At 37.9% G+C, this 56,493-nt stretch carries 63 protein-coding genes and 3 pseudogenes (2 of these 66 running past the window's edge); 24 read left to right on the top strand and 42 right to left on the bottom strand.

What is annotated here, in order from left to right:
* Positions 1-1,635, bottom strand: the 5' portion of a protein-coding gene (uvrA, locus tag DQN23_RS07540) for an excinuclease ABC subunit UvrA (RefSeq protein ID WP_058814219.1). It extends 1,191 nt beyond the left edge of the window; the window shows 1,635 of its 2,826 coding nt (coding positions 1-1,635); the start codon lies at positions 1,633-1,635; the stop codon falls past the left edge of the window.
* Between the two features lie 296 nt (positions 1,636-1,931).
* On the opposite strand from uvrA, the gene DQN23_RS07545 reads away from it, so the two are divergent.
* Complete coding sequence (locus DQN23_RS07545) at positions 1,932-2,876, top strand: magnesium transporter CorA family protein (RefSeq protein ID WP_020917419.1); 945 nt, start codon at positions 1,932-1,934, stop codon at positions 2,874-2,876.
* 273 nt (positions 2,877-3,149) lie between these two features.
* Complete coding sequence (locus tag DQN23_RS07550) at positions 3,150-3,806, top strand: DUF1129 domain-containing protein (RefSeq protein ID WP_020917420.1); 657 nt, start codon at positions 3,150-3,152, stop codon at positions 3,804-3,806.
* Positions 3,807-3,846: 40 nt separating this feature from the next.
* On the opposite strand, the gene DQN23_RS07555 is transcribed toward DQN23_RS07550, so the two are convergent.
* The 4 genes from DQN23_RS07555 to DQN23_RS09400 form a co-directional block, all read right to left on the bottom strand.
* Positions 3,847-4,068 (bottom strand): hypothetical protein, encoded by a 222-nt coding sequence (locus tag DQN23_RS07555; protein WP_111712987.1) that lies wholly within the window; start codon positions 4,066-4,068, stop codon positions 3,847-3,849.
* Positions 4,069-4,274: 206 nt separating this feature from the next.
* Positions 4,275-4,499, bottom strand: a complete 225-nt coding sequence (locus DQN23_RS07560) for a helix-turn-helix domain-containing protein (protein WP_043895293.1) — start codon at positions 4,497-4,499, stop codon at positions 4,275-4,277.
* Between the two features lies 1 nt (position 4,500).
* On the bottom strand, positions 4,501-4,827 hold the full coding sequence (locus DQN23_RS09395) for a hypothetical protein (RefSeq protein WP_228380489.1): 327 nt from the start codon (positions 4,825-4,827) through the stop codon (positions 4,501-4,503).
* A 21-nt stretch (positions 4,828-4,848) separates the two neighbouring features.
* A complete protein-coding gene (locus DQN23_RS09400) occupies positions 4,849-5,025 on the bottom strand; it encodes a hypothetical protein (protein WP_231853221.1) in 177 nt (58 codons plus the stop codon).
* Between the two features lie 251 nt (positions 5,026-5,276).
* On the opposite strand from DQN23_RS09400, the gene DQN23_RS07570 reads away from it, so the two are divergent.
* Positions 5,277-6,533, top strand: a complete 1,257-nt coding sequence (locus tag DQN23_RS07570; RefSeq protein ID WP_111712988.1) for an ISL3 family transposase — start codon at positions 5,277-5,279, stop codon at positions 6,531-6,533.
* A 58-nt stretch (positions 6,534-6,591) separates the two neighbouring features.
* On the opposite strand, the gene rpsR is transcribed toward DQN23_RS07570, so the two are convergent.
* Genes rpsR through rpsF form a run of 3 tightly spaced genes read right to left on the bottom strand, consistent with a single transcriptional unit; the run spans position 6,592 to position 7,700 of the window.
* Positions 6,592-6,831: a 30S ribosomal protein S18 gene (rpsR, locus tag DQN23_RS07575; protein WP_000068664.1), complete on the bottom strand. Its 240-nt coding sequence runs from the start codon at positions 6,829-6,831 to the stop codon at positions 6,592-6,594.
* A gap of 60 nt (positions 6,832-6,891) precedes the next feature.
* Positions 6,892-7,398 carry a single-stranded DNA-binding protein gene (locus DQN23_RS07580; protein WP_020917424.1) on the bottom strand — a complete coding sequence of 169 codons (507 nt, stop codon included), beginning with the start codon at positions 7,396-7,398 and terminating at the stop codon, positions 6,892-6,894.
* Positions 7,399-7,409: 11 nt separating this feature from the next.
* Positions 7,410-7,700: a 30S ribosomal protein S6 gene (rpsF, locus tag DQN23_RS07585; RefSeq protein ID WP_006531977.1), complete on the bottom strand. Its 291-nt coding sequence runs from the start codon at positions 7,698-7,700 to the stop codon at positions 7,410-7,412.
* A 244-nt stretch (positions 7,701-7,944) separates the two neighbouring features.
* On the opposite strand from rpsF, the gene DQN23_RS07590 reads away from it, so the two are divergent.
* Positions 7,945-8,898 (top strand): IS30 family transposase, encoded by a 954-nt coding sequence (locus DQN23_RS07590; RefSeq protein ID WP_111712989.1) that lies wholly within the window; start codon positions 7,945-7,947, stop codon positions 8,896-8,898.
* An 83-nt stretch (positions 8,899-8,981) separates the two neighbouring features.
* Here DQN23_RS07590 and DQN23_RS07595 read toward each other — a convergent pair whose 3' ends face one another.
* The 5 genes and pseudogenes from DQN23_RS07595 to DQN23_RS09100 form a co-directional block, all read right to left on the bottom strand.
* Entirely contained in the window at positions 8,982-9,128 is a 147-nt protein-coding gene (locus DQN23_RS07595; protein WP_228380491.1) for an ATP-dependent protease, read from the bottom strand.
* Between the two features lie 190 nt (positions 9,129-9,318).
* A complete protein-coding gene (locus tag DQN23_RS07600; RefSeq protein WP_020917426.1) occupies positions 9,319-9,639 on the bottom strand; it encodes a sortase A in 321 nt (106 codons plus the stop codon).
* 5 nt (positions 9,640-9,644) lie between these two features.
* Entirely contained in the window at positions 9,645-10,532 is an 888-nt protein-coding gene (locus DQN23_RS07605; protein ID WP_058814222.1) for a hypothetical protein, read from the bottom strand.
* Positions 10,533-10,587: 55 nt separating this feature from the next.
* A pseudogene (gene lepB, locus DQN23_RS07610) lies at positions 10,588-11,169 on the bottom strand (signal peptidase I).
* The gene (locus DQN23_RS09100) at positions 11,156-11,425 is read right to left on the bottom strand and encodes a DNA repair protein (protein WP_162261965.1); all 270 of its coding nucleotides are present in this window, start codon (positions 11,423-11,425) and stop codon (positions 11,156-11,158) included. The pseudogene lepB (DQN23_RS07610) and the gene DQN23_RS09100 overlap by 14 nt, the downstream one beginning before the upstream one ends.
* Positions 11,426-12,616: 1,191 nt before the next feature.
* On the opposite strand from DQN23_RS09100, the gene mutY reads away from it, so the two are divergent.
* The 5 genes and pseudogenes from mutY (at position 12,617) to DQN23_RS09420 (ending at position 16,421) form a co-directional block, all read left to right on the top strand.
* Positions 12,617-13,765, top strand: coding sequence for an A/G-specific adenine glycosylase (gene mutY, locus DQN23_RS07620; RefSeq protein WP_058814223.1), 1,149 nt, complete (start codon positions 12,617-12,619; stop codon positions 13,763-13,765).
* Between the two features lie 257 nt (positions 13,766-14,022).
* A pseudogene (locus DQN23_RS09405) lies at positions 14,023-14,575 on the top strand (NADPH-dependent FMN reductase); the annotation flags it as partial.
* A 54-nt stretch (positions 14,576-14,629) separates the two neighbouring features.
* On the top strand, positions 14,630-15,046 hold the full coding sequence (locus tag DQN23_RS09410; protein ID WP_233422909.1) for an FMN-binding protein: 417 nt from the start codon (positions 14,630-14,632) through the stop codon (positions 15,044-15,046).
* Positions 15,043-15,504 carry a hypothetical protein gene (locus tag DQN23_RS09415; protein ID WP_233422874.1) on the top strand — a complete coding sequence of 154 codons (462 nt, stop codon included), beginning with the start codon at positions 15,043-15,045 and terminating at the stop codon, positions 15,502-15,504. The genes DQN23_RS09410 and DQN23_RS09415 overlap by 4 nt, the downstream gene beginning before the upstream one ends.
* Positions 15,505-15,530: 26 nt before the next feature.
* On the top strand, positions 15,531-16,421 hold the full coding sequence (locus DQN23_RS09420) for an FAD-dependent oxidoreductase (protein WP_233422875.1): 891 nt from the start codon (positions 15,531-15,533) through the stop codon (positions 16,419-16,421).
* A gap of 385 nt (positions 16,422-16,806) precedes the next feature.
* Here the strand turns inward: DQN23_RS09420 and DQN23_RS07630 are convergent, their stop codons facing one another.
* The 4 genes from DQN23_RS07630 to trxA form a co-directional block, all read right to left on the bottom strand.
* Positions 16,807-17,187: a hypothetical protein gene (locus DQN23_RS07630; RefSeq protein ID WP_020917432.1), complete on the bottom strand. Its 381-nt coding sequence runs from the start codon at positions 17,185-17,187 to the stop codon at positions 16,807-16,809.
* A gap of 72 nt (positions 17,188-17,259) precedes the next feature.
* A complete protein-coding gene (locus tag DQN23_RS07635; protein WP_020917433.1) occupies positions 17,260-17,895 on the bottom strand; it encodes a DUF421 domain-containing protein in 636 nt (211 codons plus the stop codon).
* 3 nt (positions 17,896-17,898) lie between these two features.
* Positions 17,899-18,348: a DUF3290 domain-containing protein gene (locus tag DQN23_RS07640; RefSeq protein ID WP_043895117.1), complete on the bottom strand. Its 450-nt coding sequence runs from the start codon at positions 18,346-18,348 to the stop codon at positions 17,899-17,901.
* A 108-nt stretch (positions 18,349-18,456) separates the two neighbouring features.
* The gene (gene trxA / locus DQN23_RS07645) at positions 18,457-18,771 is read right to left on the bottom strand and encodes a thioredoxin (RefSeq protein WP_020917435.1); all 315 of its coding nucleotides are present in this window, start codon (positions 18,769-18,771) and stop codon (positions 18,457-18,459) included.
* Between the two features lie 242 nt (positions 18,772-19,013).
* Here trxA and DQN23_RS07650 point away from each other — a divergent pair, with 242 nt between their 5' ends.
* Positions 19,014-19,511, top strand: coding sequence for a phosphatase PAP2 family protein (locus DQN23_RS07650; RefSeq protein ID WP_043895118.1), 498 nt, complete (start codon positions 19,014-19,016; stop codon positions 19,509-19,511).
* Positions 19,512-19,581: 70 nt separating this feature from the next.
* Here DQN23_RS07650 and nadC read toward each other — a convergent pair whose 3' ends face one another.
* Complete coding sequence (gene nadC, locus DQN23_RS07655) at positions 19,582-20,442, bottom strand: carboxylating nicotinate-nucleotide diphosphorylase (RefSeq protein ID WP_061408586.1); 861 nt, start codon at positions 20,440-20,442, stop codon at positions 19,582-19,584.
* Positions 20,443-20,470: 28 nt separating this feature from the next.
* Complete coding sequence (locus DQN23_RS07660) at positions 20,471-21,775, bottom strand: L-aspartate oxidase (RefSeq protein ID WP_111712990.1); 1,305 nt, start codon at positions 21,773-21,775, stop codon at positions 20,471-20,473.
* A gap of 334 nt (positions 21,776-22,109) precedes the next feature.
* Between DQN23_RS07660 and nadA the strand changes: the two genes are divergently transcribed.
* Entirely contained in the window at positions 22,110-23,030 is a 921-nt protein-coding gene (gene nadA, locus DQN23_RS07665; protein ID WP_020917439.1) for a quinolinate synthase NadA, read from the top strand.
* 89 nt (positions 23,031-23,119) lie between these two features.
* Here nadA and DQN23_RS07670 read toward each other — a convergent pair whose 3' ends face one another.
* From DQN23_RS07670 to zapA, 3 genes are all read right to left on the bottom strand, one after another.
* Entirely contained in the window at positions 23,120-25,456 is a 2,337-nt protein-coding gene (locus DQN23_RS07670; RefSeq protein WP_020917440.1) for an endonuclease MutS2, read from the bottom strand.
* A 108-nt stretch (positions 25,457-25,564) separates the two neighbouring features.
* Positions 25,565-26,113: a CvpA family protein gene (locus DQN23_RS07675; protein WP_058814226.1), complete on the bottom strand. Its 549-nt coding sequence runs from the start codon at positions 26,111-26,113 to the stop codon at positions 25,565-25,567.
* A gap of 3 nt (positions 26,114-26,116) precedes the next feature.
* Positions 26,117-26,425 (bottom strand): cell division protein ZapA, encoded by a 309-nt coding sequence (gene zapA, locus DQN23_RS07680; protein WP_020917442.1) that lies wholly within the window; start codon positions 26,423-26,425, stop codon positions 26,117-26,119.
* Between the two features lie 119 nt (positions 26,426-26,544).
* Here zapA and rnhC point away from each other — a divergent pair, with 119 nt between their 5' ends.
* From rnhC to DQN23_RS07700, 4 genes and pseudogenes are all read left to right on the top strand, one after another.
* The gene (gene rnhC / locus DQN23_RS07685; protein WP_111712991.1) at positions 26,545-27,444 is read left to right on the top strand and encodes a ribonuclease HIII; all 900 of its coding nucleotides are present in this window, start codon (positions 26,545-26,547) and stop codon (positions 27,442-27,444) included.
* Positions 27,445-27,460: 16 nt separating this feature from the next.
* Complete coding sequence (lepB, locus tag DQN23_RS07690; RefSeq protein WP_111712992.1) at positions 27,461-28,054, top strand: signal peptidase I; 594 nt, start codon at positions 27,461-27,463, stop codon at positions 28,052-28,054.
* Between the two features lie 111 nt (positions 28,055-28,165).
* Positions 28,166-30,403: pseudogene (recD2, locus tag DQN23_RS07695) on the top strand (SF1B family DNA helicase RecD2); the annotation flags it as partial.
* A 480-nt stretch (positions 30,404-30,883) separates the two neighbouring features.
* Positions 30,884-31,384, top strand: coding sequence for a hypothetical protein (locus DQN23_RS07700; protein ID WP_111712994.1), 501 nt, complete (start codon positions 30,884-30,886; stop codon positions 31,382-31,384).
* 56 nt (positions 31,385-31,440) lie between these two features.
* On the opposite strand, the gene dinB is transcribed toward DQN23_RS07700, so the two are convergent.
* Positions 31,441-32,532, bottom strand: a complete 1,092-nt coding sequence (gene dinB / locus DQN23_RS07705) for a DNA polymerase IV (protein ID WP_111713091.1) — start codon at positions 32,530-32,532, stop codon at positions 31,441-31,443.
* Positions 32,533-32,748: 216 nt separating this feature from the next.
* Between dinB and pflB the strand changes: the two genes are divergently transcribed.
* Both pflB and DQN23_RS07715 read left to right on the top strand, forming a co-directional pair.
* Positions 32,749-35,073: a formate C-acetyltransferase gene (pflB, locus tag DQN23_RS07710; RefSeq protein ID WP_111712995.1), complete on the top strand. Its 2,325-nt coding sequence runs from the start codon at positions 32,749-32,751 to the stop codon at positions 35,071-35,073.
* A gap of 60 nt (positions 35,074-35,133) precedes the next feature.
* Complete coding sequence (locus tag DQN23_RS07715) at positions 35,134-35,571, top strand: GNAT family N-acetyltransferase (protein ID WP_058814232.1); 438 nt, start codon at positions 35,134-35,136, stop codon at positions 35,569-35,571.
* 82 nt (positions 35,572-35,653) lie between these two features.
* Here the strand turns inward: DQN23_RS07715 and DQN23_RS07720 are convergent, their stop codons facing one another.
* The 4 genes from DQN23_RS07720 to gla form a co-directional block, all read right to left on the bottom strand.
* The gene (locus tag DQN23_RS07720; RefSeq protein WP_111712996.1) at positions 35,654-36,268 is read right to left on the bottom strand and encodes a DUF1269 domain-containing protein; all 615 of its coding nucleotides are present in this window, start codon (positions 36,266-36,268) and stop codon (positions 35,654-35,656) included.
* A gap of 98 nt (positions 36,269-36,366) precedes the next feature.
* Positions 36,367-37,287, bottom strand: a complete 921-nt coding sequence (locus DQN23_RS07725) for a serine hydrolase domain-containing protein (RefSeq protein ID WP_111712997.1) — start codon at positions 37,285-37,287, stop codon at positions 36,367-36,369.
* Positions 37,284-38,030, bottom strand: coding sequence for a CppA N-terminal domain-containing protein (locus tag DQN23_RS07730; protein WP_020917452.1), 747 nt, complete (start codon positions 38,028-38,030; stop codon positions 37,284-37,286). Before DQN23_RS07730 ends, DQN23_RS07725 begins: the two co-directional genes overlap by 4 nt.
* A gap of 173 nt (positions 38,031-38,203) precedes the next feature.
* A complete protein-coding gene (gla, locus tag DQN23_RS07735; protein ID WP_020917453.1) occupies positions 38,204-39,049 on the bottom strand; it encodes an aquaglyceroporin Gla in 846 nt (281 codons plus the stop codon).
* A gap of 121 nt (positions 39,050-39,170) precedes the next feature.
* Between gla and DQN23_RS07740 the strand changes: the two genes are divergently transcribed.
* A complete protein-coding gene (locus tag DQN23_RS07740; RefSeq protein WP_061408605.1) occupies positions 39,171-41,462 on the top strand; it encodes a Xaa-Pro dipeptidyl-peptidase in 2,292 nt (763 codons plus the stop codon).
* Positions 41,463-41,783: 321 nt separating this feature from the next.
* On the opposite strand, the gene DQN23_RS07745 is transcribed toward DQN23_RS07740, so the two are convergent.
* Genes DQN23_RS07745 through DQN23_RS07775 form a run of 7 tightly spaced genes read right to left on the bottom strand, consistent with a single transcriptional unit; the run spans position 41,784 to position 48,113 of the window.
* A complete protein-coding gene (locus DQN23_RS07745; RefSeq protein WP_111712998.1) occupies positions 41,784-43,436 on the bottom strand; it encodes a sensor histidine kinase in 1,653 nt (550 codons plus the stop codon).
* Positions 43,429-44,106 carry a winged helix-turn-helix domain-containing protein gene (locus DQN23_RS07750; RefSeq protein ID WP_003066479.1) on the bottom strand — a complete coding sequence of 226 codons (678 nt, stop codon included), beginning with the start codon at positions 44,104-44,106 and terminating at the stop codon, positions 43,429-43,431. The genes DQN23_RS07745 and DQN23_RS07750 overlap by 8 nt, the downstream gene beginning before the upstream one ends.
* Positions 44,103-44,756 carry a phosphate signaling complex protein PhoU gene (gene phoU / locus DQN23_RS07755; RefSeq protein WP_020917456.1) on the bottom strand — a complete coding sequence of 218 codons (654 nt, stop codon included), beginning with the start codon at positions 44,754-44,756 and terminating at the stop codon, positions 44,103-44,105. Before phoU ends, DQN23_RS07750 begins: the two co-directional genes overlap by 4 nt.
* A complete protein-coding gene (pstB, locus tag DQN23_RS07760) occupies positions 44,753-45,502 on the bottom strand; it encodes a phosphate ABC transporter ATP-binding protein PstB (RefSeq protein ID WP_003066483.1) in 750 nt (249 codons plus the stop codon). The genes phoU and pstB overlap by 4 nt, the downstream gene beginning before the upstream one ends.
* Entirely contained in the window at positions 45,495-46,373 is an 879-nt protein-coding gene (gene pstA, locus DQN23_RS07765) for a phosphate ABC transporter permease PstA (RefSeq protein ID WP_111712999.1), read from the bottom strand. The genes pstB and pstA overlap by 8 nt, the downstream gene beginning before the upstream one ends.
* Before the next feature lie 2 nt (positions 46,374-46,375).
* Complete coding sequence (gene pstC / locus DQN23_RS07770) at positions 46,376-47,221, bottom strand: phosphate ABC transporter permease subunit PstC (RefSeq protein WP_003066486.1); 846 nt, start codon at positions 47,219-47,221, stop codon at positions 46,376-46,378.
* 10 nt (positions 47,222-47,231) lie between these two features.
* Positions 47,232-48,113, bottom strand: a complete 882-nt coding sequence (locus tag DQN23_RS07775; protein WP_111713000.1) for a substrate-binding domain-containing protein — start codon at positions 48,111-48,113, stop codon at positions 47,232-47,234.
* Between the two features lie 251 nt (positions 48,114-48,364).
* Between DQN23_RS07775 and DQN23_RS07780 the strand changes: the two genes are divergently transcribed.
* Positions 48,365-48,664 carry a YbaB/EbfC family nucleoid-associated protein gene (locus DQN23_RS07780; RefSeq protein WP_061408621.1) on the top strand — a complete coding sequence of 100 codons (300 nt, stop codon included), beginning with the start codon at positions 48,365-48,367 and terminating at the stop codon, positions 48,662-48,664.
* A 43-nt stretch (positions 48,665-48,707) separates the two neighbouring features.
* Here DQN23_RS07780 and DQN23_RS07785 read toward each other — a convergent pair whose 3' ends face one another.
* The 3 genes from DQN23_RS07785 to DQN23_RS07795 form a co-directional block, all read right to left on the bottom strand.
* Entirely contained in the window at positions 48,708-49,442 is a 735-nt protein-coding gene (locus tag DQN23_RS07785) for a MerR family transcriptional regulator (RefSeq protein WP_061408624.1), read from the bottom strand.
* Positions 49,443-49,546: 104 nt separating this feature from the next.
* Positions 49,547-50,134: a 3'-5' exonuclease gene (locus DQN23_RS07790; RefSeq protein WP_020917463.1), complete on the bottom strand. Its 588-nt coding sequence runs from the start codon at positions 50,132-50,134 to the stop codon at positions 49,547-49,549.
* Between the two features lie 74 nt (positions 50,135-50,208).
* Positions 50,209-50,754, bottom strand: a complete 546-nt coding sequence (locus tag DQN23_RS07795) for a DUF536 domain-containing protein (RefSeq protein ID WP_043895121.1) — start codon at positions 50,752-50,754, stop codon at positions 50,209-50,211.
* A gap of 221 nt (positions 50,755-50,975) precedes the next feature.
* Here DQN23_RS07795 and DQN23_RS07800 point away from each other — a divergent pair, with 221 nt between their 5' ends.
* Both DQN23_RS07800 and rpsN read left to right on the top strand, forming a co-directional pair.
* Positions 50,976-52,148: a BaiN/RdsA family NAD(P)/FAD-dependent oxidoreductase gene (locus DQN23_RS07800; protein WP_061408627.1), complete on the top strand. Its 1,173-nt coding sequence runs from the start codon at positions 50,976-50,978 to the stop codon at positions 52,146-52,148.
* Positions 52,149-52,286: 138 nt separating this feature from the next.
* Entirely contained in the window at positions 52,287-52,556 is a 270-nt protein-coding gene (gene rpsN / locus DQN23_RS07805; protein WP_058814249.1) for a 30S ribosomal protein S14, read from the top strand.
* 56 nt (positions 52,557-52,612) lie between these two features.
* Here rpsN and DQN23_RS07810 read toward each other — a convergent pair whose 3' ends face one another.
* Together DQN23_RS07810 and DQN23_RS09425 are read right to left on the bottom strand one after the other, a co-directional pair.
* Positions 52,613-52,936: a GNAT family N-acetyltransferase gene (locus DQN23_RS07810; RefSeq protein WP_231853223.1), complete on the bottom strand. Its 324-nt coding sequence runs from the start codon at positions 52,934-52,936 to the stop codon at positions 52,613-52,615.
* Positions 52,937-53,095, bottom strand: coding sequence for a hypothetical protein (locus DQN23_RS09425; protein WP_228380493.1), 159 nt, complete (start codon positions 53,093-53,095; stop codon positions 52,937-52,939).
* Positions 53,096-53,203: 108 nt separating this feature from the next.
* Here DQN23_RS09425 and DQN23_RS07815 point away from each other — a divergent pair, with 108 nt between their 5' ends.
* Positions 53,204-53,605 (top strand): MarR family winged helix-turn-helix transcriptional regulator, encoded by a 402-nt coding sequence (locus DQN23_RS07815; RefSeq protein ID WP_020917467.1) that lies wholly within the window; start codon positions 53,204-53,206, stop codon positions 53,603-53,605.
* A 50-nt stretch (positions 53,606-53,655) separates the two neighbouring features.
* Here DQN23_RS07815 and tsaD read toward each other — a convergent pair whose 3' ends face one another.
* The 3 genes from tsaD to tsaB are packed head-to-tail and all read right to left on the bottom strand — an operon-like array spanning position 53,656 to position 55,791.
* Entirely contained in the window at positions 53,656-54,666 is a 1,011-nt protein-coding gene (gene tsaD, locus DQN23_RS07820) for a tRNA (adenosine(37)-N6)-threonylcarbamoyltransferase complex transferase subunit TsaD (protein ID WP_020917468.1), read from the bottom strand.
* Positions 54,667-54,680: 14 nt separating this feature from the next.
* Positions 54,681-55,097, bottom strand: coding sequence for a ribosomal protein S18-alanine N-acetyltransferase (gene rimI, locus DQN23_RS07825; protein ID WP_230318088.1), 417 nt, complete (start codon positions 55,095-55,097; stop codon positions 54,681-54,683).
* A gap of 1 nt (position 55,098) precedes the next feature.
* Positions 55,099-55,791, bottom strand: a complete 693-nt coding sequence (gene tsaB, locus DQN23_RS07830) for a tRNA (adenosine(37)-N6)-threonylcarbamoyltransferase complex dimerization subunit type 1 TsaB (RefSeq protein WP_111713001.1) — start codon at positions 55,789-55,791, stop codon at positions 55,099-55,101.
* 188 nt (positions 55,792-55,979) lie between these two features.
* Between tsaB and DQN23_RS07835 the strand changes: the two genes are divergently transcribed.
* Positions 55,980-56,210 (top strand): DNA-dependent RNA polymerase subunit epsilon, encoded by a 231-nt coding sequence (locus tag DQN23_RS07835; protein ID WP_020917471.1) that lies wholly within the window; start codon positions 55,980-55,982, stop codon positions 56,208-56,210.
* Position 56,211: 1 nt separating this feature from the next.
* A protein-coding gene (rnjA, locus tag DQN23_RS07840) for a ribonuclease J1 (protein ID WP_020917472.1) crosses the window boundary here: on the top strand, positions 56,212-56,493 show its beginning. The gene runs 1,401 nt beyond the window's last position; 282 of the gene's 1,683 nt are visible here — the first part of the coding sequence; its start codon is at positions 56,212-56,214; its stop codon lies beyond the right edge, outside the window.

A 56,493-nucleotide genomic window follows, 5' to 3' on the forward strand; every position in this document is an offset into this window, starting at 1 on the left:
GACAATCAAGGTATTACCAAGATCACGCATTTTCTTCAAACTATCAATCAAACGGTCATTATCACGTTGGTGAAGTCCGATTGACGGTTCATCAAGAATATAAAGGACACCTGATAGATTTGAACCAATTTGCGTTGCCAAACGGATACGTTGGCTTTCACCACCTGACAAAGTCCCCGCAGAACGTGACAAAGTCAAATAATTCAAGCCGACATTATTTAAGAAAGTCAAGCGGTCTTTGATTTCTTTGACAATCGGTGTAGCAATTGTTTTTTCATTTTCAGAGAGTTCTAGGTGATTTAGAAGTTCCAAATGGTCAGCTACTGACAAATCAGAAACTTGTCCAATGTTCATGCCATTTTCACCGCCCACGCGCACACAAAGCGCTTGATTATTCAAACGATAACCGTGACATGTTGGACATGGCAACTCATTCATGTAACCGCGCATGACATTACGAGTGAAGTCGCTGTTTGTCTCGTGGTAACGACGATTGATATTGTTGACAACACCTTCAAATGGTAGGTCAATGTTGCGTTCGCCACCAAAATCATTGACATAATGGAAGTGGAATTCACGCTCACCTGAACCGTAAAGCACAAGATTTTGCTCTTCTTCGCTCAAGTCTTCAAAAGGTGTATCCATATCAACACCAAAAGCTTCCATAGCTTGCCCAAGCATAGCAGGATAATAGTTTGATGAAATTGGATTCCATGGTGCTAGCGCACCTTCACGAAGAGTCTTACTACGATCAGGAATCACCAAATCCAAGTCAACTTCCAGTTTATTTCCTAAACCATCACAGGTTGGACATGAACCAAATGGCGCATTAAATGAAAACAAACGTGGCTCCAATTCGGGAACAGTAAAGCCACAGACTGGGCAAGAATAGTGTTCTGAGAAAAGCAATTCATTGCCATCCATAGTGTCGATAATGATATAACCATCAGCCAAACGAAGCGCAGCTTCCACAGAATCAAAGAGACGTGAACGAATGCCGTCTTTATTAATCAAGCGATCAACAACGATTTCGATATTGTGCATTTTACTCTTAGAAAGTTCAGGCACCCCTGAAATATCATAAATCTCACCGTCCACGCGCACACGTACATAACCGTCTTTTTGAATGCGGTCAAAAATCGTTTTGTGTTGTCCTTTTTTACGACGAACTACAGGCGCCAAAATCTGCATACGGGTACGTTCTGGCAATTCCAAAACTTGGTCAACAATCTGTTCAACAGATGATGCCGTAATAACACCGTGCCCATTAATACAGTAAGGCGTCCCCACACGCGCGTACAAAAGGCGCAGATAATCATTGATTTCTGTCGTTGTTCCTACAGTAGAGCGCGGGTTTTTACTAGTTGTTTTTTGGTCAATAGAAATCGCTGGGCTAAGTCCTTCAATCGAATCCACATCAGGTTTTTCCATATTTCCAAGAAACATGCGGGCATAAGCAGACAAGCTTTCAACGTAACGACGTTGCCCTTCTGCGTAAATCGTATCAAATGCCAAACTTGATTTTCCAGACCCCGACAAACCGGTCACAACAACTAATTTATCCCGCGGAATCTCAACATTGACATTTTTTAAATTGTGGGCACGAGCCCCACGAATAATCAATTTATCTTGCATGATCTATGAGATAAGCTAAGCTTGACACTAGGCCACGCTTAGCTTTCCATCCTTTCTTTACGAGTACTTTTTCTTCTTATTTCATTATAACAAATTTTCTACTTTTCTCTGTCCCCAAAAACTGCTAATTGTAGTATAATAGACTAGTATGTAGAATTTTGTCTAAAAAGAGATTATTTTACAACTTAAAAAAATCATTGAACAAGAACTAAAGACGGCACTTTCGCTGGTGGTCCTAACTAGTTATCATAGTTTAATAGTTCTTGCATCTCATCGCAAAAGGAGGGGTTGTTTTTATGGAACAAATGTTTCTATCAACAGCGTTAGAGTTTAAAGAAATCAATACATTCGAGCCAGGAGCTTGGATTAATTTGGTTAACCCCTCCCAGGAAGAGTCTGTGAGTTTAGCCGAACAATTTAATATCGATATCACAGACCTTCGTGCGCCACTCGACCTTGAAGAAACATCACGTATCTCTGTCGAAGACGATTACACTTTGATTATCGTCGACGTTCCAACCTACGAAGAACGTAATAATAAAAGCTATTATGTAACAATTCCGCTAGGTATCATCGTAACTGACAACGCCGTTATCACAACGTGTTTGCAAGAATTAACCCTATTTGATAACTTCTTCAATCGTCGTGTGAAAAACTTCTATACCTTCATGAAGACACGTTTTGTTTTCCAACTGCTTTATCGTAACGCAGAGCTATTCCTAACAGCCCTTCGTTCTATCGACCGTCAAAGTGACCGAATCGAAGCTGAATTGGAAAATGCTACACGTAACGAACAATTAATCGACATGATGGAGCTTGAAAAATCTATCGTCTACTTGAAAGCCTCATTGAAATTCAATGAACGTATCGTTAAAAAACTTTCAAGTAGTACCAGCTCTTTGAAAAAATACATCGAAGATGAAGATTTGCTTGAAGATACTTTGATTGAAACACAACAGGCGATTGAGATGGCTGGCATTTATGAAAATGTCTTGAATGCCATGACTGAAACAACCGCTTCAATCATCAACAACAACCAGAATACCATCATGAAAACCTTGGCTCTGATGACCATGGCACTTGATATTCCAACGGTTATCTTCTCTGCCTACGGGATGAACTTCCAAAACAACTGGTTACCATTAAACGGTCTACCACATGCCTTTTGGTACATCGTCTTCATCGCTGCTGCCATGAGCTTGTCTGTGGTGTTCTACTTCTTCAGGAAGAAATGGTTTTAACCTGCCAATTTCTGTTGCGACTACAGTCTCTAACAGAAATACGGAAGAATCTATCAGGATTCTTCCTAGGCAGCTCACTAATTCGTAATTTTGTTAGCGATTCCCTAACTCTCTTACTAGCTCGAAATTTGATTATTATCGAATCAAATTTCTCTCGTTGTGACTTTATTGAAAATGAATTTTAGGCATTTACTAGTTAGAAAAAGCAAAGGTTTTGTTTTCTCTAACTAATAACTGACTTTATCTTATAAAACCTTATATAGGAGAATATTTATGGATTTAACTAATCTTACTAAAAAGAACCAAGAATTTATTCACATCGCTACTAATCAATTGATTGAAGATGGTAAATCTGACGAAGAAATCCAAGCAATTTTGGAAGAAGTTTTACCAACAATCATTGAAAACCAGAAAAAAGGCTTAACTGCTCGTACCCTTCTTGGTGCACCAACAGTTTGGGCTGCTTCTTTCACTGAAAAAGCTTCCGATGCCAAAGCAAACCAAGAAAAGAAAAACGATAACCCTTGGTTAATGTGGTTAGATACATCACTTCTTTTCATCGGAATCGTTGCTCTTCTTAATGCACTTATGGGATTCTTCAATTCAGCAACAACTAGCTCTGGGCTTTTCTCACTTCTTGCCCTTGGTTTTGGTGGGGGTGCTGCTATGTACGCAACTTACCACTTCATCTATCGCTTCGCTGGTAAACCTAAGAGCGAACGACCAGGTTGGAAAAAAACTTTCCTTGTACTTGGTTTAGCAATGCTTGGTTGGGTTCTCCTATACACAGCAACTGCATTCTTACCAACCGTTCTTAACCCACAATTACCACCAATCGTCATGTTAATCATCGGTGCTGTGTCACTTGTCGGACGTTATTTCCTACAAAAGAAATACAATATCCTAAACGCAATGACACCACAACAATAAAAATAACCTCACTAAGCATAAGGTTTAGTGAGGTTATTTTTTATTTAGAACGCAAACTCAAAACAACGTCATCTGACCAAGTTGAGGTCATTTTAATCTGATCAAGATTTTCAATCGTAATTTTGTTAGCTGAGAAATATGTTTTCTTGTGGTAACGAATATTGAAATCATCCTGACTGTCTTCTTTAACATCTGTTAATGATTTGTCATTCAGTAAAAAATCAGTCTTCAGACCTTTTTTCAGATCTTCTTTTGTAAACATGATATACACTATCCCAGAAAAGTGATTCTCTAAAGGTAAAACCTCGTCTTTATTTACCACCAAAATATTTTTAACATTTAGTTATTCTTCACTTTGATAAGCTTGACTACTTTCAGTTTTTAATGGCACCAGCGGTATCATAAGTAGCTTCTGAGATAATGCCACAACCCGATAACAGTCCAAATAATAAAGTCACTCCCAAAACCTCAATTACTTTCATCATAATCTCTCCTATATTCTAAAATATCTCCCGGCTGACAATCCAACTCTCTACAAATACTCATCAAGGTATTAAACCTGACCCCTTTTGCCTTTCCAGTCTTCAGAATAGACAAATTTGCCTCAGTGATTCCTATTTTCTCAGCCAGCTCCTTAGAGGTAATATTTCTTGATTTTAACACCTTATCTAAATGTACTTTTATTTCTTCCATATCAAATAATCTCATCGTGGTCTTTTTGCAATTTATAACCACGTTTTAGCATAATAATAGCAATATCATTGATAATGATAAAAACAATATTCACAAGATAATCTTTTAAAGATAAATCAAATAAGCTACTTGCATCAGCTATTTTAGAAAAATTAAGTGATATGTTAACAAGTAATTGAATACCTGTGAATAAAATCTGGTAAAGAAGAACTTTAGAAAGCAAATTGATGTTTTCGGAGCAAAAATACTCTTCATCTTGAAAATTTATCAACAACTTATCCAAAGCTCGCATTATCCTAAACAGAAGGTAAAAAATAATCATAGCCATTATTAAAACAACAATCGAAATCTAGACAGAGACTTGGATACTTTGATAACCATAATCCAAAGTAAATAAGCCACCGTAATTTTGCCTAGCAAAAAATACTGCAAAGATACCAAATCCCATCAAAATCATACCTACAAGCGATAGATAGTGTATTATTTTAACAACTTCTCTTCCAACTTTTAAAGCAACCTCTTTCATAAGTCTCCCTCTAAATTATTGTTTTACAATAATCATATTTTTGGAATTATTATAAAATAATAATTCCAACTTGTAAACTCAAAAAAGATTTTTCCACACAAAAAACGACCTCTTTCGAAGTCGTTTTTTTGGCTCTATAATTTCTGTAGTGGGTAACTCCACTGTGGAATTATAGGGCTTTTTGAATATACACAAAAAGTCCCATATGACTTATAATGAAAAGCGACCAAACTCACATTAGAAAGCATCATATGGAACAACTCTATCATACTACACAATTGATTGGAATTAAAGACAAAAATATCACGTTGAACAAAGTTTTGAAACACAAGACACACATTGAGATGATAGCTACACTGGACTACGCTCCTGGAAACTGTAATCACTGTCAGGGAAAACAGATAAAATATGACTTCCAAAAGCCATCGAAAATACCATTTCTTGAGGTGGCTGGCTTCCCCAGTCTTATTAGGCTCAAGAAACGGCGTTTTCAATGCAAGAATTGTCGTAAGGTAACCGTCTCTGAAACCAGCTTGATACAGAAAAACTGTCAAATCTCTGAACCTCTCAGACAGAAGGTCGCGCAAGCCTTGGTCAATCGTCAAGCCTTAACACACATTGCTCAGGATTTAGCGATTTCAACCTCTACCGTACACCGAAAACTCAAGGAATTCACTTTCAAAGAGGACTTCTCTCGTCTGCCTGAAATCCTCTCCATCGATGAGTTTTCGTATCAAAAAGGAAAGCTTGCCTTCATTGCACAGGATTTTGAGACCAAGAAAATCATCACCATCCTTGAGAATCGGACACAAACAACCATTCGCAATCATTTCTTCAGGTATTCTAAAGAGGCTAGGAACAGCGTGAAAGTCGTTACCGTTGATATGTCTGGCAGTTACATCCCAATGATTCCAAAACTCTTTCCTAACGCTAAGATTGTTATTGATAGATTTCATATCGTGCAGCACATGAGCCGTGCTCTTAATCACACACGTATTCAACTTATGACACAGTTCGACAAGAAATCTTTAGAATATCGTGCCCTCAAATACTACTGGAAATCCGTGCTGAAAGACAGTCGTAAACTCTCTCTAAACAGCTTTCGTTCAAGGACTTTTGGAGAAACGCTCACACCAAAAGAATGTTTGACCGAGATATTCCACCTTGTCCCTGAGTTGAAAGGGTATTATGACCTCTACCAGTTCCTACTGTTCCACCTGCAAGAGAAAAACGCTGACTACTTCTTTGACTTGATTGAAGAAGCCTTACCACATCTCAATCAAACCTTTAAAACAGCTCTGAGAACTATCCTTCACCACAAGCAACACGTCATAAACGCTATTGAGCTTCCTTATTCTAACGCCAAACTGGAGGCAACCAACAAACTCATCAAAGACATCAAGCGTAATGCCTTTGGATTCAGGAACTTTGACAACTTTAAAAAACGTATCTTTATCGCTTTAAACATGCAAAAAGAGAAGACGCATTTCGTCTCCTCTCGTGCTTAGCTATAAGTCACCCACTACAGTTGACAAAGAGCCGTTTTTTTCTGATCACCGCAACGAATTAGTCTTCGTTTACGAATGGCATAAGAGCCATAACGCGAGCGCGTTTGATAGCTGTTGTTACTTTACGTTGGTTTTTAGCTGAAGTTCCAGTTACGCGACGTGGAAGAATTTTACCACGTTCTGAAACGAAACGGCTAAGAAGCTCAGTATCTTTGTAATCAACATATTCAATTTTATTAGCTGCGATGTAATCAACTTTTTTACGGCGTTTGAATCCGCCACGACGTTGTTGAGCCATGTTTTATTCTCCTTTATATTATTGTTGTTTCAAGTTTAACACTTGAGGTGTCCATATACATTAGAATGGAAGATCGTCATCTGAAATGTCCATTGGGTTTGAATTACCAAATGGGCTTTCGTCACGACCAAAGTTAGGTGTTTGTTGTGAAGGTTGTGATGAGAAACCACCATTAGAAGATCCACCAAATGATGAATTGTTGTTAAATTCACCGTTGTAAGAACCACCTGATTGACCTTCACGTGTAGCACGACTTTCCAAGATTTGGAAATTATCTGCAACGACCTCAGTTACGTAAACACGTTGGCCTTGTTGGTTTTCATAGTTACGAGTCTGAATACGACCAGTAACACCAACCAATGTGCCTTTTTTAGCCCAGTTAGCCAAGTTTTCAGCTTGCTGACGCCAAATAACACAGTTAATAAAATCTGCTTCGCGTTCACCATTTTGATTCTTGAAGTTACGGTTTACAGCAAGTGTAAATGTCGCAACTGCTTGATTAGATGGTGTGTAACGGAGTTCTGCATCGCGGGTCATGCGACCGACAAGTACTACATTATTAATCATAAAATACCTTCTTACGCGTCAAGTTTAACGATCATGTGACGAAGAATGTCACCGTTGATTTTTGAAAGACGGTCGAACTCGTTAAGAGCTACAGCATCTTCTGCTTCAACGTTAACAACGTGGTAAAGTCCTTCACGGAAATCTTTGATTTCATATGCAAGACGACGTTTTTCCCAGTCTTTTGATTCAACAACAGTTGCACCATTGTCAGTCAAGATAGAGTCAAAGCGTGCTACCAAAGCGTTTTTAGCTTCTTCTTCAATGTTTGGACGAATAATGTAAAGAATTTCGTATTTAGCCATTGATATTTTTCCTCCTTTTGGTCTAATGACCCGTGACCGAAATCACGAGTAAGTGAGGTATACTCACAATAAACTATTATACTATAGCTTCAGAAATTGCGCAAGATATATACGGAAAAGAAAGTGTTTTTATCCTAAATTTTTTGGAAAGTTCTAAAATGAAGTTAGCCACCTAAGGGTATCAAAAAACATCTCAGAGAGATATAATTGTAATCACCACAACAACAATTAGAAAGACTCTGAGATGCAAAACTATTATACACCAAAAAGTAAACATTTAACACTAACTGAACGTAGAATGATTGAACGTTGGCTTCAAGAAGGGCTCTCAAATCGTGAAATCGCTAGGAGATTAGCTAAAGCTCCTCAAACCATTAACAACGAGGTCAAACGTGGTCAGGTTAGACAACAAGTGCGTAAAGGAAAATTTGAAGTGATCTACTCAGCTGATTTTGCTCAAAAAGCCTATCAAAACAATCGCAAACGTTCTGTTAAACAAGCCTCCCTAACCAAGGGACTCAAAGAAAAGATAACTCACTACATCGAACAGAAATACTCTCCCGAGATGATGGTAAAGTCAAAAGGGATACCTGTTCCCATCTCCACCATTTACTACTGGATTTATCATGGACACTTAGGATTGACCAAGGCTGATATGCTTTATCCTCGACAAGAGAAAGCTAAGAAAAAGCATGCTAGTCCCCATTTTAAGCCAGCTGGAAAGTCTATTGAGGAACGACCAGAAAGCATTAATAAGCGTGAGAATATCGGTGATTTTGAAATTGATACGGTTATTCAAACACGGGCAAAAAACGAGTGTCTGTTGACTCTAACCGATAGAAAGAGTCGTTATCAAATCATTCGAGTCATTCCCGATAAGTCCGCGGTTTCAGTCAATCAAGCTCTGAAAGCAATCCTCAAGGATTATCAAATGAATTCTATCACAGCTGATAACGGGGCTGAGTTCAGTCGTTTAGCGGAAGTTTTTGACCCTACTCATATCTATTATGCTCACCCGTATTCTTCTTGGGAGCGTGGTACTAATGAGAATCATAATAGACTCATCCGGCGTTGGTTGCCTAAGGGAAGCAAAAATGCGACTCAACAACAAGTCGCATTTATTGAAAACTGGATTAACAACTATCCAAAGAAACTATTCAATTATAAATCTCCTAAAAAGTTTTTACAGACTGGCTAATTTGAACTTGAAATTTGGCTCCTAAATTTTTTACCATTTTATTTTCCCCAAAACAAAAAAGCAGGTGTGCTCTGCTTCTTTGCTTAAAAATCGCCTTTATTAGAAACGGCTAAGTTTGTCTCATAAATCTCCGTTGCAAAATCTAATTCTTTTCTAAAAGCATTTGCTTCTTCGCGACTTTCAAAAATCTTTTGTGCTTGAACATACTGTTGACCACTGCGCCAGTACATCTTCCTAACAACCCACATATCCTTACCTCGCTTTTCGCTACTATAACTCCAATTATAGCATAAATTTTATGAATTGTTGCAAAATTAAGTCTTGTATTTAACTTTTAATATAAACTTCAAATTGACTTAACAAAAAATTTGTGAAAGCGTAACAAAAAAAGATGAGCTTATCGATCATCTTCAATCTTTTTTAATTATCCTTAAAAATTATTTTTAATTGATTAATCGTTTCTTGGTAGTTTTTAGAGTTCATTTGCGGTCGTTTAAGTCCCTTTTGACTGAGGTATTTACCAACTAGGTCACCATGACGTTTGAGGTACCTGCTACTTGTTATAACAAAGATATAGATAACAATAGCAAGGCAGATTGGAATACCGATAAACGGTGCAATATATAACGCATTGAGCTGCATGGCATCGGAAGTGGTCTTATCTTCACCATCAGCATTTGGAATGCGATGCCCGCGTACCAGTAGACGTTGGGTATTTATCCCATAAGGTGTACATGTCACTAAAGTCAGATAATCTTGATTGGGAAGACTGAAATTGTTCCTCCATCGACAATTTGTGCGGTTACCATTTCATGTTCAACACCTGCATTATCAGTGTACTTGAAGGTTATATTATGAGTAGTTGTTGATCTCGGACCACCAACTTTATTAAGATTTGCTTTTGACTCAGAAAGATTGCTTGATGTTACCAAGGCATAAGCTGAAAATTGACTATTATCAAAAGAAACTGATGTAATCTTATGATCGATTTCTTTAACATCTTTTTGCGAAATATTTTCTTGTGAACCATCATCAGGAAAATGTAAAACATCAAAGTTATCTTTGGCATCCATAGCTTCTTTCGGTATGATTGTCACCTTAACGTCAGCTTTTGGTTCAACTTTTTCACCTTTTGATTCAAAAGTAATGTCATAGAAAAGGACACTATCAATCGTCTTTTCTGTTAAAGAGTTTTTGACTTTTTCATAATTTGATTGATAAGCTTCATCATCAGTTTTGATTTCTTTAACAGTCAAGCTTGTATCTTTAGGCAATTGCGCATCCGCATTAACATCAGCTGTAATCATATAATCTTGATTAGTTGCTGTTAATGTTGTTGCCAGTGTAATTAAGTCATTCTCAGTTGATTCTGTCTGAGAAGTATCTGCTTCTTGTGAACTTTCAGTTGCAGAGCCTAGATTGCTATCAGAATCTCCCAGAGCTGGAAGGCTTGGTGGCAATTGACTACTTTGTTCTACTTCAACACCAGGTTCTTCTCTAGCTCTTTCCATATCTAATGTGATAGCAGGCAAGATTAGAAGGTATGTCGTTACCAGAGCTACCATTACTGCAAGGAAAGTCGCAAGTTTTTTATGCTTTTTAATTAAATTACTTTTTCTAAAAAAATTTCCCATCGGCTCTCACTTTCCTCCCATCCTAAAACACAGTGAATAAGCTTCGATAATACTTTTAATTTAGAGTTCCAATATCTGATAAAGACCAGATTCTAACAATTAGTTTACCAACTAATTGTTCATCCGAAACCGCACCGACAGAAGCATTTCGCGAGTCAATAGAAACTTTACGGTTATCTCCTAAAACAAAGATACGATCTTCTGGAACTTAGTAAGGGAACTTGATGGTTATCTCACCATAAGCCTTGTTCTCGATGTAGGGTTCATTTATTTTCTTGTCATTGACGTAAACCGTACCATCTTTTGTGATGTTGACCCAGTCGCCAGATTCAGCAATGACACGTTTAACTAAGATATTATTATTATAAAACGCGACGATGTCTCCTATCTTAAAGTGATTACTCTTAACAGCTAATACGATATCCCCGCTTTCTAGCATCCCCTTCATGGATTTCCCATAGATCCTGAGGGTTGGAAGGTAAAGCATAGCTACCAAAATCGCAAAGGCGACTACTACAATTAACATAAAAACCGTGCTTCTTATCTTCTCGGTAAAAAGTTTACGGTATTTCGCTTTTTTATATAACTCTTCAATCTCACTGGTTGTGGGAAGAGTAATTTCGTTATCCTTTTTCATACTCCGCTTCTCCATTCATTTGTTTGACATTCTTAAAGTACAAGTCTGCTGCTCTTTGGCTTTCTTCAAAAGCCTTTGTCAAACTAAGGGAAGCTTCTGCGATAGAACCAGCGTTGGCTAGTTTTATCTCTTGATTTTCTAATTTTTCATTGGCTTTTGCCAATTCATCTCTTAATCGGTCGATTTCTTTACTCTGCGCTAGCATGATTTCATATAGTTCGATACGTTTTAATCTTCGAAAATTACTTCTACTCACATAAATCGCCTCGATTCTTCTTATTATTAAGCGTTCTTCTTTAATCTCATTTTAGTACTTTTGACCTTTATTTTTTAATTATTTTCTGTAGATTTTATTAAAAAATTTCGGCATTTTTGGTTTTATGAAAAAATTTCTTATGAATACAAAAAAGAAGCTGAGAATTTTTATCTCAGCTTCAAAAAATTTTTTCATATGTTATCTAACATACCATTCTCATAAGGAGTTAGGCTGTTAGATTATTATCTCCGTTTTTATAGCGATTTAAATTCATTTTCAGCATTGTACATATACCTCCACGAGTTTTTTTACCTCCATGAGTTTTTTAGTCACTACTTTTTTACATTGGTATCACTCCTTTAGCTATTTTATGCAACTAGCTAAAGTATCACCATTTTTATATCTTGCTACGTTCATAAGATACCTCCATTAATTGAAAATACTCACATAACAACGATAATAATCAAATTTTTTCTGTTTTTTTGATAGGGCGATTGACTCGTCGCCATATCTTTTTTGAGTCTCCATTTTTGTAACGGCCTACATTGATTGCTTTCACATCTATTACAACTTTCATTAAAAAATTAAAAGCTTTTTTTCAAACATGGAAGCAATATGATTAGAAGCCCTTTCGATTACTACTGTTACTAGCAACAAAATCAACCGGTATTATTTCTTGCGCTAGCTATTTCTAATCGTTCACTTCCAATTAATATCTTCATCTAAAATGTGACATCACTCCTTCATTGACCTAAATTCAACTAGTTGTTAGTCTCCATTTTTGTAACGACCTACATTCATCATCAACATAAGACGTTCCTCCGATGTTTCTTTTGTTACAATTTTTTTGAGATTTGAGGTATAAATCTTTATGGCTAATCAAAGTGACTAATCACCATTTTTATAGTGTCCTAAGTTTAATTTCAACATAAGCGCCACCTCCATAACGTAAAGTTAACTGTGCCTACTTAACTCCGACTAGAGACTTTATCACCATTTTTATACCGGGCAACATGTGGCTTCATCATAAGAATTGTTACCTCCTTATTCCGTTTCTTCTGTCATCCTTCTTTACACTTTTATTATAATGTATCCGCTTACCTTTTGCCAAGAGATATGTGCTTTTTATTAAAAATTTTTTTCCAAGAACTTTTATTACCCTTAAGATATGAACTTTGCTAAAATGGAAACATGATTAATTTAACTGATTATGGGATTAAGATGTGGGACGATGAAAAAATCGCTTCTTTTCGCCGTACCCTGCTCAATTGGTATGATAATGAAAAACGCGACCTGCCTTGGCGCAGAACTAAGAATCCTTACTTTATATGGATTTCTGAAATTATGCTGCAACAGACACAAGTGGTTACGGTAATCCCCTATTATGAACGCTTCTTAGAATGGTTCCCAACGATTGAAGATTTAGCCAATGCTCCTGAAGAGAAATTGCTAAAAGCTTGGGAAGGACTAGGTTACTACTCTCGCGTACGCAATATGCAAAAAGCTGCTCAGGAAATCATGGAAAAATTTGATGGTGTCTTTCCTGATAATCACAAGGATATTCTTTCTTTAAAAGGAATTGGCCCTTATACGGCTGGTGCTATCGCAAGTATTGCCTTCGGTTTGCCTGAACCTGCTGTTGATGGGAATGTCATGCGCGTGATGGCGCGCCTTTTTGAAGTCAATTATGATATTGGTGACCCCAAAAACCGCAAAATTTTTCAAGCGATTATGGAAATTTTGATTGACCCAGAGCGCCCTGGAGACTTCAACCAAGCACTGATGGATCTGGGGACTGATATCGAATCAGCCAAGAATCCTCGTCCAGATGAGTCTCCGATTCGCTTTTTCAGTGCAGCTTATTTACACGGGACTTACGATAAATATCCGATTAAACTTCCTAAGAAAAAGCCCAAGCCGCTACAACTTCAAGCTTTTGTCATTCGAAATAGCAAAGGTGATTTCTTATTAGAAAAAAATCTTGATGGGCGCTTGCTTGGCGGCTTCTGGTCATTTCCAATCGTGGAAATAGACTTTATCGGACAGCAGCTAGATTTGTTTGAAAAATATACCACTTCCCTTCAAACCGTCTCACAAAAAGCACTTTTCGAAAGAAATTATCAAGTCGCTCCTGACTGGACTAAGCGAGAATTTAACCTAGTCAAGCACACCTTTAGCCACCAAAAATGGACTATTGAACTTCTTGAAGGATTAGTGAATTCAAACAAAGTAACTACAAGTAAAGAACTCCGCTGGGTCTCACAAGACCAACTTCAAGATTATCCCATGGCTACACCACAGAAGAAGATGCTAGCAGAATATCTTAAGAAAATTGATTAAGACCAATTTAAGCAAAGCTTTCTATAATATAGCCATTCCTAATGATAATATCTCAAGATGAATCGTTTACGGATATTAAAAACGTATCCTCAAGTAAGAGCCCTGATGTTTCAGGGCTTTTTTTCTTGTCATACTATATTCTTAAAAAATGATACTTTCCTCTCTTATAACAAAAACGTTTTCAATTATTTTGAAAAAGGAGTATGATAAAGGTAATTATTTGTGTAAAAAGAGTTGACTATATGTAATTAGTTGCTATTGTTGGGACAAATTCAACTCGTTCAACAAACCGTAAGTTGTTGAAATTTATGGCTAAGCATTTTGCTGATGTGGCCGACATTGAGCTGCTTGAAATCAAGGATTTGCCTGCCTTCAATGAACCTGAGGATAAGATTGCTCCTGCTGTTGTTGCTGTCTTTGCTCAAAAAATTGCTAGCGTAGACGGGGGTTATCATCGCTACACCTAAGTATGACCATACCATTCCAGCACCACTATCTTCTGCTCTTGAATGGATTGCCTGCACAAGTCGCGCGCTAATCAATAAACCAACCATGATCGTGGGAGCTTCTCTTGGAGCACTAGGAACATCACGCGCACAACTTCACCTGCATCAAATTTTGGACGCCTCAGGCGTTAATGCCGTTGTCATGCCTGGTAGTGAATTTTTACTTGGGCGTGTCCAACATGCCTTTGATGAAAATGGCGACCTCAAAGACCAAGGAACCATTGATTTCTTAGAATCTTGCTTCTTCCGCTTTATTCACTTTGCCAATATTGCTAATCAGCTCAACCAACCTGAAGACGTACGATTTGAACCCGGTACTTATCATGTCACTACTGTCGGTCACAATGGTGATTTACCGATGTCTGTGACTTTGTCAGAGGATCGCATTGAAGCTATAGATATTGATTCTTCTGGTGAAACTGGTGGTATTGCTGACGTGGTCTTCACTCGTATTCCAGATGAAATCATCGAAGGGCAAACTTTGAATGTCGATGCCATTTCTGGAGCTTCAGTCACTTCAAAAGGTGTTCTAAATGGAGTCGCGCGTGCGGTTCGTCAAGCTGGTGCTAATCCCGATGCTCTTCGTTCACGTCCAAAAGCACCATCAGCTCTAGACAAAGAAGATAAGACTTATGACACTGACCTTGTCATTGTCGGCGGTGGTGGTGCTGGACTTACTGCAGCTGCACGTGCCCTTCAAGCTGGAAAAAAGTCATTCTTGTTGAAAAATTCCCAGCTGTCGGCGGAAACACTGTTCGTGCTGGTGGGCCAATGAATGATCCTAACCCTGCTTGGCAATATACATTTCCTGCTAATCCTGGTGAAGCGTATAATTTACAAGAACTTCACGACATTGATGAATCAACTATCGATCCTGAATTCTTGTCTGATTTCCGTTCTCTTAAGACCGAAATTGAAGAATACCTCAAAGACCCAACTTACCTCTTTGACTCAAAACTTCTCTATCGTATCCAAACTTATCTTGGTGGTAAACGCAAAGACCTCAAAGGTCACGAAATTCACGGAAACTACGAACTCATTAGCGTCTTAACAGAACGTGCTCTTGAATCTGTTCGTTGGCTTGAAAATATCGGTGTTGAATTCTTACGCGATGAAGTAACTATGCCAGTTGGTGCTATTTGGCGTCGTGGTCATAAACCAAAAGTTTCGATGGGAGTTACTTATATCGCTGTCTTGAAAGATTTCGTTTTGAAAATGGCGGTATTATTCTAACAGATACCCAAGTTAAAGAACGCGTTGTGACCGATGGTATCATCACAGGTGTCAAAGGTAGCGGACGCAATGGACAAACTATTACCGTCAATGGTAAAGATGTGATTTTAACAACAGGTGGATTCGCAGCCAATACTAAAATGCTTCAAAAATACAACACTTACTGGTCAGAAATTGATGATAATATTGCCACTCCAAATACGCCTGCTGCAACTAGGGACGGTATTTTACTTGGTCAATCTGTCGGCGCCGACCTTGTCGGTATGGGCTTTAGCCAAATGATGGCAGTATCTGACCCAGTGACTGGTGCACTTTTCACCGGTCTTCAAGTGCCTCCAGCAAACTTTATCATGATCAACACCAAAGGTAAACGTTTTGTCGATGAATACGGTAGCTGTGACCAATTATCACAAGCGGCTATTGACAACGGAGGTCTCTTCTATCTTATCGCCGATGAAAATATCAAAGAAACAGCCTACAATACCAGTCAAGAAAAAATTGATGCTCAAGTTGAAGCAGGTACCCTCTTTAAGGCTGATACCTTGGAAGAATTGGCTGAGCAAATCAACATTGACCCAGCTACTTTGGTAGAAACAATCACCAATTACAATTCTTACGTTAACACTGGGCATGACCCTGAATTTGATAAAGGTGCCTTTGACCTTAAAGTCGAAAAAGCACCATTTTACGCGACACCACGTAAACCAGCCACACACCACACCATGGGTGGTTGGAAAATCGATACACATGATCATATTATTAACGAAGATGGCAAAGTTATTAAAGAACTCTTTGCCGCTAGTGAAGTCGCAGGTGGTCTTCACGCAGGTAAACATCTCGGTGGTAACTCATTAACAAACATCTTCACATTTGGACGTATCGCAACTGATACAGCTATCAATGAATATCTTGATTAAATTGAAAAAATAAATACCACCAAAACATGTTTCTTTGACAATAAAAGTTAGTTCATGCTATAATGCAGTCAACAATAAGGAGAATGTTTAGAATTAATCTTCTAGGCATAAGAAAAGCACCCTATCCGCCAAGACTAAGGGTGCTTTTTTCGTTATTCACAATCTTTTAACAGCTTAGAAAAAAACATCAAATCCTTTTACATACAAAAAATTCCAGATTTAAAATCTGGAATTTCTAGGAGATTCGCAACAGCTACTTTATGTCAACAGCTGCTACAACTATGAAAAAGAAAGTTTATTTAGGATTGACTATAGTATAGCCAGACTAGCTTAAGTAAAGCTGAATTTTTTCTTATAGAAAACTTAACTCAGAAAAACTTTAACCTCAAACTGCGAAAAATCCTGCTAGGTCAGCTGTTAGGACATTAGCTACTGCAAACTGATACTTTCCACGAAAATGCGCTAAGTGTGTCATGGTTCTGATATTGTATTTCTTGGCAAATTTTTTGTAAGCAACATAATCAATATCTTTGGTATCAAGGCAATAAATCACTTGATCAATTTGACTGAGTCTGTCTAAAGCATTTTGAGTATCAACATTATCAAGTCGACCAATCAACAAATAAAAATCCTCTTTAGCTACCATTTTCCCCTTGACCTCATCAAGACTTACAAATTGAATATTATCTGCCGTTTCAGCTTTAGCATCCCCACAATGAAATAAAAAGGCTAGCAATAACAAGCCAAAAATCGTTACAAGTCGCATCTCTTTTCCTCCTACTTATTTATTCGAAAAAGAAAAGAAAAAACACTAGAAAATCTGGTGATTTTATCAATTTTATTTTTCTGAATAGGGAACCAGGTACAATTTTCTATTTAAGTATTCAGCTAAAAAGATTTCTCTAGGGTTATCAATATTTTGTTCCTTAAGTTTTTCTAGCAGCCACTCTTCATCCTGATTGATTAATTCTAAGACATCATAATTAATGCGACCATTACTAATCAGTAGGAATCTCGGATTTTCCGAATTTTTATCTAGAATCGTTAGCTTGCCATTTGGCTCCATAATGGCACTCTTGACATCTTGGGTCGAATTCAAACCTTCCATTCTCAAATGGAGCATCAGCTGGTCTGCTGTAACACCTAGTTGTGCACAATTTTCCACATTCACTTTGCCGTCTTTGATCAAAATCACTGGATTTCCCACAACAAGGGATTTAATGTATTTATTGTTAATCAAAAGTTTTACGATAATAACCACCAAAGACCAAATCAACAAAATAATCAAAAAGGTCGAAATGGAAATCGAACTGTTGTAAATCACACCACCGATAATGCCACCAAGGACAAAGTTTTGAATCTGATTTAACGGTGTGTTTGCTGAAAATTCATATTTTCCGAGAACGTTAATCTGTAAAATCGTCGCTAAAATTCCTAGAAAAAATTTAATACTTATCAACACGTACATATTCATCGGCTACTTTCCTCCATTAACGTAAACACGGTGGTCAATCACGTGTGTGCGCTCAAGTGTATAAGAATTATTATCATCATTCAGATGAACAGTGTAGTCTTCCTTATTATAACGAACGATGATACCATCTTTTAAAGTTGTTGAATTGACTAAGACATCCTCAGGTTTTAAATCCTTATCCGTAGCCACACTTTTGATGAATTTGACAAGAACTTGTGACTGCGAAAAATCATGGTTATTTTGCATGTAATCTTCAACTTGAATCCCCAGAAGAATGAACATCAACACCACGATACCAATACTAATATCCCGAAGACGCGTCTTCAGCCTATTTCGCATGTAGTGCAGACTTGTCAGCATCACAATAGCAAGCAAGACAATCAAAATCACAGATCTCAAAACCAGATTAAAAGACTGATGCTGCGTAATGTAATCTAAATTATAGAAATTCATCTCACGTCCTCCTAAAATCCTTTTCTTTAGCTTTTTTACCATTATACTATTTCTAACACCAAAAAACTCCCGAAAAATTTCAGGAGTTTATCATCTATAAATGCTTGATTAGCTCAATTCAGCAACGATTGCTTTGATTTGGTCTTTAGTGTGAACACCAGCAACTTGTTTCACAACTTCACCATCTTTTTTGAAAAGTAATGTTGGAATTGACATGATACCAAATTTTTGAGCTGTTTCTGGATTTTCGTCAACATCGATTTTAACGATTTTAAGTTCGTCTTCGTCCATTTCTTCTGATAATTGTTCCAAGATTGGAGCTTGCATCATACATGGACCACACCATGTTGCCCAAAAGTCAACAAGGACAAGACCTTCATTAGTTTCTGCTTCAAATGTAGCATCAGTAATATTGTGTGCCATAATATAATTACCTTGAACTCCCAGATGGGCTGACTTGTTTTTTCAATAAAAAACGGATACGAATCAACCAAGCATCTCAAAGTTCTTTTTCCTTTTCTATTAGCTTATGAGCCTATTTTACGGGAAATTTACCATTTTGACAACTAATTGCTACGGAATTTTCTTTTTTTGGAAAAATTATCATTTTCCCCCTATTCTAGCTCATGTGCTATAATAAAATTATCATTACTCAGAGGAATCCTATGAAAAATTACGCTGATTTTTATGCCAAAATAACTGACCCAATCCGAAAAAATCCACGCGCTGTTCACAGTTTGAGACTTATCAACAGACTATTAACAGCGGTCATGTATCTGGTCTATCCGCTACTGCTTATTTACCTTTTTCTCAAACAGCAAAGCCAACTTATCCCAGCTATCTTTATCCCCGGAGTGTCGTTTATCCTTGTATCCTTGATGCGAAAGATGATTAACGTACCACGTCCTTACGAGGCTTGGCAGATTAATCCCCTCATCCAAAAAGATACCCAAGGGCAATCCATGCCAAGTCGCCACGTCTTTTCAGCAACGATTATCAGCATGGCTGTTTTGCGACTAAATCCGATTTTAGGAATTCTTTTCCTTGTTTTATCGCTAGTCATCGCTATTTGCCGTGTCATTGGTGGAGTTCACTACCCGCATGATGTTGCAGCTGGTTATCTTATTGGCATCATCTGTGGATTATTACTTTTTCTTTTTTAGTTATCAACATCAAATCCCCAACTCAGTCGAGCTGGGGATTTTTTTATCATTTCTTCAAAAGATTTTCCACTTAGTTTTCAACAGGATGCAAATTTTTAAGCGATAAATCCAGAATCTTCGCTGAATGCGTAATCGCTCCGCTTGACACGTATTGAACTGCCAAATCTGCGTAAGAAGCAAGATTTTCTCGAGTGACATTTCCTGAAATTTCGATTTCAGCTCTGCCATCAATCAAAGCTATCGCTTCTTTCATAACATCGTGTTCCATATTATCAAGCATAATGATATCAGCTCCAGCTTCGACCGCCTCTTTAACCATACCAAGTGTTTCCACTTCGATTTCGATTTTACGGACAGAGGGAGCGTAAGCTTTAGCAGCAAGAACGGCTTCTTTAACACCACCAGCTGCACCGATGTGATTATCTTTCAAAAGAACACCGTCTGATAAGTTATAACGATGGTTTTTACCGCCACCGATTTTAACAGCGTATTTTTCAAAAACACGGTTATTAGGTGTGGTCTTACGTGAATCAAGAAGCGTGATCGGACTGTCTTTTAGAAGCTCAGCCATTTCACGGGTGTAAGTGGCAATCCCACTCATGCGTTGCAAATAATTCAGTGCTGTACGTTCTCCTGAAAGAAGCACGCGAATGTCACCATAGACTGTGCCAAGCTTTTGTCCTGCCTTAACAGCATCACCATCTTTCACCAAAACGTCAAATTGAGTACTTGGGTCAAGTAAATAAAAGACACGCTCGAAAACAGGTAAACCACAGATGATTCCGTCTTCTTTACAAATCAAGTCAACTTGTCCAGCCACATTTTCAGGCATCACACTGTTTGTTGACACATCTTCGTTATTGATGTCTTCAGAAAGAGCGTTCAAAATAAGTGGGTCGACATTTAATTTTAGGGTAATTGGATCTAACATCATTATCCTTTCTCATATCTTGCAACCATTAACCAATAACAGTTTCCAGTTGCTTTTCTTCTGTTAATTTTTCAACAACTAATTTTTTATAATCATCTGCCAAGATATCATTGTCTTGGCAATCCAGTAAATCAAGCTCAGCTAGAGTTGTTGGAAGTTCTACCACGCTCTCATACTTAGCAACCAAGTCCTTAGCTGCGCGTTTTGCAAAAACAAGACTTTCAAGAAGAGAATTACTTGCTAGACGGTTTTGACCGTGAACCCCATTACAAGCTGTTTCACCAACAGCATAAAGAAAGTCCATACTTGTCTTACTATGATAGTTAACCTTGATACCGCCCATGAAATAATGCTGTGCTGGCACAACTGGAATACATTCTGTAAATGGATCATAACCAGCCTCACGACAGTGTGCCAAGATATTTGGAAAATGTTCTTCCAATTCTTTTTTCGGAATGGTACGCAAATCTTCCCAGACGTGGTCTGTCCCATCTTTTTCCATTTGTTTTAAAATGGCTTGCGCTACCACATCACGCGGCTGCAATTCATCGACGAAACGATTCATATTTTTATCGTAAAGAAGAGCTCCTTCACCACGAACGGACTCAGAAATCAAGAATGAACGTTCTTTTGGATTTTCTTTGTAAAGGGTTGTTGGGTGAATTTGTACATAAGACATGTCCTTAAGCTCAATATTATGTTTTAGGGAAATAGCTAGCGCATCACCAGTCAAATGCTTAAAGTTGGTACTATTTTTGTACAAACCACCGACACCACCACTAGCAAGAACAGTCACATCAGCTGTGATTTTTTCTAAATCACCATTTTCAAGACGGGCCACACCACCATAACAACGGTTATCTTCTTCCATGATATCAAGAAGACAAGTGTGTTCCATCAAAGTAACGTTTGGCAATTTCTTAACAGCAGCTAAAAGTCGACTAGTAATTTCTTTACCTGTAGTATCTTGGTAAAAAAGAATACGTTTATCAGAGTGAGCACCTTCACGAGTGAAAGCAAGGTTACCATTTTCATCACGTTGAAAATCAACACCATAACCAATCAAATCTTTGATAACATCAGGTGATGACTTAATCATCAAATCAACAGAAATTTTGTTATTTTTGTAGTGACCAGCACGCAAAGTATCTTCAAAAAATGAATCATAATCCGATTCATCTTTTAGCATACAAATACCACCTTGGGCTAAGAATGAATCACTGTGTTCTAATGTATCTTTAGAGATAATAGTAATGTGAAGTTCTTGTGGCAAATTCAGGGCTGTATAAAGTCCTGAACAACCACTACCGACAATAAGTACATTTGTTTTCATACAAACCTTCTTTTTTAACGATTGTTAATTAAACAATCCATTTGGCGAGTCAGATAAAAAAAGAATTCCTAGAATACCATCATCAACTAACTTAAGCATAAGCTTCTCATTTTCTGTATGATATCAATGCGAGGCTTACTTAAATCAGTCTTTAGGAACTTTTTCAATCAACTCTTATCAATTAAAATCATACGACTTAGAACATATTTTACCACCAATCAAGACACCTGACAAGACACCTAACTAAAATTTATTTACAGGTGTCTTGACACCTTCTTGACTCGGTACTATAATATATAACTAAGACAATCTAGGAGGATCCCATAAACATATAATGAATACAAGAGAGATGCAAGACGAAATTTTACGTCTCAAAAAAGAAAAAGGGGTTTGTATTTTAGCACACGCCTACCAAAGTCACGACATTTGGGAAGTTGCCGATTTTGTAGGCGATTCTTTTGCTTTAAGTAAATATGCTGCCAAAGCACCACAAGATACCATCATGATGTGTGGGGTGCGCTTTATGGCAGAAACCGTTAAAGTTTTATCACCTGAAAAAACAGCTCTTCTAGCCAACCCAATGGCTGGTTGCCCAATGGCTGCGCAAATTGATAAAAAAATCGTTACATGGCTAAAAGATGCTCACCCAGACTACGCTACCGTTGCTTACATCAACACCACTTCAGAAGTGAAAACAATGGTCGATGTCTGCGTTACCTCTTCTTCAGCTGTCAAAATTATCAACAACATTGATAACGACAAGATTCTTTTTGTTCCAGACCGCAATCTTGGACAATGGGTCGCTAAGCAATGTCCTGATAAGCAATTTGAGTTTTTCAAAGGTGGCTGTCCAACGCATATGCGCATGCGTAAACGTGATGTCATTCGTGCGCGTAAAGAACATCCAAATGCTAAAGTACTGGTTCACCCAGAATGCCTAGCTGAAGTTACTGAGTTAGCTGATTTTGCTGGAAGCACAACAGAAATCATGGCTTACGCTAAAAATAGCAGTGATAAAGAATTTGTCATTGGTACTGAAAGCAGCATTGTTGAACACTTACAATTTGAATGCCCTGATAAACGCTTCTATCTTCTATCAACTGAATGTGTTTGTCACAACATGAAAATGACAACTCTAGCTGATATTTACAACTGTTTACTTGGACGAGCAGGTGAAGAGATTGAGCTTGACGAAGACACTATCAAAGGTGCTCGTCATGCGATTGACCAAATGATCCTGCTTGGACAAAAATAAATTTATTTGCATTTTCTACATTTAAAAAACCTGCAAAATTGCAGGTATTTGTCTATTCACAGAAAAAAACTGTCCAGTGGACAGTTTTTTTACCCTAGATTTGCAATAGTACAACCGCTACCACCTGCATTTTGTGGGGCGTAGCCGAATGATTTGACATGTTTGTTGCGGCTAAGGTATTTTGTGACCCCTTCACGGATAACACCTGTTCCGATACCGTGAATGATATCAACTTGAGCTATGTTATTGAGCAAGGCTTGATCGATAAATTCATCCAATTCTTGCATGGCTTCTTCGTAACGTTTACCACGAAGGTCAAGTCGGGCACGTGGTCCAGCAGATTTCTTGCTTTTCTTAACCACATGGACTTGTTTTTTCTTAGGTTTTTGCGCTTCTTCTTGAACTTTGACAAGGCTAAATTCGTCTTCTTTAAGCATCATCTTAATGAGACCAACTTGCACTTCCCATTTACCGTTTTTCGTTTGGTTAATCAAGGTTCCGCGTTGACCATAAGCTGTGACGATAATATCATCACCCACGCGCGGTGCACGCAATTTCTTGGCTTTCTTAAGAACTTTATTTTTCGATAAATCAACTTCAGGCGCTAATTTTTTCAACTGGCTTTTAGCTTCGATCACTTCGTGCGGTTTAAGGCCAGCTTTGTGATGAAGATTTTTGAGGATTTCTTCACTTTCAGCCATGGCTTTATCCACAATTTCTTGTGCCTTGTCAGAAGCTTTTTCAAGTTCTTTATCTTTGGCGTGTGAGAATTCGTTATAAAGTTTCTTGACTGCACGGTTGAATTTGAGGTTATCTTGTTCCACTTCTTTGATGTGGTCAAGACGTTTGCGGCTTTCGTGCGTTTGCTCTTCCAAACGTTCGATGATGCGGTTAACATCCGTATCAGAATCCATCAAACGCTCTGCTTCATTGACAATCACTTCTGCAAGACCTAATCGACGAGCGATTTCAAAAGCATTTGAGCGTCCTGGCACACCTTGCATGAAATGATAAGTCGGGCTCAAAGTCTCTGTGTCAAATTCCATGCTGGCATTTTCAACAAACTCTGTCTCGATACCGTAAGCTTTTAACTCAGGATAATGGGTTGTCGCCATGGTTTTGACTTGCATCAAACGCAAATGTTCCAAGATAGAAATGGCAAGACTTGCCCCTTCTTGTGGGTCAGTTCCTGCCCCCAATTCATCCACAAGGACCAAGCTATCTTTATCAGCAGCTGCCAAGATATCCACAATATTTGTCATATGGCTTGAGAATGTTGACAGGCTTTGCTCGATAGATTGTTCATCACCGATGTCAGCAAAAATCTCATTAAAAACAGCCACTTTACTACCTTTATCAGCAAGAATTGGTAGACCAGATTGCGCCATTAATTGTGCCAATCCCAAAGTTTTCAACATGACGGTTTTACCACCGGTATTTGGACCAGTGATAACGATAACTGTCAATTCATCTAAGAAATGCAAGTCATTTGCGACTGGATTTGTCAACAGCGGGTGACGAGCTTGCAAGAGTTGCACAGTCTTATCTGTGGATAACTGTGGGACAACTGCTTTGTTTTCTTGCATGAAGAGAAATTTTGCATGCACAAAATCCAAATGTCCCAAAACCCAAGCATTATTTCGAATAATATTAGTATGAGGGCGAAGCATATTTGACAATTCGCGTAAAATACGAGCCATTTCATGGCGTTCATCTGCGCGTAATTGTGTGATTTCTTCATTTAGTTGCACCACTGCACGTGGCTCAATATAAACGGTGCTTCCTGATGCTGAAATATCATGCACAACCCCTGAGATACGGTTGCGGTAGCTATTTTTCACAGGTAAAACTGCTCGACCATTACGACTAGCAATCAAAGTCTCTGTCAAATGGTCAGCTTGCTTTTTCAAGATATCCTGCAAGACTTGACGAACTCTGCTTTCATCATGATTGATTTGACGACGAATACGGTCTAATTCATGACTTGCAAAATTCTCAATAAATCCACCATCGTTAATGGCTTGTAAACTTCCTTGCAGACTTGGCAAAAGCTCAATTTTCTCAAAAAGAGTATTTAAAGCCGTCAAGTTAACATTTTCCAAATCGTTATAGAAATGCTTAACTTCTGCTGATACTTGCAAGATTTTTTTAATATCAATAATCTCTGAAACGTTAACATCAGCATCCAATTCTAAGCGACGCATACTTTCAGAAATATCACGCAAACTGCCAAGACCAAATCCGTGTTGCTCAATGAAAATCTGCTCCATATCAGACATTTCATCAAATGAACGTGAGATACGATCTGATTCAGTCATTGGAGAAAGTTGACGTAATTCCTCCTGCCCTTGCTCAGTTTGTAAATAGCCAGCAAAAAGTTGCTTGACCTTATCAAATTCTAACTGTTCTAAAATTCTGTTATTCATATCACTATTATACCAAAACTCATCTCATCAAGCGCCATTTGGCACTTGTGTTTTCCTTTAAATATAAACTGAATAAGTCTGAGATAAACTACCCCAGACTCTCTTACATTATCCTAAAATTGCTGTCACCCATAGTGACTTAATGATTCCCGCTAATGGCTGAAAATCATTAATAATTAGACGTGCTAACCAACTACTTGATAGCAAATTCTGCACCATTGACATAGGAACAGTTGCAAGTAATGTCAACAAGAGATTGCAAGATATCAGTGTTACTAAAATCGCCAAAACGCCACTGACACAATTAACCTTGACATTATCAAAATGATGAAGTGGCAATAAATGCACAACAATCCCCAGTAAACGAAAAAGCGCATAGACAACCACATAAATAGCTATGAAAGCCACCCCAGCATAATAAACTCTATCTAAATCAAAAATATTAACATCCGTGAAGAAATTCATGCTGGCACCTTGCCCTGCATTTGAATAAGGAATCCATAAAGTAATCTCTTCAGATAATGCTTGATAAAAGCGGCTAGCCACGACTAATGACACAATACTTGCTACAAAATAGTAAGCTTGTAAAATAATACCTCGTGAATAGCCAATGTAAAAATGCCAAGCTAAAATCAGCAAAATAAAAACTGATAACATATATTATTCCTCATCAGAATCAGATTTGCTGGCTTTCTCCTTGATATCGTCAATCGCCTCAGAGCGGAGAGCCGTCAATTCTTTTTCCATTTTTTCAACTTCAATCTCACGACTAAGCTGAGTTGAAAGCAAATTGAGAGCCATCAAAATAGCAATCGTTTCATTATCAGCTTGTGGTAATTTTTCTTTGATTGTATTATATTTTTCTTTGGCTACACGCTCAACTTCCTCCATGAAGAGGTTATCCTTATCTGTTGTCAATGTGAGCGACTTTTCTCCAAAGACGAATTTATAACGATTTTTGCTTTCCATATAGTCACCTCTTTGACATTATACCTTAAAATAAACATTTCGTAAAATGAAAGCGTGAAAATCCCAGTTTCAACAGGCTATTTTGCCACCTTGTCATCTTTTTATGTTACAATAAAATTATGAATACAATTGTTATGAAACTAGGGAAAATTGACTTGCAAAACCTCATTAAAACACTAGCTGGCAAACAAGTTACAAACAATAATCCCTACGTCACTTTTGCCGCAAAAGTAAATGGCGCCACAGTGCTTGTGTACACCTCTGATAAAGTCGTTTTTCAGGGAAATGCTGCACAAGAAATCGCAAGCCAATTTGGCTATCAAGCGTCAGAAGACACACAAGATACTAAGGCTGGTCAAGCCATGCCTTTAATCGGTTCAGATGAAGTCGGCAACGGTTCTTACTTTGGTGGCTTAGCGGTTGTTGCTAGTTTTGTAACTCCTGATGACCATGCACTTCTAAAGAAACTTGGTGTCGATGATTCTAAGAATTTAACAGACAGCAAAATTCGCCAAATCGCCCCAATCTTAGAAGAGAAAATCAAGCATAAGGCTCTGCTATTGTCCCCTCAAAAATACAACCAAGTCGTTGGAAAAGGCAAGACGCATAATGCAGTCTCTGTAAAAGTAGCACTTCACAATCAAGCTATTTATCTGCTACTGCAAGATGGTGTAAAACCTGAAAAAATCGTGATTGACGCTTTTACTAGCCGTCAAAATTACGAAAAATACCTCAAAAACGAGGTAAATCACTTTGACAATCCTTTAACCTTAGAAGAAAAGGCTGAAGGAAAATACTTAGCTGTCGCAGTTAGCTCCATTATCGCCCGTAACCTTTTCTTAGAAAATTTAGATAAACTAAGCCAAGAAGTACAGTACAAACTCCCAAGTGGTGCTGGTAACAAATCTGATAAAGTAGCTAGTCAAATCCTAGCAGCTTACGGCATGCCTGGCTTAGAACACACTGCAAAACTCCACTTTGCAAACACCCAAAAAGCACAAAATTTATTAAAAAAATAACATCGAGGAACCAATTATGAAACAATTCATCAAAGAATGGGGACCTTTTATCCTCTTTTTCATCGCCCTTGGTCTTGTTCGTCTTTTCCTTATCCAGCCTGTGAGTGTTGACGGTCACTCTATGGACCCTACACTAGCTGATGGTGAACGCCTAATCGTTCTAAGAACTGCCAAAATTGATCGCTTTGATATTGTTGTAGCGAAAGAAAAAGAAGGTAACAAAACTAAAGAAATCGTTAAACGTGTTATCGGACTCCCAGGTGATACCATTACCTATAAAGACGATGTTCTTTACGTCAACGGTAAAAAGACAGACGAACCTTACCTAGACAAGTACCAAAAAGCTTTCGAAGATGATGAGTTGCAAGACATTTACTCTTACAACACCTTATTCCAACAACTAGCTGAAAGCTCTGATGCCTTCACCACTGCTAAAGACGGCAGTACTGAGTTTACTGTCAAAGTTCCAAAAAATCAGTATTTCTTGCTTGGAGATGACCGCATCGTTTCAAAAGACAGCCGTGAAGTCGGTTCCTTCAAAAAATCAGCTATCGTTGGCGAAGTCAAATTCCGCTTCTGGCCACTCTCAAAAATTGGAGGCGTCAACTAAGTTCAATGAAGACTTAACTCATACGAGTTAGGTCTTTTTAATGCGATGTTTGTCTATCCCATTGGCGAATGATATAATAAAGCCACTATAACAATCAAGTAAGGATGACTTATGGAATACTTCTTTTCTGGCACTATTGACCGTATTATTTTTGAAAATGCCAGTAACTTCTTTAAAATCATATTACTCGAAATCGCAGATACCGATTCTGACTTTGATGATTTTGAGATCATTGTCACAGGAACCATCGCTGATGTCATCGAAGGCGAAAACTACACCTTCTGGGGAGAATTAACCCAGCATCCAAAATATGGTGAACAGCTCAAAGTAACCCGATACGAGCGAACAAAACCAACATCTTCTGGACTCATCAAGTACTTTTCAAGTGACCACTTTAAAGGCATCGGTAAAAAGACAGCTGAAAAAATCGTCCAACTCTATGGTGATGATACAATTGATAAAATTCTAGAAGACCCTAGTAAGCTTGATAGTATTTCTGGACTCTCTAAAGAAAATCGTGACAATTTTGTTGCCAAATTAAAACTCAACTACGGTACTGAACAAATTCTCTCAAAGCTCGCTGAATACGGCTTAACTAATCGCGTAGCCATTGACATTTTCAATCATTGTAAGGAAGAAAGTTTAGAGATTATCCAAGAAAATCCTTATCAACTGGTCGAAGATATTCAAGGTATCGGCTTTAAAATTGCGGACCAGCTCGCCGAACAATTGGGCATTGAGGCCGATGCACCGCAGCGTTTTCGTGCCGCACTCGTTCACAGCTTATTTGAAACCTCGGTTGAAAATGGGGATACTTACGTTGAGGCGCGTGATTTACTAGAAAATGCTATTACCATTTTGGAAGAAGCCCGCCAAATTGAGCTAGATGCTGCTGCCGTCGCTAAGGAATTATCAACACTTATCGCTGAAGACAAGGTGCAAAACATCGGTACAAAAATCTTTGATAATACACTGTTTTATGCCGAAGCTGGTATCAAGAAAAATCTAACACGTATCCTTGACACTCCACTAACTAAACAGTTTTCAGATCAAGACTTACAAGAAGAAATTGAAGACATCGAAAACACCTTTGGCATTTCTTATGATGCTGTCCAAAAAAATGCCATTAAAGAAGCGCTTCAAAGCAAAGTTTTCATTCTAACTGGTGGACCAGGAACTGGTAAAACAACCGTTATTAACGGTCTGATTGCTGCTTATGCTGATTTACATGGCATTGATTTAGAGAAAAAGGATATCCCAATTGTTCTTGCTGCGCCAACTGGCCGCGCGGCACGTCGTATGAACGAATTAACCGGCCTTCCAAGTGCAACCATTCACCGCCATCTTGGTTTAAATGGCGACAATGACTATCAAGCCATGGATGATTATTTGGACTGTGATTTGATTATCATCGATGAATTTTCAATGGTAGATACTTGGCTAGCTAATCAGCTCTTTAGCTCCATTTCATCAAATACCCAAGTCATTATCGTTGGGGATAGTGACCAACTTCCATCCGTTGGGCCTGGGCAAGTGCTAGCTGATTTACTCAAAATCAAAACACTGCCACAAATAGCACTCACAAAAATCTTTAGGCAATCTGAAGAATCGACCATTGTCACACTGGCTAATCAGATGAGGCAAGGTATCTTGCCAGCTGATTTTACCCAGAAAAAAGCTGACCGTTCTTACTTTGAAGCTGGTGCTCAGTATATTCCTGAGATGATTCCAAAAATCGTCAGCGCAGCTATTAAAAGTGGCATCAACCCTCAAGAAATTCAAATTCTAGCGCCTATGTACCGTGGCGCTGCTGGTATTAACCACCTCAATACAATCATTCAAGATTTGCTTAATCCGCTCGGTGACCAATTATCATTTGCCTTTGGTGATATGAATTTCCGTAAAGGGGACAAAGTTCTTCATTTAATTAATGATGCCGAGCTCAATGTCTTTAATGGAGATATTGGCTATATCACAGACTTGATTTCAGCCAAATACACAGAATCAAAACAAGATGAACTCTACATGTCTTTTGACGGGACTGAAGTGATTTACCCTCGTAACGAATGGCACAAAATTACGCTTGCCTATGCTATGTCCATTCACAAATCACAAGGGAGCGAATTCCAAGTAGTTATTCTGCCAATCACGCGCCAAAGTCGTCGTCTTCTACAACGCAATCTGATTTACACAGCCATTACCCGCTCTAAAAGCAAATTGGTTATGTTGGGAGAAATTGCTGCCTTTGATTACGCCATAAAAAATGAAGGCTCTAAACGCAAGACTTATCTCGTCCAACGCTTCACAGCAAATCCAGAAGGCCTTGACAACTCAGAAGCGATAGAAAATCCAGACGAGGCAAAAGAGAGCCAAAATGAGCCAAATAAAGCATGTTCTTCCACTGCTCACGTTGAAGAAGAAAAATCCGACAAGGATGTTCAACTTATCCTTGATTTTGACGAAGACAAACCAGATAACGTCAAAGAATACCGACTAACAGAAGAAAATCTTCCATTCATCGATCCAATGATCGGTATCACTCAAGAAGATATCGAACAATTTTTCAAAAAATAATAATAAAAAACTAGGATTTTTTAGCCATAAATTCCTAGTTTTTCTTATGTATTTATTTTGTATAAATATAAATTTTTAGATGATAGAATAGCTTTATACTTAAAATATTTAGAGACTTAAAACGATTTAATCCTTGAAACTAAAGGGTTTCTTGATGTAACATCTCTTGATAGAAAAGTGTTTACATATAAGGAAATTGTGTTATAATATCTGTACTATCATAATAGGATTACCATTGTTTTTAGGAGGTTTGAAATGGTTTCTTATGAAAAAATTCGTCAATCTTTGCGTTCTTGGACGCTTTTTATCGCTTGGGTAAATGTTCTTGCTGCTTTAAGTAAGGTTTGGAGTATTATTAGCTATTATGTCTTAGTTAATAACTTTGATACCTTTAAAGAACAACTTGATGCTGAAAAAATCAAGGTTCTTGAAGCTACTACTAATGTTGGTAACGTTATTATTGCTGTTATCGCTCTTGTAGTTAACATCATTGTAGCTGTTTTAGCATTCAAAAACTTATCAAAAATCAAAGACAATGCTCCAAGTTTATCACCTTACCGCATTGCCTTGATTTATACTGTTGTTTACAGTCTTGCAAGCTTTGCCTTGACTGTATATCTTAATATCCCACTTTCACCATTCAATATCGTTTTGCCACTTGTCTTTTTGGGACTTTATTCTTATGTGTACAACAAAGCAGCGCAGCTATTAGACAAAGAAGACGATGAGACTGATTCTGAAAGTGTTAATCAATAAACTTTTAAGAAATCAAATACCGTCTCAGACCTTGAGCTAAGACGGTACTTTAATTTTTAAAAGAGATTTAATGGACGAATATTATCTTCTAATCCTGTGATAGTAACCCCAAGAAGACGCACACCAGATTTTGATTCTTCTAAACTGTCAAATAGCGCATGAACAGCTTGGTCAATCACCTCAAAATCATTGGTGACATCATCTAGTGTTTTACGCTTGGTTAAAGTCGAAAAATCCGCGTATCGAACCTTCAAAACGACAGTGCGACCAACTTTATTATTTCGCATTAAACTGTCCACAACTCGACGTGTATTTTTTGAAATCTCCGACTTAATATCAGCATCCTCGTACAGTAATTTACTATAGGTCCGTTCACTCCCAATAGATTTTCGAATACGATTGGGTCTGACTGGTGAATTTGAAATACCTCGCGCTTTGCGGTACAAATCATAACCAAAGCGCCCGAAATGATCAATCAAGGTCATCTCTGGTATTTCTAATAAATCCGCCCCCGTAAAAACACTCATTTGATGTAGTTTTTCAACCGATTTTTTACCAACACCATGAAATTTTTCAATTGATAATTTTTTCAAAAAATCCTGCGCATCTTCTGGCAATACTAAGATTAAACCTTTCGGTTTATCATAATCCGAAGCTAGTTTAGCTAGAAATTTGTTATAAGAGACACCGGCTGAACAAGTCAGGTGAACTTCTTGCCAAATATCATATTGAATCATTTTAGCAATTTTAATCGCTGACTTGATGCCGAGTTTATTTTCAGTCACATCCAAGTAAGCCTCATCAATCGACATGGGCTCAACAAGATCAGTGTAACGTCTGAAAATCTCACGAATTTGCATTCCTATTTCTCGGTATTTCTGATAATTTCCAGAAATAAAAATAGCCTGTGGACAACGTTCATAAGCGTCTTTTGAAGACATAGCCGAATGAACGCCGAATTTTCTGGCTTCATAGTTACATGTCGATACGACGCCTCGTCCACCCGTCTTACGCGGATCAGAGCCGATAATCACAGGCTTTCCTTTGAGGTCTGGATTATCCCTTTCTTCTACTGATGCAAAAAAGGCATCCATATCAATGTGAATAATTTTTCGAGAAGTGTCATTAATTAATGGAAAAATAAGCATCATCCAGTCCTTTCTGACTCTATTATAACAATTTTCATTGCTCTCAAGCAAAACTTACAATTTTCTAGTACAGTTATCTTAGTTTTTAAAACTGTACTAGAAAAGATTCTTGTTTTTTCCAATTTTTTTGCTTGGGAAAACGCTTCCTTTGTGCTACACTTATACTTGTAAATGTAACAGATGACTTGTTACTAGAATTTAAGGAGAAATCTCATTATGGCGACTGTTAAAACAAATGCAGATGTTTTTGAAAAAGCCTGGGAAGGCTTTAAAGGTACTGACTGGAAAGAAAAAGCCAGCGTTTCTCGCTTCGTTCAAGCTAACTACACACCATATGATGGTGATGAAAGCTTCTTAGCGCCAGCTACTGAACGCTCTCTTAAAATCAAGAAAATCATTGAAGACACTAAAGCTAAATACGAAGCAACGCGTTTCCCAATGGACATTCGTCCAACATCAATCGCAGATATTCCTGCCGGCTATATTTCAAAAGACGATGAATTAATCTACGGTATTCAAAATGATGAGTTATTCAAATTGAATTTCATGCCAAAAGGTGGTATCCGTATGGCAGAAACAGCACTTAAAGAACATGGTTATGAACCAGATCCTGCTATTCACGAAATTTTCACAAAATACACTACTACAGTAAATGACGGAATTTTCCGCGCTTATACATCTAATATTCGCCGTGCCCGTCACGCTCACACAGTAACTGGTCTTCCAGATGCTTACTCACGCGGACGTATCATCGGTGTTTATGCTCGTCTTGCTCTTTATGGTGCAGACTACTTGATGCAAGAAAAAGTTAACGACTGGAACGCTATCACAGAAATCGACGAAGAATCTATTCGTCTTCGCGAAGAAGTTAACATGCAATACCAAGCTCTTGGTGAAGTTGTTAAACTTGGTGACCTTTACGGTGTTGATGTCCGTAAACCAGCCATGAACGTTAAAGAAGCTATCCAATGGGTAAACATCGCCTTCATGGCCGTATGTCGTGTTATCAACGGTGCTGCTACTTCTCTTGGACGTGTGCCAATCGTTCTTGATATCTTTGCTGAACGTGACCTTGCTCGTGGTACTTTCACAGAATCAGAAATCCAAGAATTTGTCGATGACTTTGTCTTGAAACTTCGTACTGTAAAATTTGCTCGTACTAAAGCTTACGACGAGCTTTACTCTGGTGACCCAACATTCATCACTACATCTATGGCTGGTATGGGTGCTGACGGTCGTCACCGTGTTACTAAAATGGACTACCGTTTCTTGCACACACTTGATAATATCGGTAACGCTCCAGAACCAAACTTGACAGTTCTTTGGACTGATAAATTGCCATATTCATTCCGTCGCTACTGTATGAAAATGTCACACAAACACTCTTCAATCCAATACGAGGGTGTGACAACAATGGCTAAAGATGGTTACGGTGAAATGTCATGTATCTCATGTTGTGTATCACCACTTGACCCAGAAAACGAAGAACAACGTCACAACATCCAATACTTTGGTGCTCGTGTAAACGTCCTTAAAGCTCTTCTTACTGGTTTGAACGGTGGTTACGATGATGTTCACAAAGACTACAAAGTATTTGACATCGAACCAGTTCGTGACGAAATCCTTGATTTCGAAACGGTCAAAGCTAACTTTGAAAAATCTCTTGATTGGTTGACTTCAACTTACGTAGATGCCCTTAACATCATTCACTACATGACTGATAAATACAACTACGAAGCTGTTCAAATGGCATTCTTGCCAACTAAACAACGTGCCAACATGGGATTCGGTATCTGTGGTTTCGCTAATACCGTTGATACTTTGTCAGCAATCAAATACGCTACTGTTAAACCAATCCGTGACGAAGATGGTTACATTTACGACTACGAAACAACTGGTGACTTCCCTCGTTGGGGTGAAGATGATCCTCGTTCTAACGAACTTGCTGAATGGTTGGTAGAAGCTTACACTACTCGTCTTCGTAGCCACGAACTTTACAAGAACGCTGAAGCTACTGTATCACTTCTTACAATCACTTCAAACGTCGCTTACTCTAAACAAACTGGTAACTCTCCAGTTCACAAAGGTGTTTACCTCAACGAAGATGGTACCGTAAACCTTTCTAAACTTGAATTCTTCTCACCAGGTGCCAACCCATCTAACAAAGCTCGTGGTGGTTGGTTGCAAAACTTGAACTCTCTTGCAAGCCTTGACTTCTCATATGCTGCAGACGGTATCTCACTTACAACTCAAGTTTCTCCACGCGCTCTTGGTAAGACATTTGATGAACAAGTTGATAACTTGGTAACTATCCTTGATGGTTACTTCGAAAACGGTGGACAACACGTTAACTTGAACGTCATGGACCTTAAAGATGTTTATGACAAGATTATGAATGGTGAAGATGTTATCGTTCGTATCTCAGGTTACTGTGTCAACACTAAATACCTTACTAAAGAACAAAAGACAGAATTGACACAACGCGTCTTCCACGAAGTTCTTTCAATGGATGATGTTGCTGAAACTGTTGCTGCTAAATAATAAATATCGAAAAAGACTTTGTCAGTTGACAGAGTCTTTTTTTGTCCTTAAAATAGAGCTATGAGAATCAAACAAACCAGAAATACACTTTCAAACACCTATTTAGATGCCATGAAAATCCGTCAAATCGTTTTTGTAAAAGGCCAAGGCGTTCCTTTATCTCTTGAAATCGATGAAAACGAAGCTTATTGCCTGCATTTTGTTCTTTATAATGACTTAGGAAATGCTGTCGCTACCTGCCGTATTTTGCCAAATCAAGACCACAGCAAAGCCACCTTGCAGCGCATGGCTGTTCTTCCTGACCAACAAGGAAAGCATTTGGGAAAACACCTTCTAGAAGAAGTCATCACTTTTTGTAAACAACAAGGATTTAAAGAAATGATTCTTCATGCGCAGTTAACAGCAAAAGGCTTTTACGATAAACTTGGCTTTATTCCTTTTGGTGAAGAATTTGAGGAAGCAGGCATCCAACATATCAGTATGATGAAAACTTTATAAAATAAAAAAGCACTCCTGACCAAAAGTCAAGAGTGTTTATTTTCACTGTTTAGAGATGAATAGTATATCTGACTGCTTAGGACTATTCTTTTCCTCTTAAGCGACGGAATTTAGCCTTAATGGCTTCTGCAATATCATTTCCCTGCTCTTTTAAATGATTGACACGACGTTCATTCATGTCTTCTTGAACCTTATCATAAAGTTCATCTTGAACTTGACCTGCAAGTTCAACTTCACGAGCAAGGGCAACAGCATCCCAACGCATAATATTAGTCTTATAAGGAGCAAAGACATGGTTCAATATATTTTCGTCCTCTTCATGCACCAAAGCAATAACAGCAACATCGCCATCAAGTAACTTAGTTGTCACTTCTTCAATCAAGCTATTGTCAGTAGCGTCTGTCATACTACCACTTGCAGCACCAGCAAGACTTCCGATACCATAGCCGAGAATAACACCAATTGGTCCACTCAAGATACCAATCAAACCACCAACAATGCCACCAATCGTTGCATATTCACGGCTGGTGTCATCGAAATCAACAGAATCTTTGATAGTGATTTTACCATTTTCATTCTTGACCAAGGCAATTTGTGCGATTTGGGTGTGGTTGTCTTGCTTGAAAGCTTTTAATTCTGAAAATGCTTGATAAGCTTCACTTTCAATATTGAAAACAACAGTAAGTACATCTGCCATAACCTTATCCTCCTTTTCTCTGGTTACTTTCATTATAGCACTTTCACGCTAAAAAAGCCGAGAAAAATTAAAACGTTTTCACAATAATAGCAATCTTTTTAAAAATTTTCCTGAATCCAGTTAGAAATTTTCTGACGTTCTTTAATCCAAAGCGGACGGTCATCGTAAGAATAGGTCCTATTAGTTAAGAAAATAGCCGCTTTTTGCTCTTTATGGTTACTAGCCACATAAGTCCCCGTATAACCCGTGTGGTCTAGCCAATCTCCTTCTTTATTCCAAGCAAGTGAACGTTCCTTATTAGCATGACTAAAGTTTTGCCAAATATCACTCGCAAAATCATCCGTCAGATAATGCTGACACAGCTTTTCAAGATCAGCTAGATTAGAAAATAGCCCAGCTGAGCCAGCGTGATTTTTAAGCACCTTAGCTTTAGGGTCATGGACAACTCCGTCAGAAATCCCTGCTACCGTTGGCACAGCACCTTTAACTGGTCCAAAACCTGTCTTAGTCATGTCAAAAGGTTCAAAGACAGTTTCTTTGAAAATCCCATCTAAAGATTTCCCAAAAATACCTTCTAACATGAAACCAAGTAATAAAAAGTTAATATCTGTGTACAAGAAATCTTTTTTATCTTCTACCGTAATGTGATTAATAGCCTCTTTTAACTCCTTGGCGTTAAGTGCATCACGATTCGGAATAAAAGGATTAATTCCACTGCTATGTGTTAAGAGCTGGCGAAGCGTCAGTTTTTCCTCATGAAAATCAGGATAGTACTGCTTAAGTGGCGCATCAATATCCAACTTTCCTTCGCGAACGAGCGAAATAAGAACCGTTCCGACACCAACAACCTTAGATACAGAGGCCAAATCATAAATTAAATCAGGAACAACAGGAGCCTTACCATCAATCGTTCCAATATAATGCTCTGTCCATTGATTGTCTTTAAAAAGAGCTAAACTAGCTCCATGATAAATATTGCGATCAATTTGATCATTGATAATGTCTAGCAAATCTGTCATTTGATAAACCAAATTTCAACTTGACTAGGATCTGAAAGAACCAAAACACTTTCTTTTTTATCTAAATAGATAGATTGTCCTTTAGCCTCTAAATAATCAGCCAAAGCTTTAAGATTGTAGTTCTTAGGAACCTTAAATTCTAGGATTTCTAAATCCCATGTTTTTTGAGGATCAACAGTTAAATTTGCTCCATTTCCTTGTTCAAACTGAAGATCTAACGGCAATTTACCTCCGAATACGGTTTGATAAAAGGCTTGTGTGCCAGCTTTGTCAGCAACATTTAGTGTCAAACTTTCAAAATGGAACTCAGAAACTTCTTTTAAATCATCATTTTCAGGAAATGTTTTGTTCTCAATTTCTCTTAATTCATGGATGTTATCTTCTGAATGCAAGAGGAAAAGGTCACCTTCTGGAGATACTGTTTCAAAAGCATAACCACGTTTACCTTTGAAAAGTCGTTCCACATCGATGCCGTTACCTAAAATACCTTCAATTTCAGCTGCTTTAGGAATTTTAACGACAATTCTATTAATCTTTTTGTCACCTTCAACAGCACAAGTATCTGGTGCTGGTGATTCTTCAATGACAAAATGAGCATTTCGTTGTTTTGTTGAAAATACAGCAATAGCATTTTCTTCATTCACTAACTTAAAGCCTAATTTTTGATAAAAATCGATGTTATGATCACGATTGTTGATACGTAAAACGGGATGCCTAAACGTGACTCCGTTAAATAAAGTCATAATTATCTCCTCACAGTGTTTTTTGTTAGATTATGTTGTACAAGTTCTTACAAAAATAAGGACCGAGCCTTTTCTATTTTAGAAAAAAATAGTCAGTTTGACAAGAAATTATGCTCTCCTGGCATAATAAAAAAGAACCCGAAGGTTCTTTTCTGGTTTATTATCTGGTTATCTTATAGGTATAAGAATTTGAACAAGGCAACTGCAGCTACACCAGCAAGGATTGGAGCTACAACTGGTACCCATGAATACCACCATTTAGAATCGCCTTTATATTCACCAAGAATTGATTTTGGAAGCAACGCATGGACGATACGTGGACCAAGATCACGTGCAGGGTTAAGACCAGGACCAGTAGGACCACCAAGTGATGCAACAAGTGTCATTACAAGGAAACCAAGTCCTAAGTGAGCAACAGCAAGTGAACCTGTAGTGAAAGGAGCAACTTGAGTTGCAGCTGTAGAAGCATCATAACCTACAGCAGTCAATTTTGCAACTAATTCTGCACCGAAGTAGTTTTTAGTAAGTGCCATAGCACCGAAGAAAAGTACGAATGAACCTAGGAACTCATTCAAGAAACCATTAATCCAAGCAGCTTTGTGACTTTCTTTTGTACCGTCGTCAACAGCTGAGATAGTTGAGAATGAACCAAGGATAGCATTTGGATTTTCAGTTTTAAGGTAGTATGGCTTGTGTGTCATAACGACAAGCAATTGACCAAACATTGCACCAAGTAATTGAGCAATGATGTACTGTGGAACGTGTGACCAGTCAAACAAACCTGAAACTGCAAGTGCAAGTGTGAAGGCTGGATTAATGTGGTTACCTGAAACGTTACCAAACATGAGTGCAGGAATCATAACACCAAAACCATACCCAAGTGCGATGATAACCCACCCAGAGTTATTCCCTTTTGTCCCCTTAAGTTCCACATTAGCAACTGCACCATTACCAAGAATGATGAGTAAAGCTGTCCCGATAAATTCTGTGATGTATTTCACAGTCCATGAAAAGTCCATGTCTTTTTGTTTCCTCCAAAAAAAAATATAGCTTAGACAACTAACATTTTATCAAGTATAATAGATAATGTAAAGGTTATCTGTAAAATTAAAACGTTTACTTTTAGAAGGAGAAATTTTCATGAAATATAACCAATTCTCTTACATACCAAGGCCTGCCGATACTTGTGAACAAGAATTACAAGCTCTTGGATTTGAGCTTAACAAACGTCAATCTGATAAAGAGACACTGGAGCACTTCTGTCGTAAGATTTTCTTTAATTATAAAGACACGGATTACCCACTTCACAATCTTATTGCAGATTTTGAGACAGATTTACTGACATTTTTTAAATCTGATCGTCCTCTAACGGCAGATATTTTTTATACCATCACCCTTCAATTACTCGGATTCACACCACACGTTGATTTTACAGATACAACTGACTTTTTAGAGAAAATCGATTTTCCAATCAATTACCAAAAAGGTCACATCATCGAGGCACTTTACCAGCTTCTTCTTAGTCGTCAAAAAAATGGTATGACTTTGCTTGATGACTTGATTAGTAAAGGACTTATCCCAGTTGATAATGATTATCATTTTTTCAATGGTAAATCTTTAGCAACCTTTAATACAAATGATTTAATTCGTGAAGTTGTTTATGTACAAGCTCCGCTTGATACTGACAATGATTGTCAATTAGATTTGGTTAAAGTTAATATCATTCGTCCTAAAACTAGCCACAAAGTACCAACAATGATGACTGCTAGCCCTTATCACGAAGGGACAAATATCGTTGCTAACGATAAAAAACTTTACAAAATGGAAGGCAACTTAGCTATCAAGCAAGCAGGTAAAATCAGTGTGGAGACACGTAACTTCGAGCCACTTGAAACTCCTGAGCTAGACCTTCCAGTCGGTGATGCTGAAGAAAGTTTTAGCTTTATCGATCCTTATACCTTGAATGACTATTTCTTAGCTCGTGGATTTGCAAATATTTACGTTTCAGGAGTAGGGACTGCTGGTTCAAATGGTTTTATGACAAGTGGTGACTACGCTCAGGTAGAAAGTTTTAAAGCTGTTATCGATTGGTTAAATGGCAGAGCAATCGCCTTTTCTAGCCACCGTCGTGATCAAAAAGTGCTAGCTGATTGGTCAAATGGTTTAGTTTGTACCACTGGTAAATCTTATCTCGGAACTATGTCAACTGCCCTTGCCACAACCGGCGTTGAAGGACTAAAAGTCATCATTGCCGAATCAGCTATTTCATCTTGGTATGACTACTACCGTGAAAATGGTCTTGTCTGCAGCCCTGGTGGTTACCCTGGTGAAGACCTCGATGTCCTTACCGAATTGACTTACTCACGTAATTTGCTTTCTGGTGATTATCTCCGTAACAACGCACACTATCAAGAACTTTTAGATAAACAATCTTTAGAACTTGATCGTACTTCTGGTGATTATAATCAGTTCTGGCATGACCGCAACTATCTTCCTCATGCTGATAAAGTGAAAGCTACTTGTGTTTACACACATGGTCTTCAAGACTGGAACGTTAAACCGCGTCACATTTTTAACATTTTTAACGCATTGCCAAGCTCTGTTGAAAAGCATGCCTTCCTTCACAATGGAGAACATGTCTACATGCACAACTGGCAATCTATTGATTTTCGTGAAAGTATGAATGCTTTGCTCTCTCAAAAACTCTTAGGTCAAGATAATCATTTCGTTTTGCCAACACTTATCTGGCAAGATAATAGCCAAGAACAAGCTTGGACAAGCTTAGCTGAATTTGGCAGTAACAATCAATCAACTTTAGCCCTTGGTACAGACCAAAAAATCATTGACAATCATTACGCCAAAGCTGAATTTGAACGTTATAGCAAGAATTTCAGAACTTTTAAGAGTGAGTTATTTACTGGAAAAGCAAATGCCATTTGCCTCGATTTACCAATTGAACACGATTACCATATCAATGGGCAAATCACTCTACACCTAACCGTCAAATCTAGTGAAAATAAAGGAATTCTGTCTGCCCAAGTCTTAGACTATGGCGAAAAGAAACGTTTTAAAGATGTTCCTTCTGTACTTGATTTATACGCTATTGATAATGGACGCAATTTCTCACGTGAAGCTCTCAAAGAATTGCCATTTACCAAAACCAGAGAACGTGTCATCACAAAAGGTGTTCTAAATCTTCAAAATCGTACAGATTTGTTAACAATTGAAGATATCCCTGCCAATGAATGGATGACCATTGATTTCACCCTTCAACCAAGCATCTACAAATTGAAAAAAGGCGACACTCTCCGCGTACTTCTCTACACAACAGACTTTGAGCACACTATCCGTGACAATAGCAATTACATTTTGACAGTTGATTTAGACAAATCAACTTTGGAAATTCCTATAGAGAATAACGTGAGGCTTTGACACATAAGCATCCTCCTATCATTCTTAGAAGAAAAAATCCTTTCTAATCTATCACATAGGTTTACAAATTTTAATAAGACCCCTGCTTACTTTAAAAAATCAAAGAATATCATCTCATACAAAAACCTCCTCTATATCTTATGAACAAGAGGAGGTTTTTGTGTTTTTATACTCAACGAAAATCAAAATTAGACTGGGTGACGTAGATTCAGATAAAACTCCGTTATTTTATAATTTGGAATAATAAGCTAAAAACTTCCGTTGAAGATTTTCACACCTCAAATCAAGTCACAAACGTCTGGGTTTAATTTTCAAAGAGGGTTACTTATAAAAGGTCACAGTCATTTTAGTTCCTAATCCTAGCTGACTTTCCACCTTAATATCAGCATGATGTTGATTGACTGCGTGCTTAACAATGGAGAGCCCCAAACCAGTGCCACCCAACTTCTTCGAGCGACTCTTATCAACTCGATAGAAACGCTCAAAAATGCGTTCCTGCTCATCTTTGGCGATACCAACTCCAGTATCCTGTACTGTCAGAACAATATCGTCCTCATTCGAAGTGATATCGACAGTCACATCCCCCTTATCACGGTTATAGATGATAGCATTATCACAAAGATTATAAATCAAAGAATGAATAAGGGCATGGTTACCAGTAATATAAGCTGGTTCCCCTAATAAATGCAAGTTGATATGACGCTCATTTGCCTTAGCAGATAAACTATCTAAAACTTCCTCTGATATCTGATAGAGATTGACGGGTTCCATAGCTAACTCTTCTGACTCATCAAGATGTGACAGTTTAATAATATCTTCTACCAATTGGATCATACGTTGAGACTCACTGTGGATTTTCTCAGCGAATTGTGGAACATCTTTTTGCGCAACAACATCACTAGCCAGCATTTCAGAATATCCAGAAATCAAATGTAACGGCGTTTTCAGTTCATGAGAAACGTTTGCCGTAAATTCGCGGCGCAGCTGCTCTGCCTGAAGTTGCTCTGTAACATCAAAGAAAAGAATTGCTAAACCAGTCACCTTATCCTCAGAGTGAATAGGACGTACCATAACTTTGTAATGCGCGTCATCTAATTGCAAAACCCCTTCTTGTTTGCGACCCTGAAGACCTTTTTCTAGCCAATTATTTAGTGACAGGTTACGGAGAATTTGCAACATATCTTTACCCAAACAAGTTTGATCAGTCTGCAAAATATCCTGTGCTGCTTGGTTGATACTGATGATACGACAGTTATTGTCTAACAAAATCATACCTTCTTTAATTTTAGAAATAATGGTATCAAATTCTGATTGACGTTGTTCTATCACAACTTCCCGCTCAGTGACTTCCTTTTGATGTCTGGCAATCCGTCTTAGAAGGGGTGAAATTTCTTCATAGGCATCATTTTCAAGCGGATGGTCAAGATCCAGTCGATTCAATGGTAACACAATACTCTTAGCAATAGAGTGTGAAAGCCACAGAGAGAGTAAGAAGGCCAATATAAGAATAAGAACCAAAGGCTGGAACATACGAAATAAAAGCACTAAAATACTGTGTCTAGTAACAGATAAGCGAATAACGGTTCCATTATCCAAGCGCTGAGCAGAATAAAGTGACTGAGTGGTTAAGGTTTTCGAGTATCTAACACTCTCACCGTAACCATCTTTCAAAGCTTCTTTGATTTCTTCTCTATTAGCATGATTGTCCATGATCTGTGCATCAGACTCATTATCATAGAGAACTTTTCCTTGATTGTCAACCCAAGTGATTCTGACATTTGACATCTTGAGCTCATTAAAATAATCTTGGCCTTCCAGAGAAACCCCTTGAGCAGCTAAGGCTGTCTCTGTCTGCAACTGTTCCTTTTGTACTTGAGTAAAGTAGCCATAAAGCAAGCCAACAACCATAAATAGAGTTACAAGAAGAACACCTAGCGTGGCAAAAAAAGTTGAACGAAAGATTTTCTTAATCATCTGTTACCTCCAAACGATAACCAACACCACGAACTGTCTTAATCAGATGACTAGCATCTCCAAGCTTCATACGAAGGGTTCCAATATGAACATCAACTGTCCGTGTTTCTCCGATAAAGTGTTCTCCCCAAACTTTATCCAAAAGTTCTTGCCGCGTAAAAACACGGCCAGGATTTAACATCAATAAAGATAGCAGATCAAATTCTTTCAAAGTTAATTCGATTTTTTGTCCATTATTTCTAACCGTGTAATTCTTTGCATCCAGAGAGAGGTTTTTTATTGTCAAATGAGTTTCCTGTTCCTGATTGGATGTACGTCTGAGAACTGCTTTGATGCGAGAAATCATTTCCATCATACCAAACGGCTTAACCAAATAATCATCGGCACCCAAATCTAATCCTTTGACTTTATCAAATTCTGTTCCTTTAGCAGTTGTCATGATTACTGGAATATCTTTTGTCATACCATTTGATCGTAGGGATTTTAAAATGGTCAATCCATCATCTACAGGCAACATGATATCTAACAGTATAAGCTTAGGTTGCTCTTCTTCCATGGCTTTCCAAAATAGAACGGAGTCAGGAAACCCCTGAGCCTCAAACCCTGCTGTTCGTAAAGTATAAAGCATCAGTTCTCGAATATCATCATCATCTTCAACGCAGTAAATCATGTTTCTTCTCCATTCAGTTCACCAGTGATTGAAAAAATTACCCACTTAGCGACATTGACGGTATGGTCACCAATTCTTTCCAAATATTTGGCAATCATCAAAACATCAATAGTATATTCACCATCATTTCCAAGTTCAGCAATATGGGCAATTAAACTTGCCTTTATTGTATCAAATTCTTTATCCACTGTGACATCTTTTTGGATAACTTTTAAAGCTAAAGTCTCATCATCATGGACAAAGGCATCCACACTATCTGTTACCATATGGACAACGTGTTTGACCATTTGCTTGAGATGACGAAACTCAGCTCCTTCATGAACATGACCATCACCAATAATATCAACAATTTCAGCAGATTGAGCACCAATACGCTTCATATCATAAACCATTTTCAAAGCAGCTGAAATACGTCGCAAATCCTTGGCAACCGGCTGTTGACGAAGCAGTAACTTAAGACATTGTGATTCAATATCTCTTTCCATCTGCTCAATTTTTTGATAAGTTTTGCCAACATCATTAACCAGATGCTGATCATTTTCACTGATGAGCATTAAGGATTTTGAAATAATTTCCTCACATAACGACCCCATCAAAATTAAATTGGTATTGAGTGCATGCAGTTGATTTTCAAAGGCTGAGCGTATCATCCGAATCTCCCTGTTATATAATTTTCTGTGCGTTCGTCTTGTGGCATTGAAAATAGTTGGCTTGTTTTATTGTACTCAACAATTTCGCCCAATAAGAAGAAGGCCGTCTTGTCGGAAATCCGCACAGCTTGTTGCATGTTGTGGGTCACCATGACGATAGTATATTTTTTCTTGAGTTCAATAACCAAATCTTCAATTTTTGCTGTTGAAATCGGATCTAAGGCACTTGTTGGTTCATCCATGAGGAGAACTTCAGGTTCAATGGCCAAAGCTCTAGCAATGCAAAGCCGTTGCTGTTGACCACCAGACATACCAAGAGCAGATTTATTGAGGCGATCTTTGACTTCGTCCCAGATAGCGGCTTGTTTTAAGGAACGCTCCACAATTTCATCCAATTGAACTTTATTGTGAATACCGTGAGTTCTAGGCCCGAAGGCAATGTTGTCATAGATGCTCATCGGAAATGGATTGGGTTTTTGGAAAACCATACCTACTTTTTTACGAAGGACATTGATGTCTAAATCACGGTAAACATTTTCTTTATCTAATGTGACCTCTCCGGTAATGCGGCAATTTTTCACCAAGTCATTCATTCGGTTAAGACTTTTTAGCAAGGTCGATTTTCCACATCCTGATGGACCAATGAAAGCTGTAATTTCATTGCTGGCAATTTCCAGATTAATGTTTTTTAAAGCTTTGAAGTCTCCGTAGTAGAGATCCAAATTTTTAATTTCTATTTTATTCATCGCTTGTTTTACTTCCTAATCGTCTAGCAATCAAACCTGACACTAGATTAATGATAATAACTAATACTAAGAGAACCACTGCTGTAGCGTAGGTTTGATTGACATAAAGTCCCTCTCCTGAGATAGCATACATATGTACAGCCAAAGTCCGTGACGAACTGAAAATACTTTTCGCCACTTCAGCAACCGTACCTGCTGTAAAAATCAAGGCGGCTGATTCTCCCACAATTCGCCCAATCGCTAAAATAATTCCTGAAAAAATTCCTGGCATGGCGCTAGGAAGGACAATTTTAAAAATTGTCCTAAGTTTACCCGCCCCAAGTGCAAAAGCCCCTTCACGATAGGAGTCTGGTACTGAAAGCAAAGCTTCTTCTGTTGTTCGCATAATCAGTGGCAAAATCATGATACTAAGTGTAACAGCTCCTGACAGCAAGGAAAGTCCCATGTGAGCAAACTTAACAAAGAAAAGAGCGCCAAACAGTCCATAGATAATGGAGGGAATCCCAGAGAGCGTTTCAGTTGCAATCCGGATAACACTAACAAAAGGGTTATCACGACGCGCATATTCTACCAAGTAAATAGAGGCCCCTATACCAATAGGTACGGCAACACTTAATGCCAAAATGGTCATAAAAACTGTATTGATTAAGGCCGGTAACAACGATACATTCTCACTATTGTAAGTCCAAGCAAACAAACTCATGTTTAAATTGGGCAAGCCTTTGACCAGAATATATCCGACCGTGAAAGCAATTCCGACAAATGTTATCAAGGCAGCACCATAAACTAACAAATACAACATTAATGATACCAGGTCCCGTCGGCGTGACTGCCAATCTTGCTTGAAGCTATGGTGATTGATATTTTCCATGTCTACTCCTCTTTATGTAACAACGAAAAGCTGATGTTAATGATTAGGACAAATATAAAAAGAACAACAGCTGTCCCTATAAGAGCCTCTCTGTGAAGACCGCTAGAGTACCCCATCTCCATAACAATATTGGTTGTCATAGTTCTGACCCCTGATGTCAAGGAATCTGGCAAGACAGCTTGGTTACCTGCAACCATGATAACTGCCATAGTTTCCCCGATTGCGCGTCCAATCCCTAAAATGACAGATGCCAAAATTCCCCGCTTAGCTGCTGGCAGTACTGCAAAAAAGATGCTACGCTCATGGGAAGCCCCCAGAGCTAAACCACCTTCATAATAGGATCTAGGAACAGCACGAATAGCAGCCTCAGAGACACTGATAATAGTTGGTAAAATCATCAAACCAAGCAAAATTGAAGCGGTAAGTACCCCCATTCCAAAGCCACCGATGTTATCACGAACAAAGGGAACTAAAACAACCAAACCAAAGAAACCATAAACAACCGATGGTATCCCTGCCATGAGGTTAATAGCCGCCTTGAGCGGTCTATAGATGGCTTCTGGACAAAAAGAAGACATAAAAACCGCTGTCAAAACTCCAACAGGTACCCCAATAATAAGCGCCCCTGCTGTCACATAAAGTGAACCGACAATCATTGGAAAAATACCAAAAAGGTTGTTAGCCGGTCTCCATACAGTTCCGAAAAGAAAGTTACCTAAACCAATTTGATGAATAGCAGGAATCCCACTCGAAAACAAAAAGATGCAGATTAGTAGCACGGATAGAACAGAAATGCATGCGGTAAGAAAAAATACCGCTTGCATCATTTTTTCTTTTGTATGATTCATTCATGACCCCTTAGTCTGAAAGACCGTCCCAGCTTGTTGTCTTACCTGTAAAAATAGTCTTGACTTGTTCGCTTGTTAAGCCATCAACTTTGTTATCTTTATTAACAATAACAGCAATACCATCTATCGCAATAACCGTTGAGCTGACTCCTTTAGATGTTTCTTCATCTTTCAAATCACGTGACGCCATTCCAATATCAGCTGTTCCCTCGATTGCATTTGTGATACCTGTTGAGGAGTCGCTTTGTTGAATCTCTACTTCAACCTTAGAATTGACTTTGCTATAAGCTTCTTTTAATTTTTCCATAACTGGTGTGACAGAGCTTGATCCTGAAACCACAACCTTGCCAGAATCAACTGAAGATTGATAGGCTTTGGTATCGTCAAGTGGAATGTAACCATTTTCTTCTACGACAGCTTGACCATCAGAACTTAAAATAAAGTTGATGAAATCTTGAGCAGCCTCACTTATCTTATCTTTAGTCACAATGTTAAATGGTCGAGAAATCTTGTAGCTTCCGGCTTTAATATTGGTAACACTTGCCTCAGTACCATCAATTTTCAGAACCTTGACGGTATCATCCAAAGAACCTAGCGAAGTATAGCCGATAGCTGACTTATCTCCAGCTACTGTCGTTAGCATAACAGAGGTCGAGTTAGTAACAATGGCTTTGTCCGTTGTCAAATCAACTTTTTCACCATTTTGCTCTTTTTGAACTCCGAAAAGTTCAACAAAAGCACCGCGTGTCCCAGACCCATCTTCACGGGAAACAACGCTGATGTTACCAGATGCAGATGAAGAGTCCCCGTTTGATTTGCTACAAGCTGAAAGTCCCACTAGAGCTGTTAAGCCAGCTAGGGCCAGTACCGAAAACAATTTACATTTTTTCATGATGTTCTCCTTTAAATTCTTTACAATGACCATTATAGAAAGCCAACATCAAATCTATTACCATATTTTTGTAAAGTTTTTGTAAAATCATTACCAAACGCTCACTCTTATCACACAGTTAAAATAGGCAGTTACTTCAAAAAATGCTATAATAAATAAAGCTTTAAGAAATACTCAAAAAGAAACATAAGGCAATGAAAATTTGACAAGAGGGTCTAACCCCTTGCTACGAAAGGAATCACAAAAATATTATGATGAATATGCAAAATATGATGCGTCAGGCTCAAAAACTCCAAAAACAAATGGAGAAAAAACAATCTGAACTTGCTAGTACAACTTTCACTGGAAAATCAGCTCAAGATTTAGTTGTTGTTGAGTTTACAGGTGATAAAAAATTGGTGAACATCTCATTCAAAGATGCTATCGTTGACCCAGATGATGTTGAAACACTTCAAGACATGACAACACAAGCAATCAACGATGCACTTTCTCAAATCGATGATGCCACACAAAAAACACTAGGCGCATTTGCAGGAAAATTACCATTTTAATGACATAATCAAAAAAGCTCGAACCTTAACAGGTTCGAGCTTTTTAAGCTTCTTTTGCTGTTTCTAAACAATAAGATTTTTCATGACAATGTGGGCAAGTTAATTTTCGCGTTTTAGGAGTATGACGAGCAAATACGAATTCCCTATACGTTGGTTGGAAAAGTTGGTGGCAATTGGGACAGATATAAGCTATTTTACGTAAAAAATGATAAGACAATGTTAATAATATGCCAACATACACCAAACCAATACCCATACCAACACCTTGCCAAACAACAGATTGTAGACGACTTGCAAGCCAAGCAACACAAAGAACAAAAATAAGAATCGTTGCTAGATTACTAATCCACATCCGTTTTTGCAAACGATGCCAAACTAATTGATTTTTCATGGTAAGAGAAATGTCTGTTAAAAATTCTAGTGATTGTCCTGACTGGCTCTTAACTCTGTCAAGCAAGTTTACAGCAATGTCAAGTTTAGCTTTCTTTTCTGCAAGTTGCTCTTTAGTTTCTTTGATATGTTCTACGAGAAGAAGTTCTAAAACCTGCTTAGCATTTTTTTCGGCAAAAAGACGCTTAATTTGCTCGATTGAAAAATCTATTTCTCGTAAGAAACAAATCATGCGCAGACGTTCCAAATCACTCTCAATATAGATACGACGACCACCTTCTGTCAATTGTGACGGTAATAGGATGCCACGCTTATCATAATACTGAACCGTACGAACAGAAACACCAGCTAACTTGGCTAAATCACCAGTAGAATAGGTTTGAGACATTCCTTTCACCTCCTTTCTGCCCTTATTATAGGACAGAACCTAAGGTCACAAGTAAGGGGTTACCTTAGATGATTTTTTCGGTTTTTGAAAAAATAGCAAAGCTCTTAGTCAAAAAAGTCACCCAAAGCAGCGAATGGATTGTCACCATGCTCCTCTTCTTGCTGAATCAAATAAGATTTATTCTCATCAAATTCCATAAATTTCTCATAGACTAGTGCTGTCATGCGAGCATCTTCCATAGAATTATGCCCGTGACCAGATATTCCTAAAAAGTCAGCAACACTTGTTAATTTAAGATTAGCAATACCATTTAAATCTGAGCTACGACGTTCATAAGCTTCATCATACAAATCAACCTTGTAAAGCTCTATCAAGTCTAAATTATTTTCAGCTAACAAAGGAAGGTCTGATTTCAAAGCATTGTAGCCAACGAGAGCTGTTTTGCCAACAAAATCTTTAAAATTAGCCAAGACTTTATCTAATTTTGGCGCCTTAGCAATTTTTTCAGACGTGATTCCTGTCAAACCATTAATAAAAGATTGTAAAGGCACATCTGTGTAAACATAAGTGTCAAAGTTGTCAACTTCTACACCATCTCGAAATTTTACAGCAGAAACCTGAATAATATGACTGATTTCAGCAACAGTATTAAATTCTAAGTCAAAGGCAATATACTCAGATAGCTTTTCCATAATTCCTCCCTAAAAATATCATCCTTTCTTTATAAAACAAGCTGGAACTTTCGTCCCAGCTCCGCCTAATAAGCCTATTTTTTACCAAAGAGACGAGCAAACAATCCTTTCGGAGCGGCTGCTTGTTCTTCTTGCTCTTGAATAGCTTCTTCTGTTTTTGTTTGAATTTCTTCAAATTCAGCCTTAGCTTCATTAAGTTCAAGTTGAAGACGTTTGCTATCTTCCATAGCAGCGAGTGTCAATTGTTGTTGTTGATCTAGTTGCTTGTCTTTCTCACCGATTTGAACATCTTTCACTCGAAGTTGTTCATCTTTTGAAGCCAATTGTTTGTCCTTAGCTTTTAGTTGTTCATAGAGACGTGTAATCTCTGTATTTTTTTCATCAACTAAAATTTCTAAAAGTTCACGTTGTTTTGTTTCTTCGTCAATTGGATCATCTTCAAAAATGGTTTTTTTATAAATTTCTTCTAATTTGATCAAGCCGCTACGATTAACTACTGTAACACCTTTTTCATTTTTATCTACATCTTCTTCTGAGAGATTCTTAACACGATTATTAACCGCTTGGCGGCTAACTCCTAGAATCTCAGCAATTTCACTAACTGTTTTCTCGATTGCCATAATATCCTCTTTTACATTGAAATACTTATGAAAAGGATAACACATGAACACTTGATTGTCAATTTTTAGCCAGTTACTTGACTGCTTAAAGCTTGAATTAATAGGCTTTTTTTGCAATCGTGTCAACTTTCTGTTATTTTCTGTAAACTCGCTACTCTATTTCAAAAATATCCATTAGCATTTGACTACGGGATAGAAATATTTTATGCTACAATGATTATATGAAAAAATACGATACAATTATCATCGGCGGGGGACCTGCTGGAATGATGGCTGCTATTTCCAGCAGCTATTATGGCTACAAAACATTACTGATTGAAAAAAATAAACGGCTCGGCAAAAAATTAGCTGGTACAGGTGGTGGTCGTTGTAACGTCACAAATAACGGCACTATCGATGACCTGATGGAAGGCATCCCTGGCAATGGACGTTTTCTTTACAGTGTCTTTTCTCAATTTGATAACCATGATATTATGCGCTTCTTTGAAGAAAATGGCGTTGCTTTAAAAGTTGAAGACCATGGGCGCGTCTTCCCAAAAACTGATAAATCCAAAACAATCATCGATGCTCTAACACATAAAATTAGCGAACTAGGAGGCATCGTTTTAACAAATACCGAAGTCGTTTCTGTGAAAAAAATCGATAACCTTTTCCACATCAGATCTGCTTCAGATGAGTTTGTCTGTGAAAAACTCATTGTCACAACTGGTGGGAAAGCTTATCCATCAACTGGTTCGACTGGATTTGGCTATGAAATCGCTCGTCACTTCAAGTTAAACTTAACCGAACTTAAAGCAGCAGAAAGTCCTTTATTAACAGATTTTCCACACAAGGAACTTCAGGGAATTTCTCTGAGCGATATCAGCCTATCTTATGGGAAACATCACATTACACATGATTTACTCTTTACCCACTTTGGACTATCTGGACCCGCTGCGCTTCGCATGTCTAGTTTTATTAAAGGTGGAGAAACTATCACACTCGATGTTATCCCCAATATATCCACAGAAGAACTTCTTGCCTTCTTAGAAGAACATCGTGAAAAATCCCTTAAGAATACTCTTAAAATGCTTGTCCCTGAGCGCTTAGCAAACTTTTTTGCTCAGCCATTTCCTGAAAAAGTCAAACAACTGACCCCAAATCAAGAAAAAGAGCTTGTGGATAAGATAAAAGCTTTACCAATCAAGGTCACTGGAAAAATGTCTCTCGCAAAATCCTTTGTAACCAAAGGCGGCGTTGACTTAAAAGAAATCAATCCTAAAACTCTTGAAAGCAAGCAAGTTCCTGGCTTGCACTTTGCTGGCGAAGTCCTTGATATCAATGCCCACACAGGTGGTTTTAATATCACGGTTGCCTTGTGCACAGGCTGGGTTGCTGGAAGTTTACATTATTAACAATTGCTGAGAAATCCAATTTTGGATTTCTTTTTTATATATTTAAAAAATATTTAACTAGTTAAGGTTTTTCGCTTGATTCTTAACATAAAAGTGTTATAATTAATTTTGTTAACCAGTTAACTAAAAGGAGATATTATGGCTAAAAAATCAAAAATCGCTAGATACAATAAACAATTAAAACTCATTGAACAATACGAAGACTTGCGTTGCAAACTAAAAGCTAAAGGTGATTACGAAGCTCTTCGTAAATTACCACGCGACTCAAATCCAAATCGCTTGAAAAACTGTGACCGCATTGACGGTCGTCCTCATGCTTACATGCGAAAATTTGGCATGAGCCGTATCAACTTCCGTAATCTTGCTCACGAAGGAAAAATCCCTGGGGTCACAAAAGCCAGCTGGTAATATATCTAGAAAGAAAAAAGTTTTTATCACCAAAAAAGCAGACGTAGTCTGCTTTTTTAGTTAATGTAATCAGTGTAATAACAGTTATCCATAGTTAAACGTGGAAAATCCTCAGGTAAATCTGCCGAAGTAATTTCTTTAAAGCCAGATTTTTGATAAAAATATTGAGCAGCTTCAAAATCTGATGTTGTTCCAAGAAATATCGCCTTTTTACTATTTTCATAACAATAAGTAATAAATTCTTCTAATAACTTTTTCCCTAAACCTAATTTTCGATAAGGTTTTGCAACAAACATTTTCTTTAAAGCAACATTCCCATCTCTAAGTGCAACTAAACCAAGACATCCAATTACATGACCACTGCTGCTATCCACAGCCACCTAAAGCTGTCCACCTTTATTTTGGTATGAACATTCAATATCCAATAAATCAGGTTGAGCAGATAGCGTGATTGGAAGTAGAAATCCATTTTGTTGAATATCTAAAATCATCTCTTTTACTGACTGATTAAATTTTGGCTCAAAAATTCTGATTTCCATAAACTCTCCCCTTTTATTTAATTGTATTTGCAATAATATTTCTCATATTATAGCGTATTTTATTGTAAATGCAATATTTTTTTGATAAAATTTATTCGAGGAGATAAGATGTTTAAAATCATTCGTACTATTGGTGACATTACGCGTACTATTCAAATAGATTCTAACAATCACTTTAAAGAATTTGGCTTAAATAATAACCTTTATATCTATATCGTTCGTATCTGTGAACAACCTGGTATGTTTTTAGGGGAATTAGCTGATAATGTCCAAATTGATCGCACAACAGCCTTTAGAACCATCAAAAAACTTGTTAAACTTGGCTATTTTGAATTAAAGAAAGATTCTATTAATCAAAAAATCAAGCGTGTTTACCCAACAAAAAAAGCCATGGACATTTATCCACAACTTCATGAATATGAACAGCAACAATCTGATTTGCTATTATCAAACTTATCCACAGATGAAGTTTCTCAGCTCGAAAAACTTATGTCAAAATTAAACTACTAAACCTGGTAATAAATCAAAAGCCCCTGAAATTTTCAGGAGCTTATTTATATTTAATCCAATGTATCAAAGACTAGACTTGGTTTGGCATTTAAATCAAGTCCTGCAAAATGTCCTTTGTCGTATTCGATAGCTGCAGCTAGTGAAACCATTCCCGCATTATCACCACATAGACGCAGTGGCGGAATAACAACTTCTGCTTCTGTGATTTCATCCGCTAAACGTTCACGAAGGCCTTGGTTTGCCGCCACACCACCTGCTACCACAAGGGTTTTAACTGGATATTTCTCCAAAGCTTTTTTGGTTTTAGCCATTAGAACATCTAAAACAGCTGCTTGGAATGATGCTGACAAATCTTCATTTGATAGAGTTTCACCTTTTTGAGCCGCATTATGATGGAGATTAATAAAGGCTGATTTCAACCCTGAGAATGAAAACTCAAGATTGTCTTCTTTGATCATCGCACGTGGGAAATCATAGATATCTTTTCCTTTATGTGCCAATTGATCGATTTCACGTCCTGCTGGGTAAGTCAATCCCATCACACGACCAACTTTGTCATAAGCTTCACCTACAGCATCATCACGTGTTTCACCAACAATCTTATAATTACCTGGTTCAGACACATAGACAAGTTCTGTGTGAGCACCAGAAACCAATAAAGCCATCAATGGGTATTGAAGTTCTTTTACTTCACGTGCCGCCATTAAGTGTCCTGCCATGTGGTTGACTGGAATCAATGGCAAATTGTTAGCCCAAGCAAAAGCTTTAGCAGCCGCCATTCCAACCAGAATCGCACCAACCAAACCAGGTCCGTATGTGACCGCAACCGCATCTAAGTCGCTAACTTCAATGCCTGCAGTTTCCAAAGCATCCTTAAAGCAAGTTGTAATTACTTCAACATGGTGACGACTAGCAACTTCAGGCACAACACCACCAAAACGCTTGTGACTCTCGATTTGGCTTGCGATGACGTTACTTAAAATCTCACTTTCATTTTTCAAAACCGCAATACTAGTTTCATCACAAGAACTCTCCACGGCTAAAATATATCTATCTTTCATCGATTAATTCCCTCTTATTTACCTTCGCGCTTCATGATAATCGCATCTTCTACTGGTTCATGATAATATTGCTTACGCTTACCAATAATGTCAAAGCCCCATTTTTTATACAAAGCTTGTGCAGGAGTATTTGACGCTCTCACTTCCAAGAAAATCGGAAAATCAACATAGTCCAAATCAGCCAACAATTGACTACCTAAACCATGTCCTTGATAGGCTTTTTTAATGGCAATATTTGTAATTTCTAGTTCTCCAGCCAATTGTGAAATGGCTAAAAATCCTACAATTTTTTCATCTTTTTTGACAAAAAAGTAATCAACATTATCCTGTTGCATGTCTGATAATATCTGTTTTTCAGACCAAGGAGATACTGGATAAACATCTGACAATATCTCATAAACAGCAGTGACACTTGCCTGTAAATCTTTCATATTAGATGCGATTGACATAGTTTGTACTTGGATTTTCTATGTGTGTTTTAAGCCAATTTTCTTCTGCTTCGACACGTTTTAGATAACTTGGCACAAAGCTATCCACATCAACTGGTTGTAACTCTTGACCACGTTTACCAATAGCATAGGCTGACGGCAAAACAGAAAGAACCTTAGCTTGCGGAAGGCTCTCAGCAATTTGGTCGCTGAAATTAGCGACTTCACCAACAAACATAACAGATTCTTCATCCTTAACTGCTTCAAGAACATCGACAAAGTTCATGCGTTGGTCGTCTTTAAGAGATTGACCATCTTTGTAAAAACCAGCATACACATTATTACGTCGAGCATCAATCACTGGAACAACCAATCCATCAAAATCAGCTACCGCAGCAAGCGCATAAAGACTAGAAACACCTACCAACTCAATATTTAAAGTGTATGCCAGTGTTTTTGCAGTCGCAACTGCCACACGAAGCCCAGTGTATGAGCCAGGACCTTGAGCCACTGAAATTCTATCCAAATCAGTTGGTTTTAAATCAACTGCTTTCATCAAAAAATCAATCGCAGGCATCAAATTAATACTGTGATTTTTCTTAATATTGACCGTTACATCGGCTAGTAAATTTTCACCATCCAAGATGGCAACAGACAAAGCCTTACTTGAAGTATCAAAGGCTAAAACTTTCATCATTTAAATTCCCTCACTTGATTATACTTCTTATTTTATGATATAATTTTAATAATTGCAACGAATCAAGGTTAAATCAATTACTCAGAAAAAATTTAATAAGAACTGGTCAAGTAGCAAGTAAGTACAAGCTAGTTGACGTGTTTTGTGTAGTTTGATTAACCACAGGTATATCAAGAAAGGAAAAAACTATGATTTATAAAGTTTTTTATCAAGAAACAAAGGAACGTAACCCACGCCGCGAACAAACTAAAGCTCTTTATTTAGAAATCGACGCAGCTAACGAACTCGAAGGACGCATCAAAACACGTAAACTCGTTGAAGAAAAAACACCTTACAACGTTGAATTTATTGAACTTCTATCAGATAAACACCTAGCTTACGAAAAAGAAACAGGTGTCTTTAAATTAACGGAGTTATAACATGTCACAAATCAATTTAAAACCTGAAGAAGTTGGGGTTTACGCAATTGGTGGTCTTGGAGAAATCGGAAAAAATACTTACGGTATTGAGTACAAAGATGAAATTATCATCGTTGATGCTGGTATCAAATTCCCTGAAGATGATCTTCTCGGAATTGATTATGTTATTCCAGATTATTCTTATATCGTTGAAAATATTGACCGTATCAAAGGGCTCGTTATTACCCATGGTCATGAGGACCACATTGGTGGAATCCCATTTCTCTTAAAACAAGCTAATATC

The organism is Streptococcus lutetiensis, assembly GCF_900475675.1.
Lineage (GTDB): Bacteria > Bacillota > Bacilli > Lactobacillales > Streptococcaceae > Streptococcus > Streptococcus lutetiensis.

Excerpts from the sequence above, each read along its gene's own strand:
- DQN23_RS07545 (WP_020917419.1), top strand. The coding sequence starts at position 1,932 with ATGGAACAAATGTTTCTATCAACAGCGTTAGAGTTTAAAGAAATCAAT.
- DQN23_RS07550 (WP_020917420.1), top strand. The coding sequence starts at position 3,150 with ATGGATTTAACTAATCTTACTAAAAAGAACCAAGAATTTATTCACATC.
- DQN23_RS07555 (WP_111712987.1), bottom strand. The coding sequence starts at position 4,068 with ATGTTTACAAAAGAAGATCTGAAAAAAGGTCTGAAGACTGATTTTTTA.
- DQN23_RS07560 (WP_043895293.1), bottom strand. The coding sequence starts at position 4,499 with ATGGAAGAAATAAAAGTACATTTAGATAAGGTGTTAAAATCAAGAAAT.
- DQN23_RS09395 (WP_228380489.1), bottom strand. The coding sequence starts at position 4,827 with ATGGCTATGATTATTTTTTACCTTCTGTTTAGGATAATGCGAGCTTTG.
- DQN23_RS09400 (WP_231853221.1), bottom strand. The coding sequence starts at position 5,025 with ATGAAAGAGGTTGCTTTAAAAGTTGGAAGAGAAGTTGTTAAAATAATA.
- DQN23_RS07570 (WP_111712988.1), top strand. The coding sequence starts at position 5,277 with ATGGAACAACTCTATCATACTACACAATTGATTGGAATTAAAGACAAA.
- rpsR (WP_000068664.1), bottom strand. The coding sequence starts at position 6,831 with ATGGCTCAACAACGTCGTGGCGGATTCAAACGCCGTAAAAAAGTTGAT.
- DQN23_RS07580 (WP_020917424.1), bottom strand. The coding sequence starts at position 7,398 with ATGATTAATAATGTAGTACTTGTCGGTCGCATGACCCGCGATGCAGAA.
- rpsF (WP_006531977.1), bottom strand. The coding sequence starts at position 7,700 with ATGGCTAAATACGAAATTCTTTACATTATTCGTCCAAACATTGAAGAA.
- DQN23_RS07590 (WP_111712989.1), top strand. The coding sequence starts at position 7,945 with ATGCAAAACTATTATACACCAAAAAGTAAACATTTAACACTAACTGAA.
- DQN23_RS07595 (WP_228380491.1), bottom strand. The coding sequence starts at position 9,128 with ATGTACTGGCGCAGTGGTCAACAGTATGTTCAAGCACAAAAGATTTTT.
- DQN23_RS07605 (WP_058814222.1), bottom strand. The coding sequence starts at position 10,532 with ATGGGAAATTTTTTTAGAAAAAGTAATTTAATTAAAAAGCATAAAAAA.
- mutY (WP_058814223.1), top strand. The coding sequence starts at position 12,617 with ATGATTAATTTAACTGATTATGGGATTAAGATGTGGGACGATGAAAAA.
- DQN23_RS09410 (WP_233422909.1), top strand. The coding sequence starts at position 14,630 with ATGTCTGTGACTTTGTCAGAGGATCGCATTGAAGCTATAGATATTGAT.
- DQN23_RS09415 (WP_233422874.1), top strand. The coding sequence starts at position 15,043 with ATGAATGATCCTAACCCTGCTTGGCAATATACATTTCCTGCTAATCCT.
- DQN23_RS07630 (WP_020917432.1), bottom strand. The coding sequence starts at position 17,187 with ATGCGACTTGTAACGATTTTTGGCTTGTTATTGCTAGCCTTTTTATTT.
- DQN23_RS07635 (WP_020917433.1), bottom strand. The coding sequence starts at position 17,895 with ATGAATATGTACGTGTTGATAAGTATTAAATTTTTTCTAGGAATTTTA.
- DQN23_RS07640 (WP_043895117.1), bottom strand. The coding sequence starts at position 18,348 with ATGAATTTCTATAATTTAGATTACATTACGCAGCATCAGTCTTTTAAT.
- trxA (WP_020917435.1), bottom strand. The coding sequence starts at position 18,771 with ATGGCACACAATATTACTGATGCTACATTTGAAGCAGAAACTAATGAA.
- DQN23_RS07650 (WP_043895118.1), top strand. The coding sequence starts at position 19,014 with ATGAAAAATTACGCTGATTTTTATGCCAAAATAACTGACCCAATCCGA.
- nadC (WP_061408586.1), bottom strand. The coding sequence starts at position 20,442 with ATGTTAGATCCAATTACCCTAAAATTAAATGTCGACCCACTTATTTTG.
- DQN23_RS07660 (WP_111712990.1), bottom strand. The coding sequence starts at position 21,775 with ATGAAAACAAATGTACTTATTGTCGGTAGTGGTTGTTCAGGACTTTAT.
- nadA (WP_020917439.1), top strand. The coding sequence starts at position 22,110 with ATGAATACAAGAGAGATGCAAGACGAAATTTTACGTCTCAAAAAAGAA.
- DQN23_RS07670 (WP_020917440.1), bottom strand. The coding sequence starts at position 25,456 with ATGAATAACAGAATTTTAGAACAGTTAGAATTTGATAAGGTCAAGCAA.
- DQN23_RS07675 (WP_058814226.1), bottom strand. The coding sequence starts at position 26,113 with ATGTTATCAGTTTTTATTTTGCTGATTTTAGCTTGGCATTTTTACATT.
- zapA (WP_020917442.1), bottom strand. The coding sequence starts at position 26,425 with ATGGAAAGCAAAAATCGTTATAAATTCGTCTTTGGAGAAAAGTCGCTC.
- rnhC (WP_111712991.1), top strand. The coding sequence starts at position 26,545 with ATGAATACAATTGTTATGAAACTAGGGAAAATTGACTTGCAAAACCTC.
- lepB (WP_111712992.1), top strand. The coding sequence starts at position 27,461 with ATGAAACAATTCATCAAAGAATGGGGACCTTTTATCCTCTTTTTCATC.
- DQN23_RS07700 (WP_111712994.1), top strand. The coding sequence starts at position 30,884 with ATGGTTTCTTATGAAAAAATTCGTCAATCTTTGCGTTCTTGGACGCTT.
- dinB (WP_111713091.1), bottom strand. The coding sequence starts at position 32,532 with ATGCTTATTTTTCCATTAATTAATGACACTTCTCGAAAAATTATTCAC.
- pflB (WP_111712995.1), top strand. The coding sequence starts at position 32,749 with ATGGCGACTGTTAAAACAAATGCAGATGTTTTTGAAAAAGCCTGGGAA.
- DQN23_RS07715 (WP_058814232.1), top strand. The coding sequence starts at position 35,134 with ATGAGAATCAAACAAACCAGAAATACACTTTCAAACACCTATTTAGAT.
- DQN23_RS07720 (WP_111712996.1), bottom strand. The coding sequence starts at position 36,268 with ATGGCAGATGTACTTACTGTTGTTTTCAATATTGAAAGTGAAGCTTAT.
- DQN23_RS07725 (WP_111712997.1), bottom strand. The coding sequence starts at position 37,287 with ATGACAGATTTGCTAGACATTATCAATGATCAAATTGATCGCAATATT.
- DQN23_RS07730 (WP_020917452.1), bottom strand. The coding sequence starts at position 38,030 with ATGACTTTATTTAACGGAGTCACGTTTAGGCATCCCGTTTTACGTATC.
- gla (WP_020917453.1), bottom strand. The coding sequence starts at position 39,049 with ATGGACTTTTCATGGACTGTGAAATACATCACAGAATTTATCGGGACA.
- DQN23_RS07740 (WP_061408605.1), top strand. The coding sequence starts at position 39,171 with ATGAAATATAACCAATTCTCTTACATACCAAGGCCTGCCGATACTTGT.
- DQN23_RS07745 (WP_111712998.1), bottom strand. The coding sequence starts at position 43,436 with ATGATTAAGAAAATCTTTCGTTCAACTTTTTTTGCCACGCTAGGTGTT.
- DQN23_RS07750 (WP_003066479.1), bottom strand. The coding sequence starts at position 44,106 with ATGATTTACTGCGTTGAAGATGATGATGATATTCGAGAACTGATGCTT.
- phoU (WP_020917456.1), bottom strand. The coding sequence starts at position 44,756 with ATGATACGCTCAGCCTTTGAAAATCAACTGCATGCACTCAATACCAAT.
- pstB (WP_003066483.1), bottom strand. The coding sequence starts at position 45,502 with ATGAATAAAATAGAAATTAAAAATTTGGATCTCTACTACGGAGACTTC.
- pstA (WP_111712999.1), bottom strand. The coding sequence starts at position 46,373 with ATGGAAAATATCAATCACCATAGCTTCAAGCAAGATTGGCAGTCACGC.
- pstC (WP_003066486.1), bottom strand. The coding sequence starts at position 47,221 with ATGAATCATACAAAAGAAAAAATGATGCAAGCGGTATTTTTTCTTACC.
- DQN23_RS07775 (WP_111713000.1), bottom strand. The coding sequence starts at position 48,113 with ATGAAAAAATGTAAATTGTTTTCGGTACTGGCCCTAGCTGGCTTAACA.
- DQN23_RS07780 (WP_061408621.1), top strand. The coding sequence starts at position 48,365 with ATGATGAATATGCAAAATATGATGCGTCAGGCTCAAAAACTCCAAAAA.
- DQN23_RS07785 (WP_061408624.1), bottom strand. The coding sequence starts at position 49,442 with ATGTCTCAAACCTATTCTACTGGTGATTTAGCCAAGTTAGCTGGTGTT.
- DQN23_RS07790 (WP_020917463.1), bottom strand. The coding sequence starts at position 50,134 with ATGGAAAAGCTATCTGAGTATATTGCCTTTGACTTAGAATTTAATACT.
- DQN23_RS07795 (WP_043895121.1), bottom strand. The coding sequence starts at position 50,754 with ATGGCAATCGAGAAAACAGTTAGTGAAATTGCTGAGATTCTAGGAGTT.
- DQN23_RS07800 (WP_061408627.1), top strand. The coding sequence starts at position 50,976 with ATGAAAAAATACGATACAATTATCATCGGCGGGGGACCTGCTGGAATG.
- rpsN (WP_058814249.1), top strand. The coding sequence starts at position 52,287 with ATGGCTAAAAAATCAAAAATCGCTAGATACAATAAACAATTAAAACTC.
- DQN23_RS09425 (WP_228380493.1), bottom strand. The coding sequence starts at position 53,095 with ATGGAAATCAGAATTTTTGAGCCAAAATTTAATCAGTCAGTAAAAGAG.
- DQN23_RS07815 (WP_020917467.1), top strand. The coding sequence starts at position 53,204 with ATGTTTAAAATCATTCGTACTATTGGTGACATTACGCGTACTATTCAA.
- tsaD (WP_020917468.1), bottom strand. The coding sequence starts at position 54,666 with ATGAAAGATAGATATATTTTAGCCGTGGAGAGTTCTTGTGATGAAACT.
- rimI (WP_230318088.1), bottom strand. The coding sequence starts at position 55,097 with ATGAAAGATTTACAGGCAAGTGTCACTGCTGTTTATGAGATATTGTCA.
- tsaB (WP_111713001.1), bottom strand. The coding sequence starts at position 55,791 with ATGATGAAAGTTTTAGCCTTTGATACTTCAAGTAAGGCTTTGTCTGTT.
- DQN23_RS07835 (WP_020917471.1), top strand. The coding sequence starts at position 55,980 with ATGATTTATAAAGTTTTTTATCAAGAAACAAAGGAACGTAACCCACGC.